Here is a 56,863-nt window from a genome sequence, read left to right on the forward strand (position 1 = left end):
ACGCGATGGTGACCACGGTCCGCGGCTCGTTCAAGGAGTTCGACGGCACCGCGACGATCGACGCCGCCGAGCCGACGAAGTCCAAGGTCTCTCTCACCATCAAGGCCGCCTCCGTCGACACCGGCAACGCCGACCGCGACGCCCACCTGCTCTCGGGCGACTTCTTCGAGAACGAGACCCACCCCGACATCACCTTCGAGTCGACCGCGGTCGAGTTCGACGGTGAGTCCTGGAACATCACCGGCGACCTGACCATCAAGGGCAACACCAAGTCGATCACCGTCCCGTTCGAGCAGACCGGCTCCGCCAAGGACCCGTTCGGCAACACCCGGGTCGGCTTCGAGGGCGCCGTCGCGATCAACCGCACCGACTGGGGCCTCTCCTTCAACGCTCCGCTCGAGACCGGCGGCGTGCTCGTCTCCGAGAAGATCAAGCTCGAGTTCGACATCTCGGCCATCAAGACCGAGGCCTGAGCCTGCAACCCTGCGAGCGAAGCGAGCAGGGTCGCAACGCGAAGGGATCGAGCGAGCGCAGCGGCTGAGCTTGCGAAGCCGCGAAGCGGGTCGAGATCCACGCTGGTCGCGCAGCGATCAGACCAGACGACGGGGCCACCGGGAATCTGCCGGTGGCCCCGTCGCGTGTCCGCAGGTCAGGGGCGCTCGGCCCGCGGCGCCTCCTGGACGAAGTAACGCCTCTCCGCACCCACACGAAGCGTGCCGACGGCGTCGAGCGAGGACGCGTCGCCGGTCACCCCACCGGCGAAGCCGAGCGGGCCCGTGCCGAGGTCGACACCACGCGGCGGGTCGCGGTGGACCACACCGTCCGCGGCCCCGCCGACCGGTGACTGGACATGGGCGCGACCGCTGATCACCAGCGCTGCCCCGTCGGTCGTGACCGTCAGCGCCGCGTCGCTGCCCGCCATCGCTCCCGAGAGCGTCACCGGGCCCACGGGCCCAGGCTCCTGCGGCTTGATCGGCCGAGACGAGTCGGCGCTGGCGACGCCGGCACCGGCGACCAGCAGGCCACCTGTCACGGCGGCGAGGACGATCGATCTGCGAAGTCCCCCGAGGACCTTCGAGCTCATTGCTTCTCCTGACGTGAGTTGCGCGGCCGTCGGCCGCATCGCCCCGAGCGGCGTTCGGCTCAGCGCCCCCGGAGATGACGGGATGCGGGGCCCCGCCCGTCTACGACCGAGCGCCCGAGCGCTCCTTGGCCGCGACCGTTGTGGACGGGACCCCGCAGGGTGGGACGAGCACTGATCACACTCGTTGCCCCACCCATCGGACCGGACGGAAAAGCAGCCGCAGCCGACTGCCGACATCACGTCCGGCGGGTGATCCAGCAGGCGACGGCCCCCCGGGCGTCGTGCAGCCTGGCTGGATCTGTTGCTTCACACCATCACGCTCCCGAGTCGATCCGGATCAGCCCCTTCACCACCTCTTACGTACCCAGGGGCGCTGGTGTTGCAGTTCTTCGAAAATAAAATAGGAAAACCCCGCGAACGCCTCGTCGAGACGCGTTCGCGGGGCTTTGCGGCCAGGTTCAGCGCACCTCGGTCGTCGAGCTCAGCTCCTCGACGATCCCTTCGTCCCCGGCGTCGACGGAGTAGTCCGAGGCGACGGTGGCGTCCTCGCCGTCCGCGACCTTGAGCGCCCGCAGGATCGGCGTGAGCACGACGACCACGAGCAGGTTCAGCAGGAACGCGGTGAGCGCGATGTAGATCGGCGTATCCGTCCCCGGGAACGGAGCCAGCGGTCCGCCGAAGTGCTCCTGCGTCGGCGAGGAGACGCCGTACGCCACGATCGTCCCGTACGCCATCCCGACCGCCCAGCCGGCCAGGACCGCCCAGCGGTGGAACCACCGGGTGTAGAGCCCGACGACGATGGCCGGCAGTGTCTGCAGGATCCAGACACCGCCGAGGAGCTGGAGGTTGATGGCGTACGACTTCGAGAGCGCCAGCACGAAGAGCAGCGCACCGAACTTCACGATCAGGGAGACGATCTTGGCCTGCTTCGCCTCGTCGGCCGGGGTCGCGTCGGGGCGCAGGTAGGCCTTGTAGATGTTGCGCGTCCACAGGTTGGCGGCCGCGATCGACATGATCGCCGCCGGCACCAGCGCACCGATGACCACCGCCGCGAAGGCGACGCCCGCGAACCACGCCGGGAACTGGTCCTCGAAGAGCTGTGGGATCGCCAGCTGCGGGTTGGGCGGGTCACCGACCATCACTCCCGCCGCCAGCGCGACGAACCCGAGCAGCGCCAGGAGGCCGAGCAGGAACGAGTAGGCCGGTAGCAGCGAGGCGTTGCGGCGGATCACGTTGCGGCTGCGCGTGGAGAGGACGCCGGTGATCGAGTGCGGATACATGAACAGCGCCAGCGCCGAGCCGAGCGCCAGGGAGGCGTAGGCCCACTGGCCCGCGGCCTCGGCGGGGAACAGCGCCTTCGGCGACGCCTCCCCGGCGGCGATGGCGTCGGCGTTCTCGGCGTTGAAGGAGTCGAAGCTGCCCTGCACCGTCTCGAAGATGTTGCCCCAGCCGCCGAGCTGCGAGGGGATGTAGATGATCGCCACGATGATCACGATGTAGATCAGCGAGTCCTTGACGAACGCGATCAGCGCGGGCGCTCGCAGCCCGGCGGAGTAGGTGTAGGCGGCCAGCACCGCGAACGCGACGAAGAGCGGCAGGTCCCGGATGAACCAGTTGGTCGAGTCGCTCTGCAGCCCCATCACCTCGAGCACGACCTCCATGCCGACCAGCTGCAGCGCGATGTAGGGCATCGTGGCCAGCAGCCCGGTCACCGCGACGGCCAGACCCAGGGAGCGCGACCCGTAGCGGCCGACGACGAAGTCGGCCGGCGTGACGTACCCGTGCTTGTGGGAGACCGACCACAGCTTCGGCAGGAACGCGAAGATGATCGGGTAGACGAGGATCGTGTAAGGCACCGCGAAGAAGCCGACCGCCGACCCGGCGAACAGCGTCGCGGGGACCGCGATGAAGGTGTACGCCGTGTAGAGGTCACCTCCGATGAGGAACCAGGCCACGAACGTACCGAACCCGCGGCCGCCCAGGCCCCACTCGTCGAGGTTGTCCATCGCCTTCGCCCGGCGCCAGCGCGCTGCGGAGAAGCCGAGGATCGTGACGAGCAGGAAGAGGAAGGCGAAGACGGCGACTGCGACGGCGCTCACTGGCCACCCTCCTTCCACGGACGCCCGGCGGCCGCGCGGTCACGCCGGAACGCGGCCTTCGCGACGAAGTAGGCGATCGATGTGAAGAGCACCGAGCAGGGGATGAGGAAGAGCTGGAACCAGAAGTAGAACGGGAATCCGGCGAGTGTCGGGTCCTCCTTCGCATACAGCGGCACCGCCAGGCACGGCGCCGCTGCGGCGAACAGGAGGATCCCGACAAGGATCCACGAGCCCTTGGACGAGGACGGCATGGGTCACCTCCGAGATCTGTCGATGTGGGTCCGAGTGTCCTGTGACCTTGGTCACAGTTGTGAGCCCTGTCCAGTCCAAATCGATCCACACGACGACGAACGGTCGATCCACCGGGACGAACGGTCGCGGATACCCCTGATTCGCCTCTCCCGCCCTTCGGGACGCTGCTAGTTTCCGGCCGTGACTTCCCCCCACTCGGGCGATGGCATGCCCGAATCACAGCCACAGATCACCATCGCGGACCTCGAGTCCGCCCGAGAGAAGTACGCCCGTGAACGCGCTCGCAGAGTGCGACCGGACGGGCTCGGTCAGTACCGGCGGCTCGCCTCTGCACCGACGATCGTCTCGCACGACCCGTTCACCGAGCGGGTCGAGCGACCACCCCTCACCGACCATGTCGACGCCCTCGTCGTCGGCGCCGGGCTCGGTGGGCTGCAGACGGCGATCCGGTTGCGCCAGGCCGGGCTCGACCGGGTCCGGCTGATCGACGACGGTGGCGACGTCGGCGGCACCTGGTACTGGAACCGCTATCCCGGTGTGCACTGCGACATCGAGTCCTATCTCTACATGCCGATGCTGGAGGAGGTCGGGTACGTCCCGAAGTGGCGCTACGCGCCCGGCGAGGAGATCCGCCGGCACATGGTCGCGCTCGCCGAGAAGTTCGACCTCTATCGCGACGCCGCCTTCCACACTTCCGCGACCGAGCTGCGCTGGGACGAGGACGGTGCGCGCTGGCAGGTCCGCACCGACCGCGACGACGACTTCACGGCGACCTACGTGGTGGTCTCCTCGGGCTCGCTGTCGCTGGCCAAGCTGCCGGGCGTCGAGGGGATCGAGAGCTTCCGCGGCAGGACGTTCCACACCAGCCGGTGGGACTACGACTACACCGGCGGCGACGCCTCAGGCGGGCTGGTCGGTCTCGCCGACAAGCGGGTCGCCGTGGTGGGGACCGGTGCGACCGGCATCCAGGTGGTGCCTGCGGTCGCGGAGCATGCTGCCAGGACGTACGTCTTCCAGCGGACGCCCGCGACCGTCGACGTCCGCGACAACCGGCCGACCGACCCGGAGTGGGCGGCGTCGCTGACGCCCGGGTGGCAACAGCGGCGGATGGACAACTTCTTGGCGATCATGGCGGGCGAGCCCTTCGAGGAGGATCTCGTGCAGGACTCGTGGACCGCCAACGCCGGGCTGCAGCGAAAGATGATCACCGGCCGGATCGACCCGGCGCTCGACCCGGCGGAGCGCGAGCTGGCCGAGGAGATGCTCGACCTCGCCACGATGAACCGCCTCCGCGACCGGGTGGCGACGACGGTGCGCGACCCCGCGACGGCGGAGGCGCTCAAGCCCTATTACCGCTACCAGTGCAAGCGGCCGGGCTTCAGCGACGAGTACCTGGAGGCCTTCAACCGGCCGAGCGTGACGCTCGTCGACACCGCCGACACCCATGGCATCACCCGGATGACCGAGACCGGCGTGGTGGTGGGTGAGAGCGAGTACGAGGTCGACTGCGTCATCTTCGCGACCGGCTTCGAGACCGGTGTCTCCGGTCTGCTGTCGGGCTCGCTGATGGTCTACGGCCGCGGTGGGACGAGCTACTTCGAGTCGCTGATGAGCGGGTTCCGCACGCTGCACGGCTTCTACAGCAACGGCTTCCCGAACCTGTTCCAGCTCTCGGTCTTCCAGAACGCCAACTCGGTCAACTACTCCCACATCCTCAGCGAGCAGGCCCGCCACATCGGGCTCGTCGTGGCGGAGGCGCGCTCACGCGGGGCGGCGTGGATCGAGCCGTCCGGCGAGGCCACCGAGGCCTGGGCGAAGGTCATCGAGGAGTCCGCCCACGACAACCTCGACTTCCTGCGCACCTGCACGCCCGGCTACTACAACAGCGAGGGCCAGCCGGCCGACATGAAGGTCTCCTACGGCCCGGGTCCGATCGCCTTCCACCGGCTGCTCGAGGAGTGGCGCCGCACGTCCATCGACGAGGTCCTCGTCACCGATCCCGAAGGGAACTGAGATGAACCGACGTACGTCTGTCTCTGCTGTCGCGCTCGCGGGCGCCCTGGTCGCCGGACTGGCCGGTCCGGCCCTGGCCGCCCCTCCGGGCCCGGAGGAGATCATCGCCTCGAAGGTGGTCAAGGCGACCAGCCCGCACGCGGAGCTGGGCATGACCCTGCTCGAGGGTCCGACGTTCGGCGCCGACGGCGACCTCTACTTCGTCGACGTCGTGGCGCCCTCGACCGCGCCGAAGGTGCTGCGGCTCGACCCGGCGTCGCGGGAGGTGTCCGGGTTCTACACCGACGAGTCGGGCGTCTACACCTCGGCGCAGTGGAGCCCGGTCGACGGCCGGCTCTACCTGACCGACTACCAGGGCACGATCCGCAGCGTCGCACCCGACGGCACCGATCCGCGCACGGTCTTCTCTGGTCCGGTCGAGGGGCAGACGATGAGTCCCGACGACCTGACCTTCGACCGTGAGGGCAACATGTACCTCACCGACCTGACCGGCTACCTCGACCCCGAGCAGGAGCCGGCCGGACGAGTCATCCGGGTCGAGGCCGACGGCTCGAGCGCGACCGTGCTGGCCGACGAGCTCGCCGCGCCGAACGGCATCTCCTTCGACCGCAGCTACAGCGGGCTCTACATCAGCACCCTGTGGGAGAACCGGATCAGCTACCTGACCCTCGACCACACGCGCACACTGGTCCGCTCGACCCGAGTCGTGGCCGACGTGGACGCCGCCGAAGGGGCGGAGACCGACTCCAACGCGGTCGACGCGGCCGGCAACATCTACCAGGCCATCCACGGCGAGCCGGTCATCCGTGTCTTCTCCCAGCAGGGCCGGCCGCTCGCCACCGTCCGCGTCCCGGAGGCCGACCGCGGCGGCCTCACCTCGGCGACCAACGTCGCCATCCGTCCGGGCACCAAGCAGGCGTACGTGACGGTCTCCGGCGACGCCGGCGGCTTCGTCTACACCTTCGACGCGCTCGCGCCCGGCACCCGGCAGTCCAACGGCGGCTGACCCCCATCCCGCCGACTCGGCGCATCTGCCCCGCTGTGGTGCGCCGAGTCGGCGCAACTGCCTCGCTGTGGTGCGCCGAGTCGGCGCATCTGCCCCGGGCGGGAACGCCGAGTCGGCGCATCTGCCCCACCCCAGATCGCCGAGTCGGCGCATCTGCCCCATGACGGACGACTTGGGGCTAGCCTGCGAGGTGATCCTCGACCCCCGCCACAGGAGCAACCATGAACGCTGAACTCCCCAGGTTCGACAGACGCCGCCTTCTCGGTGCGGCCGCGGCCGGCGCCGCGGCGGCTCCGCTGCTCGCCGGCTCGGCCGGTGCGGCGGGTCCGGCCGGCGTACCCGCTCCTGGCGCGCCCGGGAAGGGCCGCGCCGTCGTACCCGGCGCCGACCGCGCAGCGGCCGAGGGCTGGTCGGCGCTGTCGGGCGAGCGGGTCGGCGTGATCACCAACCCCACCGGCGTGCTCCGCAACCTGCGCAACATCGTCGACGAGATGCACGAGTCCGGCTCGGTGCAGATCGCCGGCGTCTTCGGGCCCGAGCACGGCTTCCGCGGCACGGCTCAGGCCGGCGGCTCCGAAGGTACGTTCGTCGACGAGCGCACCGGGCTGACCGTCTACGACGCCTACGGCGCCAACGTCGCGAAGATGACCGAGCTCTTCAACACCGCCGACGTGGAGACGGTCGTCTTCGACATCCAGGACGTCGGCTCGCGGTTCTACACCTACATCTGGACGATGTGGACGGCGATGCAGGCGGCCGTCGCGTCCGGCAAGCGCTTCGTCGTCCTCGACCGCCCCAACCCCGTGGGCGGGACCGCTCGCGGACCGATGATGACCGCTGCGTACACCTCGGGCGTCGGCGCCCGCGAGATCGTCCAGCAGCACGGGATGTCGGTCGGCGAGCTGGCTCGTTTCTTCGACGGCGAGTTCCTCGAGGAGCACGCCGGCGGGCGGCTGGAGCAGCTCGACATCGTCGAGGTGTCCGGCTGGAAGCGGAAGACGCTCTTCGCCGACACCGGCCTCGACTTCGTGCTGCCGAGCCCCAACATGCCGACCCCCGACACCGCGCTCGCCTACCCCGGCACCTGCATGTTCGAGGGCACCAACCTCTCCGAAGGCCGCGGCACGACCAAGCCGTTCGAGCTGATCGGCGCGCCGTTCGTCGACCACCGCTGGGCCGCGGCGCTGGAGGAGGCCGGCCTGCCGGGCGTGACGTTCCGCGAGGCGTACTTCAACCCGTCGGTCAACAAGTTCGCCGGCGAGGTCTGCGGTGGCGTGCAGGTCACCATCCAGGACCGCGACCGCTTCGACCCGGTCCGCACCGGCGTCGAGATGCTCGTCACCGCCAAGGCGCTCTATCCCGAGTTCGCCTGGCGCGAGGACTCCTGGGACACCGAGCGTCCGTTCTGGATCGACAAGCTCACCGGATCCACCCGGTTGCGTACGCAGATCGACGACGGCGCCTCCGGTGCCGAGGTCGAGGCCGCCTGGCGTGAGGAGCTCGCGGCCTTCGACAAGACCCGCCGCAAGTACCTCATCTACCGCTGACCAAAAGATCGCCGAGTCGGCGCAGCTGCCTCAGAAATTCACGCCGAGTCGGCGCGTTTGCCCCGCGATATGACGTCGAGTCGGCGCATCTGCCTCATGTTGGTGGGGCAGATGCGCCGACTCGGCGCTCCACAGCGGGGCAGATGCGCCGACTCGGCGTCCGTTTCTGGGGCAGATGCGCCGGGTCGGCGCAGCTGCCCACCCGTTGGTACAGCTGCGCCGACTCGACAGGTCAGCGGAGTGCGGCGGTGGCGGCGGCGAGGGCGGTGACGCGGTCCCAGTCGCCGGAGGCCAGGGCGTCGGCGGGGGTGAGCCAGGAGCCGCCTACGCAGCCGACGTTGCGGAGCTCGAGGTAGCTCGGGGCGGTGGCGAGGGAGATGCCGCCGGTCGGGCAGAAGCGTGCGTCGGGGAGGACCGAGGGCAGGGACCCGAGGTACTTCACGCCGCCGGAGGCCTCGGCCGGGAAGAACTTCATCGCGGTGTGGCCGGTCTCGAGCACGGCGATGGCCTCGGAGACGGTGGCGGTGCCGGGCAGGAACGGCAGCCCGGTGTCACGCATCGCACCGAGAAGCGTCGGGGTGGCGCCCGGCGAGACCAGGAACTTGGCGCCTGCCGTGGCGGCCTCCTTGGCGAGCACCGGCGTGGTGACGGTGCCGGCCCCGATGACGACCTCGGGCACCTCCTCGGCGATGGCGCGGATGGCGTCGAGCGCCACCGGCGTACGCAGCGTCAGCTCGACCACGGGCACCCCACCCTCGGCGAGGGCGCGGGCCACGGGCACCGCCTGGTCGACGGACTCGACGACGACAACCGGGATCACCGGCGAGAGGGCGAGCAGGTCGGTGGACTGGAGGTCAGACATGGACAGGGGTCTCCTGGGGTGCGGGGAACTGGAAGACGGAGGCGCCGGTGTCCGCAGAACCGACGGTGGCACGGAAGGCGCCGAAGAGCTCGCGGCCGGTGCCGCGCCACTCGGCGTCGAGCGGGGCGCGGCCGGTGGTCGGCCGGTGCTCGAACTCCGCAGCGTCGACGCCGATGCTCAGCGTGCCGGCGACGGCGTCGAGGGTGATCACGTCACCATCCTGCACGCGCGCGAGCGGCCCGCCGAGCGCGGCCTCGGGGGTGAGATGGATGGCGGCGGGCACCTTCCCGGAGGCGCCGGACATCCGGCCGTCGGTGACGATCGCGACGTGCTGACCGCGGTCCTGCATGACGCCGAGCGCCGGGGTGAGCTTGTGCAGCTCGGGCATGCCGTTGGCGGCTGGGCCCTGGTAGCGCAGCACGGCGACGAAGTCACGCCCGTCGAGTCGACCCTCGGAGAAGGCGGTGAGGAAGTCGGCCTGGTCGTCGAAGACGATCGCCGGGGCGGAGACGACCCGGTGCTTGGGCGCGACCGCCGAGGTCTTGATGACGGCCGTGCCGAGCTCGCCGGTCAGGACCCGCAGGCCGCCGTCGGGCGAGAAGGGGTCGTCGGCGGGGCGCAGCACGTCGAGGTCGCCGGATACCTGGGCACCCTCGACCAGCTCGATGTCACCGTCGCGGGTGAGGCGTGACTCCTGGGTGTAGGCGGACAGCCCCGGGCCGAGGATCGTGGTGACGTCCTCGTGGAGCAGGCCGGCCTCGAGCAGGGTGCGGACCAGGAAGCTCACGCCACCGGCGGCGTGGAAGTGGTTCACGTCGGCGGAGCCGTTGGGGTACATCCGGGTGAGCAGCGGCACCACCGGCGACAGGTCGGAGATGTCGGCCCAGGTGAGCTGGATCCCAGCGGCACGGGCGATGGCGACCAGGTGGAGCGTGTGGTTGGTCGAGCCGCCCGAGGCCAGCAGTGCGACGCAGGCGTTGATGATCGACTTCTCGTCGATCATCTCGCCGACGCCGGGCCCGCCGGTCAGGGCGAGCTCGGTGGCGCGGGCGGCGGCCTCGCGGGTGAGCGCTGCCCGCAGCAGGGTGTCCGGCGACGCGAAGGACGAGCCCGGCAGGTGCAGGCCGAGCACCTCCATCAGCAGCTGGTTGGAGTTGGCGGTGCCGTAGAAGGTGCAGGTGCCGCGCGAGTGGTAGCTGGCGGCCTCGGCCTCGAGCAGCTCCTCGCGAGTGGCCTCGCCCGCTGCGTACCGCTGCCGGACGCGAGCCTTCTCCTTGTTCGGGAGGCCGGAGGACATCGGGCCGGCCGGCACGAAGACGGTGGGCAGGTGGCCGAACGAGAGGGCGCCGATCAGCAGGCCGGGGACGATCTTGTCGCACACGCCGAGCATCAGCGCGGCGTCGAACATGTCGTGGGAGAGGGCGATCCCGGCCGACATCGCGATCACGTCGCGGGAGAAGAGCGAGACCTGCATGCCGTCGCGGCCCTGGGTGATGCCGTCGCACATCGCGGGTACGCCGCCGGCGACCTGCGCCAGCCCGCCGGCCCGCATCACCGCGGCCTTGAGGAGCGGCGGGTAGGTCTCGTAGGGCGCGTGCGCCGAGAGCATGTCGTTGTAGGAGGTCACGATCGCGACGTTGGGCTTCGCCGCGGGGCTGATCACCTTGAGCTCGGCCTTGGTCGGCGCGGTGGAGGCCGCGAAGCCGTGCGCCAGGTTGCTGCAGGCGAGCCGGCCGCGGGCCGGCCCCGTCTGGCGGGCGGCCGCGATGCGAGCCAGGTAGTCGGCCCGCGTGGCGGCGGAACGCTCGACGAGTCGAGCGGTGACGTCGGCGACGGTGGGCGAAATGGCGGTCACGGGTCCTCCAAAGGCTGTGTGCTTTGGCACACAATTGCATGATCTTTGGATCGATACAAGTAATTCTTTGGTACACGAAAGGCATAAGTGGCGTACGCTGCACCTCATGCCCGAGATGACAACCGCCGCCGACGTACTCGCCCTGGTGCGCTCCGGACGTGCTCTGACCCGCAGCGAGCTGCAGAAGACGACCGGTCTGTCGCGTACCGCTGTGGTCTCCCGCGTCTCGGCCCTCGTCGAGGCCGGCCTGATCCTCACGGGCGACGAGCTCGCCTCCACTGGTGGGCGCCCGCCGGGCTCGCTGACCTTCAACGCCGACGCCGGGGTCGTCCTGGCGGTTGCGATCGGCCGCTCCCGCAGCCAGCTCGCCGTCTTCGACCTCGACGGCCGTGAGCTCGCCGGTGACACCCGCGACCACGAGGTCGGCATCGCCGCCGACGACCTGATGCCCGATGTGGCCGACCGCCTCGAGCGGCTCCTCGACGGGATCGAGCCACCGGTGCTCGGTGTCGGGATGAGCCTGCCGGGCGTCGTCGACCCGATCCGGCTGGTCTCGGTCGACTCCCCGGTGATGCGGGGCTGGGACGGCGTCGCCCTCGCGCCGTACTTCGAGCGACTCACCGACGGCCCCCTGGTGCTCGTCAACGACACCGACGCGCTGGCCACGGCTGAGCTCTTCGGCAACGGGATCCACCCGCGCGACGCGCTCGTCGTGAAGGCCTCGACCGGGCTCGGACTCGCCGTCATCGCCGACGGCAAGGTGCTGCGCGGGCACGCCGGTGCGGTCGGCGAGATCGGCCACACCCGGGTCGAGTCCGCCGGGGAGCGTCCGTGCCGCTGCGGGGCGACCGGCTGTCTGGAGACGGTCGCCGCCGGGTGGGCGCTCACCCAGGGCCTGGTCGACTCCGGTGTCTCCGCCGGCCACATCCGCGACCTCGTCGCCGCCGCGCTCGCCGGTGACGCCATCGCGCGCGGCCTGCTGCGCGAGGCCGGCCGACAGCTCGGCGAGGTGCTGGCCATCGCGATCAACCTGCTCAACCCCGAGGTCGTCGTGATCGGCGGGGACATGGCCGCCGCCTTCGACCTCTTCACCGCCGGCGTACGCGAGACCGTCTACTCGCGCTCGACCGCTCTCGCGACCCGCGACCTCACCTTCGTACCCTCCACCCACGCCGACTCCACCGGCATGGTCGGCTGCGCCGCTGTCGTCATCAATCACCTGCTCTCCCCCGAGAGCCTCGACGCCCACCTCGCCGCGAAGTAGCTGCCAGCCCGGGGCAGATGCGCCGACTCGGCGCTCTCACGTGGGGCAGATGCGCCGACTCGGCGTGTTTTTCTGGGGCAGATGCGCCGGGTCAGCGCTTATCCTCACCAGAGTGACCGCAACCAGCCGCTTGCGACCGATGACCGGACGCGACCCGCACGAGGAGCACCGGGCCGCGACACCCCTCGAGCTGCTCTTCGACCTCACCTTCGTGGTGGCGTTCGGGGTCAGCGGTGACGAGCTCGCTCACCAGCTCGCCGAAGGACACGTCGCGGCGGGGATCGTCGCGTTCTGCTTCGCGTCGTTCGCGATCTGCTGGGCGTGGATCAACTACTCCTGGATGGCCTCGGCGTATGACACCGACGACTGGGCATTCCGCCTGCTCACGATGGTGCAGATGGTCGGCGTGATCATCCTGGCGCTCGGCCTTCCGGAGCTGTTCGAGAGCATCCACGAGGGCGAGCGGCTGCACAACGAGGTCGTGATCGCCGGGTACATGGTGATGCGGGTCGCGCTCTGCGGCCAGTGGCTGCGCGCCTGGCGTCAGGACCCGGGCCGCCGCCGTGCGCACCAGGCCTACCTGGTCGCCATCCTCACCGCACAGGTGCTGTGGTGCATCATCGCGATCCTGCCGCTCGACGTGCCGACGGCGTTCGTCGCGATGCTGGTTCCGATGGTCATCGAGCTGGCCGGGCCGTACCTCGCCGAGCGCCGCTTCGGAGGCACTCCCTGGCACGCCCACCACATCGCCGAGCGCTACGGGCTGCTGACGATCATCACGCTCGGCGAGGGCGTGATCGGCACCGTCGCGGTCGTCTCGGCGATCATCCACGACACCGAGGTCGGCTGGAGCCTCGACGCGATCCTCCTGCTCACCGCCGGCGTCGGCCTGACCTTCGGCCAGTGGTGGACCTACTTCACGATCCCCTGGGCCGAGGTGCTCCACCGGCGTCGCGACCGCTCGTTCCTGTGGGGGTACGGGCACATCCTGCTCTTCGCCGCCATCGCCGCCACCGGCTCCGGCCTCCACGTCGCCGCCTACTACCTGGAGCACCACTCCGAGCTCGGCGAGGTCGCCACGGTCGCTTCCGTGACCATCCCGGTCGCGGCGTACGCACTCCTCCTCTACGTCCTCTACAACTCGTTCATGCACGTGATCGACCCGTTCCACGTGCTCCTGGTCGGCCTCACCGCGGTCGTGCTCGTCGCGAGCGTCGTGATGGCCGTTGCGGGCGTACCGATGGCGTGGTGCCTCATCGTCGTCGCGCTGGCTCCGGTGGTCACGATCGTCGGCTACGAGGCCGTCGGGCACCGTCACCTGGTCAGTCACTTCGAGCGGCTCTGAGGTCGCCTCGCGGTCTACGGACCGACCGTGAACGCTGCTTCCACCTCGGCGAAGACCGTGATGTCGTCGGGGGTGAAGGCGAGCTCGGGAGCCGAGTAGGTCGCTGAGGCCATCTCCGGACCGGATGAGAATCCCGACTGGAGACGGATGTCCCGGCCGACCCCGACATCGTTGATGCAGCGCACCGACAGCGTGCCGAGATCGAGAGCGTCCGCATAGTCCTGCGCCCGCACCCTCGCGTCGCGAACGGCGTCTTGGCGCACCTCCCGTTCCACCGCGCGCCGAGACTCCGTGCGCAGCTGCCAAGACAGCCCGTTCACCAGGCATCCGTCCTCGGTCGCACTCCGTCCGACCCAGACGGCGAGCGCGTCGAAGTCGACGAACTCCGCACGCAACCAGACCGAGGCGCGGTGCACGATCGCCGGCGACTCCTCTTCCTCCCGCCACGGTCGATCATCGTCCACCTCGTGGTCGGGCCCCACCGACGTACGCACCTGCTGGACCACGAATCGGTCGACCACCCCGTCCTCCTGCAGACGTTCCAGCTTCTGCCGCATACGCGCCAGGTCACGTTGGACCCGGTCCATCGCGACCTCCGGGGAAGCCCCGGCAGACCAGATCTCGGCGTGCGCCACCCCGATCTCCGGCGGCAGCTCGACGCTGCTCGATCCGCGCACCTTGATCAGGATCTCCGTCATCTCAGGCACGGTACGCGCTCCGGGCGGCGACCGCGGCCGACTCCCGCGAATCACCCGGCCACCCGAGCCATCCCACGGATCCGGGCGACGAGACGGACGGGATCATCGAGGTCGTCCCAGGTCAGGCGGAGGAAGCGATAGCCGGTGAGCTCGCGGATCTCGTCCTCGCGTCGCTTCTCGGTGAACACGGCATCGGGGCCGGTCTGACCGAACCTCCCGGAGTACTTCACCTTGCCGTCGAACTCCACGATCAGCCGCCACTCGTGCCAGACCCAGTCGACGACGCCGACCAGGCTGCCGTCCGCGCGCAGCACCTCCCACTGCTGCTCCGGGGCAGGCAGACCGGCCTGATCGAAGATCCACGAGCCTCTCGACTCAGCCACCGATCCCGACCTCGAACCGGCCATCGCCACCAGCGGCTGCAGCCGACCCATCCGATGTCGGGAGTGCAGCGCGGCATAGGCCTCCTCCAACTCGGTCCGATCGAAACGTCGCGAGCGCAGGCCGGACTCCAGGAGGCAGAAGGCGGCCTCGCGGTCGAGATGAACCGCTGCCTCGAGCACGCACCGCTGCGGCTCGAGCACGCGGATGCCGGCGACGACACGCACGTCGGGGTCGGCCTTGCCGCACTCGTGCTGGACGACGTCGCCGACGATCCGCCCCGAGCGCCGGTCGAGGCGGGTGACATGGATCCGGCTCAGGTCGAGGCGCCAGTCGTCGATGCCGTGACCGATCACCCCGCTGGCATGGCTGACCGCCACGTCGTCACCGAGCGCCTGCACGGCCGCGCGCGTACGGAGCCAGTGTCGAGCGGGCGCGTCGAGCGACGCCCACTCGTCGGCGAACACATAGGCACCTTTGCGCAGGCGGCGCCATTCGCCGTGGCGTACGGCGGTGCGGATGTCGTTGATGGTGCAGCCCGCCTCGAGGGCCTCGGCCCGAGCGAATAAGCCAGCCCTCTTCGTGACCGCGCGGAGTGATCTCATGCCGCCAGCATCAGCTCACGACGTCACCGACGAAAGCCCGATCCCCCGGCCTGTGGACAACTCGATCCCGAGCAGCCCCTGTGGACAGCAACCGGCCCGTCGACTTCCCCACCGCCACGAAGAAACCCCACAAAACCGTAGGTTCCCCACGCTCCGGAGTGTGGGGAACCTACGTGAGAGTGGGGATCTCTCCCCACACGTGGGACATCAGGGCTTGGCGTCGGGGCCGGGTTCGCCCTCGTCGATCTCCTCGGTCTCGTCGACCTGCTCGGCGGTGACAGTGTGCTCGTCGTCGCCGGCGGCGAGGAGGCCGTAGAGCTTGCGGCGGGTGTCGGCGAGGATGTCGGCGGCGGCCTGACGCTGGGAGTCGGTGCCGGAGGTGGCGAGCTGCCACACGGCAGGGAGCACCTGGGCGAGCTCGCCGCCGAGGATGCCGAAGCCAGCGAGGTCGCCGACGCCCTGACCGCCACGGCCACCTTGTCCAGCGGCGCGAGCGTTGTCGACGGCCTTGTCGAACGGCTTCCACACAGCGGCCAGCTCATCGGCGTGCTCGGCTGCGTAGGTCTTGCCGGTCTCGCTCAGGCGGATCGCCCGGCGGCCGTGCTCGTCGTCGGACTCCACGAGGCCCTCGTCCTCGAGCTGCTGGATGGTCGGGTAGACCGAGCCGGGGCTCGGCCGCCACTCACCCGAGCTGCGCTCGGAGATCTGCTGGATCACCTGGTAGCCGTTGATCACCTGGCCCTGCTCGGCCGCTTCGGCGAGCACGTAGATGATCGCGGAGCGTACGTCACCACGACGGACCCGAGGACCGGGCCGCTGCGGGGGCTGGTTGTCGAAGCCGAGCAGCGCCGAGATCCACGGCGGCGGGCCAGCGGGTCCGCGACCGCGACCGTGGTGGCCGCCCTGCCATCCGGGCCCGCCCCAGCCGGGGCCACCCTGCCAACCGTGGGAGCGGCGCGGGCCGCCCTTGCCGAACTCACGACTCACCTGGTCGATCCACTCGCCCCAGGGGTTGTTTCCGTTGTTGTAGGTCATCAATATCTCTTTCAGTCAGAAGTCTGGATCGCGTGCCTTCGCGATATATCGTGATCTTACGCAGGTGATTCGGGCGATTCAAGGCAAATGCACGGGAGCCCCCGGATATCCGGGGGCTCCCTGAGTCGGACCCTGAGGTCCTCGCTGCGAATCAGCCGCTGCGCATCACACGCCGGGCGTCGGCGGCGGAGTCGTCGGCGGGGTGGGCGGGGTCGGCGGGGTCGAAGGCGTCGACGGAGCCGCAGTCGAAGCCGGCGAGGCAGGCGACGGCGAACCGACCCCCTCGGCCTGCATCCGCTCCAGCTGCCGGGCGGCAGCCTCACGACCGCCGAGACCGAAGGCGAGCGCCGCGGCAGCGGCACCACCGACGACCACGGCACCGAAGCCGAGGTTGATGATCGAGTCGGCCAGACCCATGAACTTCAGACCGATCGCGACGAAGAGCACGATCGTGGCGTACTTCAGGATCTGCGAGGCCGAGCCGGGCACGATCTTCGCGAGGACGCCGGCGATCACGACACCGGCCGCGATGATCGCGCCACCGAAGATGACCTTGCCACCGAGCTCGAGCACCTCGCTGATGAAGTTGGTGATCTGCGGGAACTCCAGCATCTGCGCGGCCATCACCGCGAAGAAGAGCACGATGCCGATCTGGACCACCTTGGTGACCACCGGGGTGGCGCTCTTGTCCGCCGGCAGGACGTCCATCGACCGCAGCGCGTTGTCGAAGCCGAGGCCGTCGACGAGCTGGCCGAGGATGTCCGAGGCGAAGCGAGCGATGACCACACCGATGCCGAGCAGGATCGCCGCGGCGATGATCTTCGGGATCGCTGCCAGGATCATGCCGAGCATGGCCTCGGCGGGCTCGGAGATCGACCTGATCCCGAGGATCTGCAGGGCGGCGATGGCCACCACGATCATGATGATCGAGTAGAGCACCAGGCCGATGACCTTGACGATCTGCGCGGCAGTGCCAGAAGTCGGGGTCGAGGCCGCATGGGTGGCGTCGGTCGACTCCACACCCACGGTCGAGTCGACCTGGCCGGAGAGCTTGTTGCCGCTGTCGAGCCACTTGTCGAACGGGACCGCTCCGAGCGCGGTCTCGACGAGCTGGCGGACGACCTTGGCGACGAGCGCACCGACGACGAAGACGAAGATCGCGCCGATGAGGTTGGGCAGGAAGCCCAGCACACCATCGAGCAGACCTTGGATCGGTGTCAGCACGGAGCTGAGCTGGAACAGGTCGAGCAGTGCAACCAGACCGAAGAGCCATACCAGAAGGGCGGCTACGGACCCCAGGCTCTTGCCGATGGTGTCGCCGTCGTTGCCGGCCTTCTGGAGAAACGAGATCTTCGAGGTCAGCTTCGCGAACGCCCAAGCGACGATCTTCGCGATGATCCACGTGACGACGAGGATGACGATCGCGGCGAGAACTTTGCCCCCGAGATTCACCCAGTCGATGTCCTTCACGGCATCCATGTGTCTCCCCCCTCAATAGGGTTTCTGTTCAGAGAGTGTCTGGGGTCGACGCGCAGCCCGAGTGATGCGCGCAACAGTCACCTCTGCTGCTTGAGACGTTCGTCCAGATGAGACCAAGACGCAAGTTTGGCGCTCCAGCAGACGCAAATCGGCAAATCATTTACAATGCCGCGAACTCTGACTCGAACGCTTCGAAACGAGTCCTAAGAGGCCAACCAGGCCGCGTACGCATCGAAAGAGTAGGGCCGCCCGAGAAAGTCCGCGACGAGGTCGGCGGCGTCCTTCTCGCCTCCGCGCGCGAGCACCAGGTCGCGGTAGCGCCCGGCGACCTCGGGGTCGAAGAGGTCGTCCTTGTCGAAGGCGCTGAACAGGTCCTTCGCGATGACCAGGGACCACATATAGGTGTAGTAGGCCGAGGAGTAGCCGCCGAGGTGGCCGAAGTTGGCGAAGAAGTGGGTGCCCTCGAGGTAGGGATAGGGCGAGTACGCCGCCTGCAGCTCCTCGAGCCGCTCGGTCAGGTCCTCGGGCCGCTCCTTGTGGAACCAGTAGGAGATCGCGGCGTAGAACATCTGCTGCCGCGCGTGGTAGCCCTTGCCGAAGTCCTCCGCTGCCCGCATCCGCGCGACCAGGTCGGCCGGGATCGGCTCGCCGGACTCGTCGGTCGCGAAGGTCCGCAGGACGTCCGCGTCCCACGCCCACTCCTCGAGCATCTGGCTGGGCGCCTCGACGAAGTCCCACTCGGTCGCGACCCCGGAGAACCGCGCCCACTCACCCTGTCCGCCGAGGACGTGGTGGACCAGGTGGCCGAACTCGTGGAAGAGCGTCACCACGTGGTCGTGCTCCATCAGGCCGCGGGAGAAGTTGCAGACCAGCACACCCTCGGGCAGCTGGCCACCGGTGGTCGAGCTCGTCGAGACCACGCCGGTCGCCAGGTCGAACTGCGCGGCGTGCTTGTACTTCCCCTCGCGTGGGTGGAGGTCGAGGAAGATACGTCCGAGCCGCTCGGCGGTCTCGACAGCGTCCGAGGCGCGATAGACGTCGAAGACGCTCACGTCCTCGTGCCAGGTCACGACGTCGGTCACCCGCTCGTAGCGCAGCCCGAAGATCCGTCCGGTGACGTCGAGGAGGCCCTGGTGCACCTTCGCGAAGTCGAAGTAGGTGCGCACCACCTGGCTGTCGACGTCGTACCGCTCCTGCCGCACCAGCTCCTCGTAGTAGAGGGCGTCGGCCGCGGAGACCGCGACGGCGTCGGGCACGTCCGTGCGGTAGCGCTCCAGGAGCACCTCGAGATCGCGTGTCATCCGCTCCTCGGCGGCGCCGGCGATCTTGTCGATGAACTCCGGGATCGCAGCCCCGTCGCCGATCATCTTCACCTCGGCGTCGAAGGTGGGCCAGTCGGGGTAGCCCAGCAGCCCCGCCAGCTCGTGCCGTAGCGCGAACATCTCCTCGAGGACCGCGTCGTTGTGGGGCCAGCCGCGCTCGAGCCCGGCGATCGTGACGGCGCGGCGGACCGCGGGGTCCTTCGCGAACATCCTGACCGGGAGCGCGTCGGGATAGTCGGTGGTGATCTCGACGAGCCCGTCGTCGCCGGCCGGGTGGGACTCCAGCCAGTCGGCCGGCATCCCGTCCAGCTGGTCGCGGGTGGCCGTGGTGATGCGTACGTCGTCGCGGGTCACCCGGGAGAACTCGAGGCCCAGCGCGGTGAGCCGTTCGTTGATCTCGGTGAGCCGGGCACGGGTGGCGTCGTCGCGGTCGACGCCAGCACGGGTGAAGTCCTGGAGCGTCTTCTCCAGGAGCCGCGCCGCCAGCGGGTCGAGCGCCTCCGTCTGCTCCGCCGGAAGGCTCGCGAAGACCTGGTAGAGCGCCTGGTCCTGGGTCAGCTCGGTGCGCAGCCGGTCGACCTCGACCTCGGTGTCCTCGCAGGCGGTGCGCACGGCCTCGAGCGGGTGCACGTTGGCGAGCAGACCGGCCAGCCCGCCCAGCGAGCCGAGCTCGAGGGTGAGCTGGTCCCAGGCCTTCAGCACGTCGAGCGCCTGGCTCGGCGGTGACGTACGCAGCTGGTCGGCCAGCTCGCGCACGTGGGTCAGCGTCGTCGCGGTGCGCTCCTTGACCCAGGCCTCCGCGATGTCGGCATCGGGCAGTGCGAGGGGCGCAGGCGTACTCATGCGGCAAGCCTGCCACGACCCTGAACGCTTCGCCGCCGAGATCCGGCGAAGCGTCCACCAGGTCTGCCGCTGCTCAGTCCTCGAGGCGCGGCGGTCCCGGGAAGCGGTGGATCTCCTGCGGCCAGTCGAGCGCCACCGCCATCCGGCCCGCCCAGTAGCGAGCGGTCTCGTCGTCGGGCACGTCGACGACGAAGAAGCCGCCGAGGTGCTCCTTGGTCTCGACATAGGGACCATCCGTGAACACGGGCTCGCCGTCGTCGCCGAGCTCGACGCTGCAGATGGCGGTGGAGGCATCGATCCCGCCGTTGCCGTAGACGAAGACCCCCGCGTCCTTCATCTCCTTGGTCACGGCCATCGAGGTGTCCCGCTTGTGGATCAGCTGCTCGGTGGTGTGCTCGTCGACCCACTCGTCGTTGAACGCGATGATGTACTCCGGCATTTCCCTCTTCTCTCCTGTGTCGTCGTCTGCGGCTGGGGCCGCCGTTCACCTCTTCTACGAACGCATCCGGGCCGATCCGACAGCCGCGGACGAAAAATGTTCAGATCCGCCCGAGCTGGTCCCTCCGTCTGGTCAGCAGCGCGACCTCGGCGGCGTTCTCGGCGAGCTCGATGGCCCGGTCGTACGCCGCTCGCGACTCACCGCTGCGGCCGAGCCGGCGCAGCAGGTCGGCGCGGGTGGCGTGGAAGGCGTGGTAGCCGTCGAGGTCGAGCCGGTCGATCTCGGCGAGTGCGACCTCCGGCCCGTCGAGCTCGGCGACGGCGATGGCCCGGTTGAGGCGGACGATCGGGGAGGCGTCGACCCGGAGCATCTGGTCGTAGAGCGCGACGATCTGGGACCAGTCGGTGTCGCGGGCGTCGCGCACGGAGGTGTGGACCGCGTTGATGGCTGCCAGGATCTGGTAGCGCCCGGGCCGCGATCCGCCGTTCGCGACGGCCGCGAGCCGCTCGCGCACCAGCGCGTGGCCCTCCGCGATCAGCGCCAGGTCCCAGGAGCCCCGGTCCTGCTCGTCGAGGCGGACCAGCTCACCGGTCGCCGAGACCCGAGCCGTACGCCGCGCCTCGATCAGCAGCATCAGGGCCAGCAGACCGGCGACCTCGCCGTCCTCGGGCAGCAGGACACGGACCAGGCGGGTCAGCCGGATGGCCTCGAGAGTCAGGTCGCTGCGTACGGAGTTCTCGTGGTCGCCGGAGGAGAGGTAGCCCTCGTTGAAGACCAGGAAGAGGACCGCCAGGACGCCCGAGACCCGCTCGGGGAGATCGGCCGCCTCCGGGACGCGGTAGGGGATGTGGGCGGCCTTGATCTTGTTCTTCGCCCGGGTGATCCGCTGGCCCATCGTGGTCTCCTGGACCAGGAACGCCTTCGCGATCTCGGGCACGGTCAGACCGCCGACCATACGTAGCGTCAGCGCGATCCGCGCCTCGGGCGCGAGCGCGGGGTGGCAGCAGGTGAACAGCAGCCGGAGCCGGTCGTCCTCGATCACGCTGCGCTCATCAAGCGAAGGCTCGTCGGGACCCTGGATCTGAGCCAAGGCAACCGCCTCCTTCTGCTTGTCGTCACGTTTGGACTCGCGGCGGATCCGGTCGATCGCGCGGCGGTTGGCGGTGGTGGTGAGCCACGCGCCCGGGTTGGGTGGTACGCCGTCGAGCGGCCAGCGCTCGACGGCGACCGTGAACGCCTCGGCCGCGGCGTCCTCGGCGATGTCGAGGTCGCCGAAGCGTTTGGTGAGGCTGGCGACCACCCGCGCCCACTCCTCCTGGTGGGCACGGGTGATGGCCTCGTCGACGTCAGTCACCGGTCGGTCGTCGATCCGTCACGCCTCGACACCCGTCTGCATCGGACGCACCTCGACCTTGCCGAGGCAGGCCGCGGACGCCTCCGCGGCGAGCTTGAGGGCGACGTCGAGGTCGGGGACGTCGATGATCCAGAAGCCGGCCATGTATTCCTTGGCCTCGGCGTAGGGGCCGTCGGTGATGACCGGCTTGTCTCCCATACCGTCGACCACGGTGGCGGTCTTTGCGGCATCGAGGCCGTCGGCGAAGACGAAGTAGCCCTCCTCCTGGAGCTTGTCGTTGAACTTCCCGGTGGCCTCGAACGAGGCCATCATCTCCTCCTGCGACGCGTAGCCGTAGTGCTCCTTCTCGTAGTCCGAGTCGGGGCCCCAGACGGACATCAGGTACTTGGCCATGGTGTTCACTCCTTTGTGCCGGACGGCCTCGGTGACCGCCTCTCACCCTTGCTACGAACGTCTACACCTCGATCCGACACCTCTCATCGGAATTTCTCCAGGTAAATTCATTCCTTTAGCATCGGTAACCATGTCGAAGACCACACAGCGATGAGCCTCACCGCCAAGCTCAGGGGCGCGGTCGCCGACACCCGCCCCCTGCAGGATCCGCACTTCCGGCGCCTGTGGATCGCCGGCATCATCACCATGATCGGTGCGCAGCTGACCGTCGTCGCGGTGCCGGCCCAGATCTACGCGGACACCGGCTCCTCGGCGTACGTCGGTCTGACGGGGGTCTTCGGACTGGTGCCGCTGATCGTCTTCGGCCTCTACGGCGGCGCGCTCGCGGACCACTTCGACCGGCGTACGATCCTGATGGTCTCGACCACCGGGCTGATCATCACCAGCAGCCTCTTCTGGCTCCAGTCCGCGCTCGGCAACTCCAACGTCTGGGTGCTGCTGTGCCTCTTCGCGGTGCAGCAGGCCTTCTTCGCGGTCAACCAGCCGACCCGGTCGGCGCTGCTGCCGAAGATCCTGCCGACCCACCTGCTCCCGGCCGCCAACTCGCTGCAGATGACGGTCTTCCAGGCCGGTGCGATCGCCGGACCGCTGATCGCCGGCGTGATGCTGCCGTTCACGGGCTTCACCTGGCTGTACGCGATCGACAGCGTCACCCTGTTCGCGACCCTCTACGCGGTGGTGCTGCTGCCGCGGATCCCCGTCGAAGGAGCCGGCGCCAAGGTGCCGGGGCTGCGCTCGGTGTGGGACGGCTTCGCCTATCTGCGTCACCAGCCGGTGCTGCTGATGAGCTTCGTGGTCGACCTGATCGCGATGGTCTTCGCGATGCCGCGCGCGCTCTTCCCGCAGATCGCCCACGAGTCCTTCGGCGGTCCCTCGGAGGGTGGCATCGCGTTCGCGCTCCTCTTCGCCGCCATCCCGGCCGGTGCGGTGGTCGGCGGGATCTTCTCCGGCTGGGTCTCGCGTATCGAGGCCCAGGGTCGCGTGGTCATCTGGTGCATCGCGGTCTGGGCGCTCGGGATCACCCTGTTCGGGCTCACCGTCACCTTCGCCGACCACTTCACCGCGCTGATGCTGGGTCTCGGCGTGCTCTTCATGATGGTCGCCGGCGCCGCCGACGTGGCCTCGGCCGCCATCCGGATGTCGATGCTGCAGTCGGCGGCCGACGACAACGTACGCGGCCGGCTGCAGGGCGTCTTCACCGTCGTCGTCGCGGGCGGCCCCCGGGTCGCCGACGTCCTGCACGGCGGTGCGGCAGCCGTGGTCGGCACCGCGATCGCGACCACCGGCGGTGGCCTGCTGAACCTGCTCGGGATCGCGGTCTGCGCGCTACTGGTCCCGAGCTTCCTCGCCTACCGGGTCAACCGAACCCCGGCCGCCGAGGGCGAACTCCCGAAGTAGACCGGCGAGCAGCTCGGGCTGGTCGATCGGCACCAGCGTCGAGGAGTCCTTGACGATCTCCAGCCGCGCGTCGGGGTAGTGCGCCGCCAGACGCGGACCGTGCTCGGCGGGCATCATCGTGTCCTGGTCCGCCCAGACCACCAGCACCGGCTTGGTGAACTTGCGCTGCCCCTCGGCGAGCTCGAGCAGCTCCTCGCGCCCGGGCGCGCTGCCGGCGAACTTCATGAAGTCCCGGCGGATCGCCTTGTCGGTCAGCGCCGGCGCGAACCAGCCGTGCACCAGGTCGTCGTAGAGGTGGTAGTCCTTGTCGACGGACATCCCGCCGTAGCCCGCGCCCATCTGCCGGAAGCTCTCCAGCCGGAACAGCTGGAGGGTCGCGGTGAAGAGCAGCGGCACCTTCGAGAGCACCGCCAGCGGCCGGGCCGCCTTGGGCGGGTAGTTGTCGAAGGCCTCGCAGGCCACCAGCGCCAACCGCGCGATGCGGTCGGTGCGGTCGTCGTTGATGAGGAACTGGCCACCGCCCCAGTCGTTGAGGACCAGAGTGACGTCGTGGAGGTCCAGCGCGTCGAGGAAGTCACCGAGGATCCTGGCCATCCCGCGCTGGCTGAGGTCGGCGTCGCGGTGCATCGGCCTGCGGTGGCCGCCGAGCGGCAGCGTCGGCCGGATCACCCGGAACCCGCCGAGGTGCGCCATCGCACGACGCCACAGACGGCCGTCCATCGGCACTCCGTGGAGGAGCACGAGGACAGGGCCGTCACCGCCGGTGTCCTCGAAATCGATCGGACCGGCCGACAGCTCGACGCTGGGCATTCAGGAGGCTCCTCGAAGCAATGACGTGGGGTGCAGACACCATGCCCCCCGGGCAACACCCGTGCAACGGGAATCGCCCAATTCGCCCTGTATCCGGGTACTACGGGGGTCTTAGGTCCCTACGGACCAGGGCCGAGAGATACGGCTCAGTGACACTCGCGCGACGAGAACGCCTCGATCGCCCGGGCCGGACCCCGCTCGTCGATCATCGTGACGAGGTCGGCCAGGTCGTCGCGGCGGTCCTCGGCGACCAGCCTGGCCATCAGCCGCTGGCCGCGCGGGACGGTGGTCTCCTCGAAGGGGACGCCGGCGTCGTACCAGAGCTCGAGGACGGCCTCGCGCAGCAGCGACCAGTAGCGGTCTGGGTCCTCGGTGGTGGGGTCGACCGCGGCCCGGAAGTGCTCCCACATGTCGATCGGCAGGATCTCGGTGCGCAGCGTACGCATCAGGTTCGGCGATCCCGCGGAGGCGACCAGCTCGACGGTCTGGCGCTTGGTGGTGATCCGCTCGACGAGGTTGGCGACCTGGGCACGCTTCTGGGTGGCGGAGGAGAAGTCGGAGCGTACGCGCCAGTCGTAGACGACGTCGGGGAGGACGTCGAAGGCCCGAGCGGCGAGGAAGGCCTGGGTCAGGGCCACCTGGTCCTGGTAGCGGGTGCGTTCGGGGAAGGTGATCGCGTTGTCGGTCCAGAAGGAGCGGCGGAAGATCTTGTTCCACACGAAGACGTCCGCGAGCATCAGCGGAGCGTCCTCGATCCGGCATCTCAGCCGGGTGCGGGTGTGGTTGCGGCGCATCAGCGGGGTGACGTACCTGCGCACCTCACCGTTCTCGATCGTGATCCGCTCGGCGGAGCCGACCGCGAAGTCGGAGCCCGTACGCCGCAGCGACCGCACCATCGAGCTCCAGGCGTCACGGGGCAGGATGTCGTCGGGGTCGACGAAGGTGAGCAGGTCACCGGTGGCGGCGTCGATCCCGGTCTGCCGGGCGATCGAGACACCGCAGTTGGGCTGGTTGATCAGCGTGACCCGCGGCTCGGTCGCGGCGATCTCCTTGACGATCTCGGCCGAGCCGTCGGTCGAACCGTCGTCGACGACGATCACCTCGATGCCGCAGACCTCGCGCAGGGGCTGGTGGAGGATGCTGTCGAGGCTGGCGGCGACGTAGTCGGCCACGTTGTAGACCGGAACCACGACGCTGAGCAGCCTCGGCTTCCTCCTTCTGAATCCCCCCACGCGCATAGACTCTAGAGTCGCGCGCATCAACGCAACCCGGCGTCGGCGAGCGTGTCGACCTTCGACACGTCGATTACGAGGGCTCCCGCGTCGATCCCCGCGCGTCCGTGGACATCGCGGGTCGGGCCGAGGGGGCTAGCGGTCACGACACCATCAACGCATGGTCGGGCGAGACGTTAGGCCGTCTCGGGCATCTCCAGGGTGAACGACGGGTGAGCATTCTCACCGTCCTGCCTCGGCCGAGGCCATCCGCGCCCCGAAGGCCGCGTTGTCGCGGACCAGCGCGATGTTGGTCTCCAACGAGTCGCCGCCGGTCAGCTCGACGATCCTGGCCAGCAGGAACGGCGTGATGTCCTTGCCGCGGACGTGGCGGGCCTCGGCGTCGGCCAGCGCCTGCTCGATGTGGGTGTCGATCACCTCGGCCGGGATCTCGTCGGCGGCCGGGACCGGGTTGGCGACGACCACGCCGCTGGGCAGCCCGAGGTCCCAGGCGGCCCGCACGACCGCGGCCGCCTCGTCGGGCCCCTCGACGCGCAGCGGCGCCGGGAAGCCGGAGCGGCGGGAGTAGAAGGCCGGGAACTCGTCGCTGCCGTTGACCAGGACGGGCACTCCGTAGGTCTCCAGCGTCTCGAGCGTCAGGCCGATGTCGAGGATCGACTTCACCCCGGCGCTGACCACCGCGACCTGGGTGCGGGCGAGCTCGGTCAGGTCGGCGGAGATGTCGAAGGAGGTCTCGGCACCACGGTGTACGCCACCGAGCCCACCGGTCACGAACGTCCTGATCCCGACCATGGCCGCCAGGCGCATGGTGGCCGCGACCGTGGTCGCGCCGTGGAGCCCGCGGGCGACGACGTAGGGGAGGTCGCGGACACTCACCTTGGTCACCTCCGGGTCGGAGGCGAGGAGCTCGAGGTCGTCCTGGGAGAGCCCGGCGCGAGGGACGCCGTCGAGCAGGGCGATGGTGGCCGGGACGGCGCCGTTGTCGCGGACGATCTGCTCGACCTCGGTCGCCATCTTCACGTTGTCGGGATAGGGCATCCCGTGGCTGATGATCGTCGACTCCAGCGCGACGACCGGGCGGCCCTCGGCGAGCGCGACCCCGACCTCCTCGGTGAGCCTGACCTTCACGCCAGCTCCCGCACGAGACTCTCGCTGAGGTCCATCCGGACCGTGTCGTGGGTGCCGCAGGTCAGCGCCGCCGCGGCGTGACCGAAGCGCGCGGCCTCGACCAGGTCGACACCGCGGAGCGCCTCGTGGGTGAACGCCGCGAGCATCGCGTCGCCCGCACCGGTCACGTCGAGGACGTCGGTGGGCACGGCCGGCAGCTCCTGGTAGACGTCGTGGTAGCTGATCACCGACCCACGGGCACCGAGGCGCACCCAGACGACCCCGACGCCGCGGTCGTGGAGCGAGCTGACCGCCTTCTCGATCTCCGCGTCGCTGTCGACGGGGAGATCGGTCAGCGCGGACAGCTCGGCCTGGTTGGGCGTGACCAGGTAGAGCTCGCGGTCGGCGCGGATCAGGTCGCGCGCCCGCCTCGCCTTCGAGACCGAGACCGGGTCGAAGCCGACGGGTAGGCCGGCGTCGTGGGCGAGCCCGATCGCCACCTCGGCGGTGCGCACCGGGATGTTGCCCTCGACGAGCACGCCCCGGGCGCTGACGATCAGGTCGCGAGCCGCCTCCACCACCAGCGGCGAGAACTCGTCGGTCGCCGCCATGTCGGCCACCGCGACCACCAGCTCACCGGAGGAGTCGAGGACGGCGTTGTAGGTGCCGGTGCGTACGTCTCCACGGCGGCGGACGTGGCTGCAGTCGACGCCGACGTCCTCGGTGTAGCTGATCACCTCTTCGCCGATCGGGTCGTCGCCGACGACCGAGACCAGCGCCACCGCGTCACCGAGCCGGGCGAGGTTCTCGGCGACGTTGCGACCCACCCCGCCGGGCGAGATCCCGGCCGACCCGGACATGCTCGACCCCATCACCACCTGCTCGTTCGCCCGAGCGTGGAGATCCATGTTGGAGCCGCCGATCACGACGATGTCTGGCGGTGGGTGCGGGTTCATCTCTTGCATCGTAGGTGTGCCCGCGCGGTCGCGCCCCCTCATAAAGTATGAACTTGGCCAAGGCGCTCTGGTCCGTTCAGCCGAGCAGCTCGCGTCCGGTCTCCCCGACGGAGCGGCAGCCGACCAGGCCGAGGGACAGGTCGAGCTCGGCGATCATGTGCTCGATGACCGCCTGCACTCCGGCCGCTCCGGCGAGCGCGAGGCCGTAGACGTACGGGCGCCCGAGGAGCACCGCGTCGGCGCCCAGGGCGAGCGCCTTGAGGATGTCGGCGCCGGAGCGGATGCCGGAGTCGAAGAGCACCGGGATACGGCCGTCGATCTCGTCGACGATGCTGGGCAGGGCGTCGATCGAGGCGATCGCGCCGTCGACCTGGCGGCCGCCGTGGTTGGAGACGATGATCCCGTCGACGCCGTGCTCGAGGGCCCGGCGGGCGTCCTCGGGTGCCTGGAGCCCCTTCAGCACGATCGGCAGGTCGGTCATCTCGCGCAGCCGGTCGAGGTCGTCCCAGATCAGGTCGGAGCGGGAGAAGACGTCGAGGAAGGTCTCGACCGCGGCCCGCGCGTGGCCCGAGCGGAGGTTGTCGACCGCCTTCCCCGGGTGGTGCCTGGCCATCGAGGCGACCGCGGCGAGGGCCGACGGGATCTCCCGCAGCCCCGGCCGCACGTCGGTGCCGCTGCCGGCGGTCAGACGCTGCGCGACGAGCTCACGGAAGGCGGGGTCGGAGGTGTACTGCGCGATCCCCAGCCCGCGCGCGAACGGCAGATAGCCCAGGTCGAGGTCACGCGTACGCCACCCGAGCATGTGCGTGTCGAGCGTGACGACCAGCGCGTCGGAGCCGATGGCTTCTGCGCGGCGTACGAAGGACTCGACGATCGACTCGTCCCGCGACCAGTAGAGCTGGTAGAGCCGCGGGGTATCGCCGAGGTCGCGGGCGACGTCCTCCATCGGGACGGACGCCTGGGTGGAGATCATCATCGGGATGCCGGTCGCCCGCGCCGCCGCGGCGACCTCGTGCTCGGCGCGAGGATGGGCGAGCTCGAGCACCCCGACCGGCGCGAGCATCAGCGGTGCCGGCATGTCCACCCCGAAGAGCGTCGTACGCAGGTCGCGGCTCTCCACGTTCGCGAGCATCCGTGGGACGAGCCGGTAGTGGTCGAAGGCCGAGGTGTTGGCCGCGACGGTGCGCTGCTGCCCCGCACCCCCGTCGACGTAGGCCCACGCCTCCTTGCTCATCGCCCGCTGCGCCGCCGAGGCGAGCTCGGACGGCTCGGTGGGCACCGGAGGCCGGTGCCCGAACAACCCCCGCCGAAAGATGGTCGACTGCAGATCCCTACCGATGCTCACGGGCGGCAGGCTACTCGGTCCCGGACGGGTACGACGGGGAGTTCGGCAGGGGTTACCGGGCCGTAGCCCCTGCGGATCTCCCCGTCGTACCTCTCAGCTCGGGAGGTCGGCGGGGACGGCCGCGCCGGACAGGGCTGTGATCAGGCGGTGGCAGCGGCCTGTCATCTCCGCCGGGGTCACCCCCGGGTGGTCGAGCCACCAGGCGATCAGGGCGTCCACGGCGCTCATCCAGACCGCGGTCAGGGCGGAGGCGTCGAGCGGGTCGTCGTCGCCCACCAGCTGCATCAGCTCGCCGACCCCCTCGATGGCGAGGCGGGTGATGCGGTCGGTGTAGACCGTGCGGGCCGTCGCGACCTCACCGTCGTCGGGGGCGGTCGGGTCGAAGAGCAGCCGCCACAGCCACGGCTGCGGCTCGAGCATCCGGAAGAGTCCGTCGAGGGTGCGCAGGCCGCGCTCGAGGCCGACGGAGTCGTCGGCGGCCACCCGCTCCATCTCGGCCGCGAGCGTCTCGGCGCCGTAGTTGAAGCTGGCCAGGAAGAGGCCTTCCTTGGAGCCGAAGTACTGGTAGACGAGCGGCTTGGAGATGCCGGCATCGGCCGCGATCGCGGCTACGGAGGCCCGGCCGAAACCCACCGTGCCGAAGACCTCGCACGCGGCTCGCACGATCTGCAGCTCCCGATCGGCGCGCGGTACGCCCTTGGTCCCTGCGTTCGCACGTGTCATGCACGAGAGTCTAGCGAGGGCATATGACCTTGCGGTAACTTACTCGAAGGTCATATCCCCCTGGAGGTCACCGTGCACGACATGCTCGACCCGATGAAGAACCCGCTGACGTATGCGATCCCGTTCTTCCTGATCTCGATCGCCGTCGAGCTGGCGGCGCTGAAGTGGCTCGACCACGACGACAACCTGACCGGCTATGTCTTCAAGGACGCGCGCACCTCGATCCTGATGGGCCTCGGCTCGATCGTGTCGATGACGGTCTTCAAGATCGTGACCTTCGCGGTCTACGCGGCGATCTTCGCCTACGTCTCGCTGTGGCAGATCCCGACGACCTGGTGGGGCCTGACCCTCTCGGTCGTCCTGGTCGACCTCGCCTACTACTGGAACCATCGCTTCGTGCACCGCACGCGGGTCGGCTGGGCCGCCCACCAGGCCCACCACTCGAGCGAGTACATGAACCTGGCGACCGCGCTGCGGCAGAAGTGGAACCCGTGGTTCGAGTTCTTCTTCTTCCTGCCGCTGCCGTTCCTCGGGATCTCCCCCGCGGCGATCTACCTGGCCTTCTCGATCAACCTGATCTACCAGTTCTTCGTGCACACCGAGACGATCGGCCGGCTGTGGGCGCCGATCGAGGCCGTCTTCAACACCCCGTCCCACCACCGGGTCCACCACGGCTCCGACCCGGAATACCTGGACAAGAACTACGCCGGCATCCTGATCGTCTGGGACCGCCTCTTCGGCACGTTCCAGCAGGAGCGCCAGCGCCCGACGTACGGCCTGACCTACAAGGTCGACACCTACAACCTGCTGCGGCTGGAGTACGGCGCGTTCCGCGAGCTCTGGAACGACGTACGCAGCGCCGACGGCTGGCGCCTCAAGCTGAGCTACGTCTTCCGTCCGCCGGGGTGGGCCCCGGAGGAGCCTACGCAGGCCTCCGTCGTCCGAGAATCATCACGATGACCAGGCCGAGCAGGCCGACGACCACCAGCACGACGCCGGGGGCGGCGATCTTGGCGAGCTTCTGACCCTCGGGGGACTGCGGCTCGCTGAAGCTGACCTGCTGAGGCTCCGGCGCGATCACCTCCGGGAACTCCTTGGCGATCTGCGCCTGGAGCTTGTCGGTGTATTCCGCCACGCGCGGCGCGCTGCCGGCGGCGAGGATGGTGGAGCCCTTCTTCTGCGCGAAGAAGTAGTAGTCCTCGTCCTCGGTCAGCGACTTCTTCTGGCAGGGCCCGGGGTTGAGCGTGACCCGGAGGCTGCTGCCGCCGGTGACTCCCCGGAGCGCCTTGACCACGGTCACCGGGTAGACCACCTGGCCACCCTTCTTGGCGGCCTTGCCGGGGCCCGCCACCCGCGCGTGGAAGACCAGGGGCTCCTTGACGGCATCGCCGAGCTTGAACGCAGGGCACTTCTCGGGAGCCGTGACCGGCGACGCGGCGGGGCTCGCCGAGACGGGTGCGGGGCTCGTCGTGACCAACGCCGTCGCGGCCAGGGCGACAACGGCGAGAAGCTGGGGGACGCGGCGCATGGCGAAGATCAAACCAGTCACAGGCCGAAGACTCCAGCCAAGACCCGCGCGACACCGTCATCGTCATGGCCCGGAGCGAGGTCGGAGGCGCATGCGACGACGCTCGGGTGGGCGTCGGCCATCGCGTAGGACGTGCCGGCCCAGGTGAGCATCGGCAGGTCGTTGGGCATGTCTCCGAAGGCGATCACATCGGTCGCGGAGATGCCGAGCTCGGTGCAGACCAGCTCCAGCGTGGAGGCCTTGGTGACGCCGGGCGCGCTGATCTCGAGCAGCGGGAAGGAGGAGTGGGTGACGTTGACCCGGTCACCGACGGCCTCCACCGCGGCGGCGAGCAGCTCGTCGGCGTCGTCGGTCGCGTGACGGCGGGCGAGCAGCTTGATCAGCGGCTCGTCGGAGAGCTCCTCGATCGGCGCGATGCGCCGGGCGGGACGCAGGGCGTCGGAGACGTGGGAGGCGAACTCCGGCTCGCAGGACCAGCCCTCCAGCGACTCCGTCGCGAAGACCAGACCGGGCACGTGAGCCTTCAGCGCGGCCGCCACCTCGGCGGTCAGCGACGGCTCGATCAGCCGGGTGAGCCGCGGCTTGTCGGCGGCGACGTCCCAGACGAGGGCACCGTTGGAGACGATCGCCAGCCCGACGCTGCCGATGTGCTCGAAGAGCTCCCGGGTCCAGCGCAGCGGACGTCCGGTCACGAAGATGACCGGCACCCCGATCTCCTCGAGCTGCACCAGCACCCGGCGGGTGAAGTCCGAGACCGAGCCGTCGAGGCCGACCAGAGTGCCGTCGAGGTCGGTGGCGACGAGCTTCGGCGTACTCATTCTTCCATTCTGCCACCGGGGACCGGCCTGGCCATCACCAGATGCCCGTCCTCGTCGGCGCCCCGCAGGTCGGTGAACCCGCACTTGGCGAGGACCCGGAGGCTGGCTGCGTTGGTGGGCTCGACGGAGGCCCGGATGCGTACGCCCTCCTGGTCCGTGCACGCCAGCACACCCTTGAGCGCCTCGGTCGCGAAGCCCCAGCCGCGGGCCTCCTCGACCAGGCCGTAGCCGACCTCGGCCTCGGGGGTGCCGTCAGGAGCGGCCTCGGGCGGCCCGAAGAAGCCGATCGAGCCGAGGACGGTGCCGTTGCGCATGATGTAGCGCGAGCTCCACGGGTCGCCCTCAACCCACATGGTCGCAGCGTCGCGGTCGTCCTCACGCGGGAACTGCGGGTGCCAGCCCTGCGGCCGTGGACCGCGCGGATCGCGGATCGCGTCGGCGTCGGCGAGGGTCCACAACGGCAGCGTCAGCCGCTCGGTGGTGACGGTGGTGGGAAGAGTCACGAGCGCAGAGAATCTCAGAACCAGCGGGAGAGTTCCAGCGCCGCGCCGTCGTCGGCGACATCGGCCGTGACCGCGTCGGCGATCTCCTGGACGACGTCGGGCGCGTTGCCCATGGCGACCCCACGGCCGGCCCACTCGAGCATCTCCACGTCGTTGCGGCCGTCACCGATCGCCAGCACGTCGGCGGGCTCGAGACCGAGCTGGTCACAGACGTAGGAGAGCCCGGACGCCTTGGAGACACCGACCGGGGTGAGGTCGAGCCAGGCGGTGTAGCCGACCACGTAGTCGATGCCGTGCAGGCCGAGCTCACGACCCAGCTCGAGGAAGTCCTCGGGGGTCGCGTCGGGGTCGCGGATGATCACTCGGGAGACCGGCTCGGCGACCATCTCCTCGATCGGCGCGATCAGGTGGTCACCGTCGAGCTCGCCCTCGGGGAAGGGCCGGTTGAAGCGGTAGCCCAGGCCGCGGTTCTCGACCGCGACCAGCACGTTCGGACGCCGCTCCAGGATCTTCTCGACCGCCTCACGGGCGTCGAAGGTCTCCTCGTGGACCACGTCCACCGGCGGGTAGCGCAGCACCACCGCGCCGTTCGAGGCGACGATCCACAGCCGGTCCGCACCCTCGGCCGGGAGGCCGAGCAGCTCGGCGATCCCGGTCATCGAGTGGGGCGAGCGACCGGAGGAGAGCACGACGTGCGCCCCGGCGTCGTACGCCCGGCGTACCGCCTCCCGGACCTTGTCCGAGAGCGCCTCGGAGGTGGTGCCCGTGCCGTCGATCCAGCGCAGCAGGGTGCCGTCGATGTCCAGGGCTACGAGCTTGGGCTGCCAGGCGGCCTCGCCGGGGCGCGCGGTCGTGCTCTCGGTGGTGCTCACTTCTGGACCGGCTCCAGGACCTCACGCCCGAGCCACTTCTGCAGCGCCTTCGGCACCCGCACCGACCCGTCGGCCTGCTGGTGGGTCTCCAGCACGGCGACGATGGCGCGGGTGATCGCGGTCAGGGTGCCGTTGAGGGTGGCGACCGGGGTGGTGCCGTTCTCCGTCCGAGCGCGGATGTCGAGACGGCGCGCCTGGAAGGTGGTGCAGTTGGAGGCCGAAGTGAGCTCGCGGTACTTCCCCTGGGTCGGGATCCACGCCTCGCAGTCGAACTTCCGCAGCGCGCTCGGGCCGAGGTCGCCGGCGGCGACGTCGATGACCTGGTAGGCCAGCTCGAGCTTGTCGAGGAACGACTTCTCCCACTCGAGGAGACGCTGGTGCTCGGCGTAGGACTCCTCGACGGTGGTGTAGACGAACATCTCCACCTTCTCGAACTGGTGGACCCGGATGATGCCCTTGGTGTCCTTGCCCGCCGAGCCGGCCTCCTTGCGGAAGCACGAGGAGTAGGCCGCGTAGCGCCGCGGCAGCGTCTCCGGGTCGAGGATCTCGTCGGAGTGGTAGGCCGCCATCGGCACCTCCGAGGTGCCGACGAGATAGAGGTCGTCGTCCTCGATCTTGTAGACGCCGTCGTCGACCTGGTCGAGGAAGCCGGTGCCGGCCATCGCCTCGGGACGCACCAGCGCGGGCGCGATGACCTGGGTGAACCCGGCCTCACGGGCCTGGTCCATCGCCAGGTTGATCAGCGCGAACTCCAGCTCCGCGCCGACACCGGTGAGGAAGTAGAAGCGGCTGCCCGAGACCTTGGCGCCACGCTCGAGGTCGATCGCGCCGAGCATCCGGCCGAGCTCGACGTGGTCACGCGGCTCGAATCCTTCGGCCGCGAAGTCGCGCGGCTCGCCGACCTTCTCGATCAGGACGAAGTCGTCCTCACCGCCGGCCGGGGCGTCGTCGGCGAGGTTGGGGATGGCCTTGAGGGCCTTCTTCCACTCGTCCTCTGCGGCGACCTGCGCGGCCTCGGCCTCCTTGACGGCCTTCGCGAGATCCTTGACCTCGGCGAGGAGCTGCTGTTTCTCCTCGCCCTTGGCCTGGGCGACCTTCTTGCCCATCTGCTTCTGCTCGGCCCGCTTGGCCTCGAAGTCGGCGATCGCCGCGCGGCGCGTGCTGTCCGCGGACAACGCCCGGTCCACCACGTCGGAGGACGCGCCACGGCGCTCCTGCGAGGCACGTACGCGGTCGGGGTCTTCGCGGAGGATGCGCGGGTCGATCATGCGGCAAGGCTAGTCGACCCAGGCACGAGAACTCACTTCAGTAAAGGTCCGCATCACCATGGTCGGGTGACTACGGGATGCACTGAGACGAGGACACATCACGCATACTGACTGATCGTGCTCGACCTTTCCCGCCGTGCCCTGCTGGTCTGGGCGGCCTCGCTGTTCGCTGTGTGCGCCCTGATCGGCGTCGCAGCCTCCTACGCGTGGGCGCCGGTCGCGACGGTCGACGACCTCGGCCGCGACGCGGTGAGGGTGACGGTGGCGAGCGGCTGGATGCTCGGCTTCTGGCGCGTCGTCGAGGTGGTGACCGAGTGGTACCTGCCGATCGGGGTCGCCCTCGTCGTGGCCGCGGCGCTGGCCCGCACCTACCTGCGGGCCGCGCTCTACGTGCTCGGCGTCGTGGTGGCGACAATCGTCGTACGCCGCCTGGTCGTGCTGCTCGTCGACCGGGACCGGCCCGAGTGGCAGTCGACGTCGTGGCTGCACGACTCGCCCTCGTACCCGTCCGGCCATGCGGCCGGGATCGCGGTGCTGGCCGGGGTGATCGCGGTCGTCGTGACGATGTTCGTACGCCGCCGCAACATCCGCCGGCTCGCCTACACGGGCCTCGTCCTGCTGGTCCTGCTCGTCGCGGCCGACCGGATCTTCCTCGGCCGCCACTACCCCTCCGACGTGCTCGGCGGGATCGTCTTCGCCGCCGGCGCCGTCTTCCTCGGCATGGCGATCTACACGCCGCTGCCCACCTCCCACGCGCTCGGGCGTCGACCGCTGGTCGACTCGGTGCGGGGCGACCGGAGGATCGCGGTCGTGCTCAACCCGATCAAGGTCGAGTCGGTCGAGCAGTTCAAGACCATGGTCGACGCGATGGCGCGGGAGTCCGGTTGGAAGACCCCGACGTGGCACCTGACCACGGTCGACGACCCCGGCCGCGGGATGGCCCGGGCCGCACAGGAGGAGGGCGCCGACCTGGTGCTCGTCTGCGGCGGCGACGGCACCGTACGCGAGGTCTGCTCGGCGCTCGCCGGCACCGGCATCGCTGTCGGGATCGTCCCTGGCGGCACCGGCAACCTGCTCGCCCGCAACCTGTCGATCCCGCTCTACATCCGCGCCGCGATCGACGTCGCGCTCACCGGGCAGGACCAGGCGATCGACCTGGTCGAGGTCTCCGGCGACAACATCGAGGACACCAACTTCCTGGTCATGGCCGGGATGGGCTTCGACGCCGCGATCATGGGCGGCGTCAACGAGGACATCAAGAAGCGGATCGGCTGGATGGCGTACGTCCTCTCCGCTTTCAAGAGCCTGATGTTCCCGGCCATGCGGCTGGAGATCTCGATCGACGGTGGGGAGTTCACGCGGCACCGCGCGCGCACCGTCGTGGTCGGCAACGTCGGCTACCTCCAGGCGAACATGCCGCTGCTGCCGGCGGCCGCGCTCGACGACGGGCTGGTGGACGTCGTCCTCCTCTATCCGCAGCGGTTCTGGTCGTGGCTGCCGCTCGCCGTGCGGGTGCTGAGCAAGCGGCCGCGCACCGACAGCCTGGTCAACCGGATGACCGGCGCGAGCGTCGTGATCCGCACCAACCACGACCAGCCGCGCCAGCTCGACGGCGACACCATCTCCGAGGGTCGTGAGCTGCGGATGAAGTGCCTTCCGGGGAGGCTGCTCGTGCGCGTGCCACGCTGAACCACGGGTCCCGATTCGGTCCTGATTTGGGCGACACGCGGAGGAGGACAAAGTCCCTGGAATCAGGGCCCAAAGTCCCAGATACCGCATGATTCCAGCGTATTTGGCATTGATTTTCGTCCCGATCCGTGTCATTCGACGGACAGGGGTGTCTTGTTGATCAGTAAATGTTCATAAGGTGTCTGACGCGACTCGGCGCGAGCCGAGTCGTGCGTCATCGACCGGGCTCAAACCAGACTTCGGCCGGTGGCGTGGCAAGACCCACCTACTGGTCGGAATCCCCCGCGACCAGTGGTCGACTCCCGGGCCGTCCCACCCGCAGCCCGGGTTGTAAACCGGCACGCTCGGAACGGTTCCCCCGCCACGCCCGAGCGTGCCGGTGTCGTTTTCGTGCCTCTCAGCGGCGCGGCTTCGCCTGCTGGACCGCCTCGGCCTCCTCGGGCGACATCAGCTGGGACGACTCCCAGCGGCTGATGCTCTTGGCGTACGTCCTGGCCTCGGTGCGTCCGTGGATCGAGGTGAGCACGACCCCGTCGCCGTTGTCGTCGAGCAGCGCCAGGCACCAGCTCAGGTGGCCGCCGGCGTCCCCGAACGCGTCGAAGCGCACCACCGCGAGGTGGCGCAGGTCGCTCGCCGCCTCGGCCCGCAGGGCCGCGACCTCGGCCCGCAGACCGGCGACGTCGGTGGGCAGCGACTCGACGGCGGCGGGGTCGGGGCGGCGTACGTCCCTCGTCTTCTGCCAGGCCGCTCCGGCGAGCACCAGAGCGACGATTGCTGTCAGCAGACTGAGAATGGCAAGAGCAAGCACAGCGGGCGAATCTAGACTGTCGATGTGTCTGAGCCACATCGCATCGCCTATCAGGGCGAACCAGGGTCCAACTCTCACATGGTGTGCCAGCGGCACTACCCCGAGCTGGAGTCGGTGCCGTGCGCCTCGTTCGAGGACGTCTTTGCAACCGTCGAGGCAGGTGAGGCGTCGCTCGCGATGATCCCGATCGACAACTCCCTGGCCGGCCGGGTGGCGGACATCCACCACTTCCTCCCCGAGTCCAACCTGCACATCATCGCCGAGCACTACCTGCGGATCAGGTTCCATCTGCTCGGCCTCCCGGGCACCCACATCGACGAGGTCCGTACGGTCCACTCCCACGTGCACGCGCTCGGTCAGTGCCGCAACATCATCCGGGAGCACGGCTTCACGCCGATCGTCTCCGGTGACACCGCCGGCGCCGCGCGCGAGGTGATCGAGGCCGGTGACCCGACGATGGCGGCGATCTCCCCGCCGCTGGCCGCATCGATCTACGGGCTCGACGTGCTCGCCACCGACATCGAGGACGCCGACCACAACACCACCCGCTTCGTGGTGCTCTCGCCCGACTTCATCCAGGCGCCAGCCGACCAGGGTCCGGTGGTCACCTCGTTCATCTTCAACGTACGCAACCTTCCGGCCGCCCTCTACAAGGCGCTCGGCGGCTTCGCGACCAACGGCGTGAACATGACGAAGCTGGAGTCCTACATGGTCGACGGCAAGTTCATCGCCACCCAGTTCCTCGCCGAGGTCGACGGTCACCCCGACCAGCCCGGGCTCAAGCGGGCCCTGGAGGAGCTGGCCTTCTTCACGACCGACGTGAAGCTGCTCGGGGTCTACCCCGCCGACCCCGCCCGGTTCTGAACGATGGCGGACGACGAGCCGACCGCCGACCTCGGCTTCGCCCGCGTCGATCTCGACCGGGAGCGCCGCACCGGTGACCCCGAGGTCGTGTACGCCGCGGGCAAGACGCCCGAGCAGGTCGTCGCGATCCTCCGCCGGCTGCACGAGGCTCATCCCTCTCGCGCCGTCCTGGCCACCCGGGTCTCGCCCGCCGCAGCTGCTCTGGTCGCGGTCGAGCTGCCGACGGCGGTGCACGATGCCGAGGCCTCCGCGGTGACCCTGGGACCGTTGCCGGAGCCGCAGGGGCGGGTGTGCGTCGTCGCAGCCGGCACCTCCGACGGCCCGGTCGCGGCCGAGGCCTCTTTGGCGGCCCGGGTCCACGGAGCCGGCGCCGAACGGATCACCGACGTCGGCGTGGCCGGTCTCCACCGGCTGATGGCCGTCCGCGACCAGCTCGAGGAGGCCGACTGCCTGATCGTCGTCGCCGGGATGGAGGGCGCGCTGCCGTCGGTCGTCGGCGGGCTGGTCGGAGTGCCGATGATCGCGGTGCCGACATCGGTCGGCTACGGCGCCTCCTTCGGCGGTCTCGCGGCGCTGCTGGCGATGCTCAACTCGTGCGCGCCCGGGGTCACGGTGGTCAACATCGACAACGGCTACGGCGCCGGGGTCGCCGCCGCCCGGATCGCACGGCGGGCTCGATGAGCCTGGTCTGGGTCGATGCGTCGTCAGGGGCGTCGGGCGACATGCTGCTGGGCGCGCTGGTCGGCGCCGGGGTGCCGGTGTCCCTGATCGCCTCCGCGATCGATGCGGTCGCGCCCGAACCGGTCGTTCTCGTGCCGGAGCAGGTCCGGCGTGGTGCTCTGGCGGCGACGCGGGTGCGGGTGCAGGTCGCCGACTCGGTCCAGCACCGCACCTGGACGGACGTGCGTTCGCTGCTCACCGGGGCGTCCTTGGACGAGCCGGTGCGCGAGCTGGCGCTGAGGGTCTTCGAGCGGCTGGCGGTCGCCGAAGGGGAGGTCCACGGGATCCCGCCCGAGGACGTCCACTTCCACGAGGTCGGCGCCCTGGACGCGATCGCCGACGTGGTCGGGGTGTGTGCCGGCTTCGTCTCGCTCGATGCCTCGCAGGTGGTCGTCTCGCCCGTGGCCGTCGGCTCGGGCACGGTGCGGGCCGCGCACGGCACCCTCCCGGTGCCACCGCCGGCCGTGGCGCGGCTGCTCACCGGCGTACCGTCCTACGCGGGAGCGCCCGGCCACCCGGCGATGGAGCTGTGCACGCCCACCGGAGCCGCGCTGCTCACCACCCTCGCCACCTCCTGGGGCGCGCAGCCGCTGATGACGACTCGCGCGGTCGGTGTGGGCGCGGGCGGTCGGGATCCGCAGGGCTGGTCGAACGCGGTTCGGGTGCTGGTCGGGGAGGAGGCGGGGGCAAATTCCCGCCATGGCGGGAATTTCGGGGCGGATCCGGCGGCAGAGGGGCGTAATTTCCCGCCATGGCGGGAAAATGCCCCCACCAGCGAGACCGAGCTCGTCCTCGAGGCCAACATCGACGACCTCGACCCGCGGCTGATCCCCGGAGCCATCGACGCGCTGCTCGCCGCCGGGGCCGCTGACGCCTGGGCCACCCCGATCCTGATGAAGAAGGGCCGCCCGGCCCACACGATCCACGCCCTCGTCCCGGCCTCGGCCGCCGCCGCGGTCCGGCGGGTGTTCTTCGAGGAGACCTCGACGATCGGCGTACGCGAGCACGAGGTCGTCAAGCACGCCCTGCCCCGCCGGATGCTGACGGTGAGCGTCGGCGGGCAGCAGATCGCGGTCAAGGCCGCTCTCCTCGACGACGCGGTCGTCAACCTCCAGCCCGAGTGGGACGACGTCGCCCGGGCTGCAGCCGCCCTCGGGCGTCCGGCGATCGACGTCCTCGCCGAGGCGAAGGCCGCCGCCCTCGATCTCTGACCCCGGCACAGTCCCCTCTCCGCTCGGCACGACTGTGTTGGTCTCGACACGGTCCCTTCCTGGCACGACGAGGGCAGGCAGGCGGCTCGAGCAGGGGGGACGGATGCGAGGATGAGGGTCGGCAACACAGAACTGGAACGGAACCCTGATGGACCTCACCGTCATCGCGCTCACCTTCGCGGCGATCTTCGTCGTCGAGCTCCCCGACAAGACGTTCCTGGCGACGCTGGTGCTCTCGACGAAGTACCGCCCGCTGTTCGTCTGGCTCGGCGTGGGCGCCGCGTTCGCGATCCAGACGCTGATCGCGGTGGCCGTCGGCGGGGTGGCGACGCTGCTGCCGACCAGCCTGATCCAGGTCATCGCGGCGCTGCTCTTCCTGGGCGGTGCGGTGCTCCTCTTCATCGAGGGCCGGCGCCACCACGGCACCGCCAGCGAGGAGGACGGCAGCGAGTTCGCCGAGAAGGCCAAGGATGTACGCGGCTTCCGCCAAGTCCTGGCCAGCTTCATGGTCCTCTTCGCGGCCGAGTGGGGCGACCTCTCCCAGCTGCTGAGCGTCTCGCTGGTGGCCCGCTACCACGAGCCGGTCGCGGTCTTCATCGGCGCCTGGGCGGCGCTGCTCACCGTCTCCGGGCTCGCGGTGCTGCTGGGACGTACGCTGCTGAAGTTCATCAAGCTGCACGTCCTGCACTACGTCGGAGCCCTGGTCTGCCTCGCCCTGGGGATCCTGACGTTGGTCGAGGTGTTCGCCTGAGGCTGGGTCGCTTAGGCTGCCCGGCATGGTAGAACTTGGCGCCGACAGCGAGGTCGGACGACTGCGTACGGTAATGCTCCACCGACCCGGCCGGGAGCTCACCCGGCTGACGCCGCGCAACAACGACAAGCTGCTCTTCGACGGCATCCCGTGGGTCCGGCGAGCGCAGGACGAGCACGACGCGTTCGCGGCCGCGCTGCGCGATCGCGACGTCGAGGTGCTCTACCTGACCGACCTGCTGACCGAGACCCTCGAGGTGCCCGAGGCGCGCGAGCTGGCGCTCGAGAACGTGCTGGGCTCGCTCACCCTCGGCGACACGCTGCGCGCCTACCTGAGCAGCGCGCTGGCCGACGCCGGCCCCGCCGAGCTGACCGACCACCTGACCGCCGGCGTCCGCAACGACGAGGTACGCGGCGGCCACGGTCTGGTCACCAGCCTGCTCACCCACGACGACTTCCTGATCGACCCGCTCCCCAACCTGCTCTTCACGCGCGACTCGTCCGTGTGGATCCGCGACCGCGCGACCGTCACGAGCCTGGCGATGCCCGCGCGCAAGCGTGAGACCGCGCTGACCGAGCTGATCTACCAGTTCCACCCGCGCTTCCGGGAGAGCCCGCGGCTGCACGGCGCCCACCTCGAGCACGTCGAGGGTGGCGACGTGCTGCTCCTCGCGCCCGGTGTCGTCGCGGTCGGCGTCGGCGAGCGGACGACCCCGGCCGGCGCCGAGCGGCTCGCCCGCCAGGTCTTCGCCGAGGGGCTCGCCCACACCGTGCTCGCGGTGCCGATCGCGCAGGAGCGCGCGACGATGCACCTCGACACCATCGCCACGCTGGTGAACACCGACAAGATGGTGATCTACCCGAACGCGGTCGACTCGCTGGTGGCGTACGCCGTGACCCCGGCGGACGAGGACCAGCTCGACATCGCCGCGCCGCGTCCGTTCCTGGAGGTCGCGGCCGAGGCGATGGGCATCGACAAGCTCCACCACGTCGACACCGGTCTCGACCCGGTGGCCGCCGAGCGCGAGCAGTGGGACGACGGCAACAACACCCTGGCCCTGGCGCCGGGCGTGGTGGTCGGCTACGAGCGCAACACCCAGACCAACTCGGCCCTCGAGGCCGCCGGGATCGAGGTCATCGCGATCGCCGGCACCGAGCTGGGCTCCGGGCGCGGCGGACCGCGCTGCATGAGCTGTCCCATCGCGCGCGACCCGCTGACCTGATTGACTGAGGTGACCGGCGGGTAACCCATGCCCGCCAACATCGTTGTTCCGTGCAACCGCCGCGTCCCAGCGGCAGCCCCCACCGCAGCCGACCGAAGGAAAACCTCGTGACCGAGTCGTTCTTCTCCATGTTCACGCCGAAGGAGATCGCGCACATCAGCGCCACCGGCACCCGTGTGCACCTGCCGGAGGGCTGGTCGCCGATCTGGGAGGACACCCCTCCCGACAAGGCCTACATCATCCTCGACGGCACCGTCTCGGTCCGCCGGGACAAGGAAGAGATCGCCCAGTGCGGTCCCGGCGACATCATCGGGGAGGCGGCGATCCTGCGAGGGTCGCTGCGTACGGCCTCCATCGTGGCCCTCACCCCGCTCGACCTGATCCACCTCAGCGCCGACATGCTGCAGCAGCTGTCGGTCGAGATGCCGACGTTCGCGAAGGCGCTGGAGAAGGTCGCCCAGGACAGGTTCGGCTCCTGACCCACGAAGACCCGACCCACGAAGACCAGGCCTCCCACGAGGCCGAGGAGCACGCCGGCCGGGGCCGCAGCCTGGAGGCGGACGTCGAGCTGGCCGAGGCGCTCGCCCTGGTCGAGGCGTTCGTGCTCGGCCGCGAGCCCACGCTCACCCGCGCCGATGTCGCGGGTGCGGCCGGCGTGCCCCTCGAGGTCGCCGAGGACCTCTGGCACCACCTCGGCTTCCCGCATGCCGACGACACCGAGCTCGCCTTCACCGAGGCCGACGTCGAGGCGCTGAAGAAGACCCAGGAGCTCATCCGCCTCGGCGTGCTCAGCGAGGACCGGCAGGCCGCGCTCGTACGCACCTGGGGACGGTCCTACGCCCGGCTGGCCGAGTGGCAGACCTCCCTGCTGGCCGAGGTCGCCCGGGAGCGCGGCGGCGACGAGGTCGAGGACCTGGTCGCGCTGACGGCGCAGGTGCTTCCCCTGGTCGAGTCGCTGCAGGACTACGTCTGGCGCCGCCACCTGGTCAGCGCCGCCCGTCGGATGCTCACCGTCGCCGACTCGACCGCGGTGCCGCTGGCGGTCGGCTTCCTCGACATCGTCGGCTACACCGCCCGTTCCAAGCGGCTCAGCGACAAGGAGCTCGTCGACTGGGTGGAGGAGTTCGAGGACACCTGCTCCGACGTCGTCGTCGAGCACGGCGGCCGGGTCATCAAATACCTCGGCGACGGGGTCTTCTTCACCTTCGAGGACGTCGAGGCGGCCGCCCGCACCGCGCTCGAGCTGGTCATCCTCGGCGAGGACAAGGAGAACCCGTTCCCCCACGTCAGAGCCGGGATCTCCTACGGCGACGTGGTGCTCCGCCTGGGTGACGTCTTCGGTCCCACGGTCAACATCGCCGCCCGGCTCACCACGGTCGCCCGGCCCTCCTCGGTCATCGTCGACGAGAACGCGGCGGCCGCGCTCGAGGACGTCGACGACCTCCGGGTCGAGAAGATGCGGCGTACGAGCGTGAAGGGCTACTCCCGCCTGCAGGCCTTCCGCCTGCGCCCCGGCAAAGCCGACTGAAGGGCCGACTGACGGGCCGACCGAGGAGCCGACCGAACCGGGCCAGGAAAGTCGGGCGCGAGCAGGTCCTCCCCAGCGAGGCTTGTGTGCGAAAGGAGGACCACATGATCGGCACACTCAACACCCTGGTCGAGCTCGTCGAGGCGGAGCTCACGAACGGCCTCCCCGGCGATCTGGACATCGCCCGGTTCGCCCGCGAGCACGGCACCACGGAGTACCACCTGCGCCGGATGTTCTCGGCGCTGGCCGGGATGCCGCTGTCCGACTACGTACGCCGTCGTCGGATGACGATGGCCGCCGCCGACCTGGTGGCCGGTGCCCCCGACCTCCTGACGGTCGCGGTGCGCTACGGCTACGGCTCGACCGAGGCGTTCGGGCGCGCGTTCCGTGCTGTGCACGGCTCGGCACCCGCCGACGTACGTCGATCCGGTGGTCCGCTACGCACACAACCCACGCTCAGGTTCCGCCTGAGCGTCGAAGGGAGCACCCCGATGGACGTCACCATCAAGGACATGCCCGAGCTGCGGCTCGTCGGTCACGCGGCCGAGGTGCCGCTGATCTACGAAGGCGTGAACCCGCACATCCAGGAGCACATCGCCTCGATCGCACCCGAGGAGCACGTCCGGCTCAAATCGCTCAACGACACCGACCCGGCCGGCATCCTGGCCGTCACCGAGTCACCCTCACCCGATGCGCCCGAGGGATCGATGATCACCTACCTGCACGGCGTCGCCGTCTCGGCATCAGCCGAGGTGCCCGACGGGCTCGACGTGATCACCGTGCCGGCCGGCTCGTGGGCGGTCTTCGCCTCCAGCGGCCCGCACCCGGACGCGCTCCAGCAGCTCTGGGCCGCGACGGCCACCGACTGGTTCCCCTCGAACCCCTGGCGGCTCCGCCCCGGCCCGTCCGTCCTGCGCTACCTCGAGCTCACCGAGACGTACGCCTCGTGCGAGCTGTGGATGCCGGTCGAGCAGGCGTAGCGGGGTGGATGTTCACCGAGGTAACTCGGTGAACTGTCGCTCCCCTCGCGGAACTCCGCGAAGTAAGTGAATGCTGACCGAGGTACCTCGGTCAGCATCCAGGCCGTCAGCGGATGGTGACCTGACGGTTGGCGAGCCCGGCGCGAGCCGAGCGCACCTCGGGAGTGATCTCGGAGTCGTCGCCGAGGGCCTCGTCGAGCAGCTTCTTGAACGCCACCGCGGGCTCCTCGAGCGCCTCGGCGCCGGTGCCGACCGGGAGGTCCCAGACCGGAGCGAGCAGCCCGTGGGCGCGGAACATGCCGACGAAGCGGGCGTCGGGGACGATCACGTCGTCACCGGCCACGTGCAGCCGCGCGAGCGCGGTCAGCAGCGCGTCCTCGGGCTCCGGCATGACCCAGCGCAGGTGCTCCTTGGAGCCGACCGAGGTCCAGTAGGCAGCCTCGACCGAGGTCAGCCGCAGGGTCGGCAGCACCGACTCGTTGGCGTGCTCGAGGGCGTGCTCGAAGTCGCCCTTGTCCTCGACGTCGGCGAGCCACCAGTCGAAGCCCTCGTGGACGGTGACGTCCAGCGAGGAGTCGGTCACCAGGTCCTGCAGCCGTGGGCCGGGCCCCGGCGCGGTGGTCAGCCCGAACACCCCCGACTCACCGGCCGCACGCGCCTCGAGCGCCTGCACCAGCGCCGCCGCGATGTCGCGGGAGACGTCGCCGTAGTTGTGCTGCACCTGCAGCCCCGCCCAGACCTCACCGGAGTCGCGCGACATCGCCGGCGCGGCGCCGGGCAGCAGGGTGCCGAGCGTGACCGGCGTCGACTCGTAGCCCTTGACCGACAGCGACACCGTCGCCGAGGGCACCAGCTCGCGCAGCGCGACCAGGTCGCACTCCCCGGGCAGCCCCTCGAACGGGCGCCCCACGAAGGCACCACCGGCAGCACCGTGGCACGCCTTGTAGCGCTTGCCGGACCCGCACGGGCAGGCCGCACGGGGGTTGGGACCGTCCGCCGGGGCCGCAGCCGCCTGACGGTTCTTGACTCGGGACTTCTTGGCCACGGCCAAACCCTAACCTGCCGCGCCCCGCTCCCTGTAACACGTCGTTCGTAGGACTGTTCGCCCTATCAGAACGACCGGATAGTCGGTGTAACAGCGTGTTACAGCTGGATCAGCCGCCCAGCAGCTCCAACATGAACCCCGGCCGGTCGGTGATGACCGCCTTGACGCCGAGGTCGAGACAGAGCTTGAGCTGCTCCTCGGTGTTGACCGTGTAGACGTGCAGGTTGCGACCCTTCGAGGCCAGCCGGCGAGCGAGACGCGGGTGGGCGGCGAGCATGTCGATGCCGGCGCCGAGCCACCACTCCGGACCGATGGTGTGGCGCAGCAGCGACCAGTTGGCGGCGCGGTCGATGAGCTGCACGAGAGGTACGCCGGGGGCCAGCCGCTCCACCCGCTGCAGCGCGGTGAACGAGAAGCTCATCACTCGCACCGGGCTCCCCGGCCCCGCCCAGCCGAAGTCGTTCAGCACGTCGACCAGCCGGCCCTCGGTGAGCCCGCCGTAGCGGGTCGGGTGCTTGGTCTCGATCGCCATCTCGATGTGCCGGTCGTAGTCGCGCACGGCGCGCAGCAGCCGATGGAGCGTGAGCACGCCGCGCATGTCCCGGTCCGGCTGCTCGTCCTCACCGTCCCAGAACCCGTTCTTCCAGGCGGCGAAGTCGATCGCCTGCAGCTCGCCGAGCGTCATCTCCGAGACCAGCCCGCGCGCGCCGATGCGGCGCAGGTGCCGGTCGTGGACGCAGACGAGGTGTCCGTCCATGGTCAGCCGCACGTCGCACTCCAGGGCGTCCGCCCCGGCGTCCAGGGCCGCGACGTACGCAGCCAGGGTGTGCTCGGCGATCTCGTGACTGGCGCCGCGGTGTGCGACGACCTGGGGCCTCATGAGGGAATTGTCTGTCATCCGGCGGAGCCACGTCGCGCGACACGAGCGACAACTCCATGACGGGTGCTCAACGCCCGCCGGCCACCCGGAGCGTCGTCGCGGTGACGTACGAGGCCTGGTCGCTCATCAGCCAGGCGACCGCCTCGGCGACCTCCTCGGGCGTGGAGGCGCGGCCCAGCGGGATCTGCGGCGCCATCCGCTCGATGCGGCCCGGGTCGCCGGTGGCGGCGTGCAGGTCGGTCTCGGTGAGCCCGGGCGCGACCGCGACGACCCGGATGCCACGCGAGGCGACCTCGAGCCCCAGACCTTTGGTGAGCGCGTCGATGCCAGCCTTGGCGGCGGCGTAGTGGACGTACTCTCCCGGCGATCCCAGCGTCGCCGCACCCGAGGAAATGTTGACGATCACCCCGCCGTCCTCGTTCTCGGCGAGCGCGGAGACCGCCGCGCGGGCGACCAGCGTGGGACCGACCAGGTTGACGTCGTACGTCCTGCGGATCTCGTCCGTCGGAGTCTCGACGAGCGGGGCGTAGCGGTAGGTGACGCCGGCGTTGTTGACCACGCCGGTGACCCGGCCGGCCGCTTCGAAGAGAGCGGCGATCCCGGCGTCGGTGGTGATGTCGGCGCCGACGATCTCGCACGAGACCCCCAGCGCCCGGATCTCGTCGCGCGTCGCGGCGGCGGACTCCGCGTCGGACAGATAGCCGAGCACGAGCTCGTGCCCGTCGGCCGCCAGCCGATGCGCGATGGCGGCGCCGATGCCGCGGGTCCCTCCGGTGATCAGAGTTCGTCTCACACCCGAAGAGTGCCATTAGGTCATCGATCGTGGGGAATCGGATTTCTCAAACCTGTCGCCAGACCGGAATACCCGGGTAGGCTCGTGAGCCAGACACGTCCCCCACGCGTGGATGAGGTGAGACCGGCATGACCAAAGCACCCCGCAGACGTTGGGCCAGAAGCATCAGCACAGCGGCGCTGGCAAGCATCGGTCCTCGGGCCGTTGCCGCCGTCGCGCTGACCGCTGCCTTCGCCTTGCTCGCGCCCAACGAGGGCAGTCTCGACACCGGTCACCGGCAGCCCGACCTGCCCGACCCGGGTGCGCTCCAGGACCCGCTCGGCATCTCCGGTGGCCTCGGCGGGGTGAAGAACCTGACCCCGAGCGACGCGGTGAAGCTCGCCTCCAACGCCGAGGAGATGGCGATCCCGCCGGTCGCCCTGGCCGCCTACCAGCGCTCGGCCACCGTGCTCACCGCCGCCGACGGCGCCTGCCGTCTCGACTGGGCCCTGGTCGCCGCGATCGGCATGGTCGAGAGCAACCACGGTCGCTTCCGCGGCAGCGAGCTCAACTCCAACGGTCTCGCGCTCCCTGCGATCATCGGCCCGCAGCTCAACGGCGCCGGCGGCTACGCGGTCATCCGCGACACCGACAGCGGCCTCTACGACCATGACACGGTCTACGACCACGCGGTCGGACCGATGCAGTTCATCCCCTCCACCTGGACCTTCGCCGGAGCCGACGGCGACGGCGACAACCGCCGTGACCCCCAGGACATCGATGATGCCGCCGTCGCCACGGCGGCATTCCTCTGTGCCGGCAGCGAAGACGTCAGCACCGACTCCGGCGCCCGTTCCGCGGTCTACCGCTACAACCAGAGCGACACGTACGTCACCGCCGTGCTGAAGATCGCCGCGCAGTACCGCAACGGGGAGTTCCCGGGCTCGCCGGACGTCGACCGCGAGGTGCCCTCCACCGTACGGCCGCGCGTCTCCGCGCTCCCGGCGACGTCGAACACCCCGACGCCCAAGCCGACGACGAAGTCCGAGACCAATCCGGAGGCGACGACCGAGACGAAGACCGACACCGCCGCCGACGATGCGCCTGCACCGGAGCCCAGCAAGTCGTCTGAACCCGACAACACGGGTAGCAACGAGAACGAGAGCGGATCCGGTGACAACACGTCGGGCGGGGAGTCGACGACTAAACCAACCCCGACCCCGACCCCGACACCCACTGATCCTCCGACCGAGAAGCCGGACGCCACGACAGAAGAGACTCTCACCGATCCATGTGCCGCCGGCGCGGTCGCGGTCTACGGCGAGCCAACCGAGGAAACCCAGTCGACGCATGACGAACTGGTGACCAGTTGCATCGTGAGGTTCGAGAACGACGAAGTCATGCCGACGGACCTCGCGATCAGAGAGCATCTCCGCACGCTTTATGATCCGGTGAAGTACCCCTCGCTCAAGGAGCCCGCCCCCGAGCCCACCGCCGATGGAGCGCCACCCGAGGGGGACCCGGAGAGCACCTCATCGGCGGGACCCCAGGTCAGCTGACCTTGATCACCGTCTTACCGAAGTTCTGACCGCGCAGCATCCGGTTGAACGCCTCAGGTGCGTTCTCGAGCCCCTCGGTGATGTCCTCGCGGTAGCGGAGCTTGCCCTCGGCGAGCCAGCCGGCAGCCTCGGTGAGAAAGGTGCCCTGATGCGCCCGGGCGAACTCGTCCTGGATGAAACCCCTGATCAGCAGCGACTTGTTGAGCACGTGGCGCATCAGCCCCGGAGCCCGGTCGGGCCCCTCGGGGGCGGCGGTGTCGTTGTAGTGGGCGACGATCCCGCAGACCGGCACCCGGGCGAACTTGTTGAGCCGCGGCAGCACCGCGTTCCAGACATGGCCGCCGACGTTCTCGAAGTAGACGTCGATGCCGTCGGGGACCGCCGCCTTGAGCTGGTCCTTGAAATCGGGCGCGCGGTGGTCGAGCGCGGCGTCGAAGCCGAGCTCCTTCAGGTGCTCGACCTTCTCCGGGCCACCGGCGATGCCGACCGCGCGGCAGCCGAGGATCTTCGCGATCTGTCCGACCGTGGCGCCCACCGGCCCGGTCGCCGCGGCCACCACGACGGTCTCGCCCGGCTGGGGCTTCCCGATCTGGGTCAGCCCTGCGTACGCCGTGAACCCCGGCATCCCCAGCACGCCGAGCGCGGTGGAGACCGGCGCGGCCTCGGGGTCGAGACGGCGGGTGTGCTTGGCGGGCGCGACCGAGTAGGCCTGCCAGCCGCCGTACGCCAGGACCACGTCTCCGACCGACCGTGACGGGTCCCGCGACTCCACGACCTCGGCGACCGTGGCGCCGGGCATGACGTCGCCCAGGGCGGTCGGCTCGGCGTAGGACGGCGCGTCGCTCATCCGGCCGCGCATGTAGGGGTCGAGGGAGAGGAACTTGGTACGCAGCAGCACCTCGCCCTCACCGGGCGTCGGCACCTCGGTCGTGACGATCGAGTAGTCGTCGGCGGTCGGCTCACCGACGGGGCGGGCGCGGAGCAGGATCTGGGTGTTCGTGTCGGTCATCCCGCCATGGTGCCTCACCGGCGGGCACATCCGGCGCGGACCACCACCGCCGCGGCCTCGAGCTCGGGTCCCAGGACGTGGTCGGGCGCGACGTGCTCCCAGTCGCAGCGCTCGAGCAGCCCCGCCGCGGCCGCCCCCAGCGCTCGGTCGGGCGCGATCCGCAGCGCGCGCACCGCGGTCACCAGCTCGCAGGCCAGCAGCGACGGCACCAGGTCGGCGAGGTCGGCGCAGAGCCTGGCCGACCAGGTCGAGTGGCTGGCGTGCTCCTCGAGCCCCAGCGAGAGGACGGTACGTCCCGCCGTCACGGGCGCGCTCAGCGTGCTCGCTCGGGCGTACAGGTCGGCGGCGACGTACTCGGCGATCATCAGCCCCGACGACCCGGACGGGCCGTCGGCGAGGAAGGCCGGCAACCCGGTCAGGCGGGCGTCGAGCAGCGCCGAGAGGCGGGCGTGCGAGAGCGCGAGCACCGGCGGCAGGGCGGCGCGGAGGGCGTCGAGCACCGAGGCCAGCCGCTGGGTCATGAACTGGCCGTGGTGCAGGACGTGGTCGTCGTCGGCAGGCACCAGCGGGTTCTCCGCGCTCGCCCCGATCTCACCGGCCAGCACCTGCTCGGCGGCGGCCACCGCCGCCTCCGCCGCACCGTGCACCTGGGGCAGCGCCCGCAGCCCGAACGGGTCCTGCAGCCGTGCCGGCTCGCGCTGCTGCCCATCCGGGCCGTCGAGCAGCGACCGCATCCGCGCCGCCACCGCCGCAGCGAACGGGTCATCCTTCGCCGCCAGCACCCGGGCGTCGTACGCCGCCACCGACCCGCGCAGCGCCAGGTGGGAGAGCGCCGCGACCTGCTCGGCGGCGCGCAACAGGTCCGCCAGACGCACCACGGCCAGGGACGCGACCGCGATGGTGGCCGCGCTGCTGCTCAGGAACCCCAGCCCGTCGGTGTCGGCGGGCTCGACCACCGGAGCGCCGCCCGAGCGCCACGGCAGCTCGCCGGCGAGGGTGAGCCCGAGCTGCGCCAGGACGGTGAGGTCGCCGGTGCCGAGACCGCCGTGGTCGCGCAGCGTCGGCACCGCCCCAGCCTCGACGGCCCGGGCGAGCCCGGCGGTCAGGTCGGGCGTCACGCCCGCCCCTCCGCGGAGCAGCTGGTGGAGGCGTACGAGCATCGTCGCCCTGGCCTCCGCGTCACCGAGCGCGGCGCCGGTCCCGCCGGCGTGGCTGCGCCAGAGGCGGAGGGTCGGGGTGCCGCGGGTGTCGAGGTCGACGGTGCGCAGCGCGCCGACCCCGGTGGTCAGGCCGTAGACCTCGCCCTGGTCGACCGCCACCTTCAGTCGTTCATGTGCGGCACCCAGCCGGGCGAGGTCGTCCGCGGTGAGGCGTACGTCCAGATCGAGCGCTCCGAGGGCGAAGGCGGCGACATCGCGGGCAATCAGACCCGGTTCGCCGACAGAGCGGGGCAGATGTGGCACATTTCAAGCATCGGGGAGCGCGGCCGGGACGGCAAACCCCACCTTGACGATCCGTTTAATATCTTCTGATCCTTCACCGGATCTGGCAGGCTGGGGATCTTGTGCAGCAGCGTCCGCAGATGAACGACAGACAGGAGCGGTGGCTGTGATCGAGTTCGAAGGCGTCACCAAGCGCTATCCGGACGGCACAGTGGCCGTGGAAGATCTCTCACTGAAGGTCGAGACCGGCCGGATCACCGTCTTCGTCGGGCCCTCCGGGTGCGGCAAGACGACCGCGCTGCGGATGATCAACCGGATGATCCAGCCGACCTCGGGACGGATCCTGATCGACGGCGACGACGTCACCAGCCGGCCAGACGCCGACCTGCGCCGCGGTATCGGCTACGTCATCCAGGGCGCCGGGCTCTTCCCGCACCGCACCGTCCTCGACAACGTCGCCACCGTGCCGGTCCTGCAGGGCGTCTCCCGGCGCGAGGCGCGCGCGAGCGCGCGTGAGCTGCTCGAACGGGTCGGGCTCTCGGCCAACCTCGGCGACCGCTACCCGTCCCAGCTCTCCGGCGGACAGCAGCAGCGCGTCGGCGTCGCCCGGGCGCTCGCGGCCGACCCGCCGGTGCTGCTCATGGACGAGCCGTTCTCGGCCGTCGACCCGGTCGTCCGCGACGACCTGCAGCAGGAGCTGCTCCGGCTGCAGGGAGATCTCGGCAAGACGATCGTGCTGGTCACCCACGACATCGACGAGGCGATCCGGCTCGGCGACAAGGTCGCCGTCTTCGCGCAGGGTGCCCGGCTGGCCCAGTACGCCGCACCGGCCGACCTCCTCGCCGTCCCGGCCGACGACTTCGTCTCCTCGCTTGTCGGCCGCGACCGCGGCTTCCGCGGCCTCGGGTTCGCCGACGGTGCCGAGATCGCGCTCAAGCCGGTCGGCCACACCGTCGACGGGCTCACCCTCGAGCTCGACGCCGACGGCCGGCCCGTCGGCTGGCGCGGTCCGGACGGTCTCCTGCCGACCGAGGGCACCTTCAGCGACGGCGCCAACCTCCGCACGATCACCGACCTGGTCATCCTCTCGCCCGCGGGCGCCGCGGTGCGGGTCGACGAGCACGGTCGTGCCGACGGGCTCGTCCTCGTCGAGGACCTGGCCGGCCGCGTACGCACCCAGCAGCGGGAGCGGCTGGCGGCGCTGACCCAGGACCAGGTCGAGGAGGCGGAGGCCGGGTGAGCGAGATCTGGAACTATCTCGAGACCAACGGCAGCAGCGTCCTCACCGCACTCGTCCAACACATCTGGCTCGCGCTGCTGCCGGTCGCGATCGCGTTCGTCCTCGCGCTGCCGCTGGGCGCGCTGGTCCACCGCTACCTCCCGGTGCGCCACGTCGCGCTCACCACCGGCAGCGTCGTTTACACGGTCCCGTCGCTCGCGCTGCTCCTGCTCCTCCCGGGCGTCCTCGGCACCAGCGTGCTCGACCCGACCAACGTGGTCATCGCCCTCACTCTCTACTCGCTCGCCCTGCTCGTACGCACCACCGCCGACGGGCTCGACGCCGTCGACACCACGGTCCTGCAGGCGGCCACGGCGATGGGCTACCGGCCGCTGCGCCGCTGGTTCACCGTCCAGCTGCCGCTGGCGATGCCGGTCGTCCTGACCGGCCTGCGAGTCGCGACGGTCGCCAACGTGAGCATGGTCAGCGTCGCCGCGCTGATCGGCATCGGCGGGCTCGGGCAGCTCTTCACCCGCGGCTTCCAGCTCGGCTTCTACCTGCCGCCGATCGTGATCGGGCTGGTCCTCTCGGTCGCCCTGGCGGTCGTCGCCGACGTGCTCATCGTCGCCGTCCAGCGCGGGATCACCCCGTGGGCGAGAGCGGGTGGACGATGAGTCTCGACTACCTCCTCGATGCCGCCAACTGGTCCCTGACCAGCCCCGACGGCTTCCCGCAGCGCATCCTCGAGCACCTCGGCTACACCGCGCTCGCCCTGGCCATCGCCGCGCTGGTCGCGTTCCCGATCGGTCTGCTGATCGGCCACACCGGCCGCGGCGCGCTGATCGCGATCAACCTCGGCAACGCCGGCCGCGCACTGCCCACTCTCGGCGTGCTCATGCTGATGCTCGCCCTGGTCGGGATCGGCCTGGTCCCGGTGACCATCGCCCTGGTCGTGCTCGCCATCCCGCCGATCCTCGCGACCACGTACGCAGGGATCCGCTCGGTCCCCGACGAGACCGTCGACGCGGCCCGAGGGGTGGGCATGACGGAGTCCCAGATCGCCTGGCGCGTCGAGGTCCCGATCGCGCTGCCGATCATCATCGGCGGCCTCCGCAACGCCTCCCTCCAGGTAGTCTCGACCGCCACCATCGCCGCGTACGCAGGTTTGGGCGGCCTCGGCCGCTACCTCTTCGACGGCCTGGCGACGCTCCAGTACGACCAGGTGGTCGCCGGCGCGGTGGTGCTCGCCGTGCTCGCCGTGGTGATCGACCTGGTGCTCGCTGGGGCACAGCGCCTGCTCGTGTCTCCCGGGGTCGACGGCCGCGGCGCCGACAACAGCCCGACCACGAACCGGCCTGCCGAACCGATCAGCAGCACCGCCTGACCAATCCAGAGCTCGAGCCACAACGAACCCGACTCAGCATCACGCCACTCGAGAGGTATCTCAATGTCCCGCAGAACCCGCACCACCGCGTACCTGCTCGCGACGATCGCCGTGGCGGGCTCACTGACCGCCTGCGGCGGCGGTGACCCGCTCGACTCCGGCTCCGAGGCCGGCGGCGACACGATCGTCGTCGGCTCGGCGAACTTCCCGGAGAGCGAGCTGCTGATGCAGATGTACGCCCAGGCCCTCGAGGGCGAGGGCGTCGAGGTGAAGACCAAGCCCAACATCGGCTCCCGCGAGGTCTACATGGAGGCCTTCAAGAGCGGTGACATCGATCTGCTGCCCGAATACAACGGAGCGTTGCTGGCCTACCTCAAGCCGGACGGCGTGCCCGAGAGCGTCTCCGCGCCCGAGGACGTCTACGAGGCGCTCCAGGAGGTCCTCCCCGACGGCACCGAGACGCTGCCGCAGTCGGAGGCCGAGGACAAGGACACCCTCACCGTCTCCAAGGAGACCGCGACGAAGCACTCCCTGAAGAGCATCGAGGACCTCGCTCCGGTCGCCGAGGAGCTCACCCTCGGCGCCGGCCCGGAGTTCAAGGAGCGCTACCAGGGCATGGTCGGGCTCGAGAAGGTCTACGGGGTGACCTTCAAGGAGTTCAAGCCGCTCGACTCCGGCGGCCCGCTGACGACCGCCGCGCTGAAGAAGGGCGACGTCGACGTCGCCAACGTCTTCTCCACCGACTCGGCGATCCCGACCAACGGCTGGGTCGTCCTGGAGGACCCGAAGAACGTCTTCCTCTCCCAGAACGTCGTCCCGCTGATCCGTTCCGAGGCGCTCACCGACGACGCCGAGAACGCGCTCAACGCGGTCTCCGAGGCGCTCACCACCGAGAACCTCGCCGAGGCGCTGGCGAAGGTCCAGGTGGACAAGGCCGACCCCGCCACCGTCGCCAAGGAGTTCCTCACCGACAACGGCGTGAGCTGACTCCTGCGTCCCCGACACGGTCTCGACAGGCTCGACCACCGCGCCCCGATGGTCGAGCCTGTCGAGACCCAGCCGGGCTAGACCTCGGCCTCGAGGCCGCTCCGGAACGTGAGCAGCCCCTCGAGCCCCCGCAGGAAGGTCTCGCACACCGGAGCCGGGTCCGTCAGGCAGCCGGCCGCCATGGCACCGTCGCGCATCATCACGAAGTGGCGCCCGGCGTAGTCCGGGTCCGGCTTCCCGGTCTCGGCGAAGAGCTCGGTCATCGTGGTCTGGAACCAGTCGCGGTGCTCGAGCACCGCCCGGTGGACGATGTGCTCCGGATCGGGGTACTCGGCCGCAGCATTGAGGAACGCGCAGCCACGGAAACCATCGCTCCGGATGTCGCCCGCGATCGACCGGCCAACGGTCCGGATGAGCTCGTCGGGATCGTCCACCTCCGCCCGTGAGGCGTCGAAACGCGCGCGAAGGGCCTCGTCGGCCTGCGTCAGGTACGCCACGACGAGCTCGTCCTTGCTGCGGAAGTGTCGATAGAGGGTCGCCCGCGTGACCTGCGCCTCCGCGATCACACGGTCCACCCCCACCGCATGCAGTCCCTCGGTGTAGAAGAGCCTGCTCGCCGTCGCCAGCAGCCTGTCTCGGGCCTCAGACATGCACCCTCCCTCTCGTTCTCGTGTCTCCACGCTAGCAGATAGAACGATCGGTATTGCATTTCTCCGGGCCCTGGTGCACACTCGGAGACACAGGTAGAACGATCGTTCTGTCTCCCGCGTTGATCCGAGAAAGGGATCTGATGTCCACCTCCGTAGAGACCGGTCACGCCGGCACACTGTCCACTCCCTCCGGCGGCCTGCCGAAGCTGTACTTCGTCCGCTTCGGCTTCGCGATCGTCTGGGCCGTCCTGGTGGCGCTCACCGCCTCGACCCTGAACCCCGCGAGCGTCGTGCTGCTGGTGATCTACCCGCTCTTCGACGTCGCCGCCGCCGTGGTCGACTTCCGCACCTCGGGCGCCAACGGCCCCCGCGTACTCCTCTACATCAACATGGCGCTGAGCCTGCTCACCGCCATCGGCGTCGCCGTGGCCGCGACCTCCGGCATCCCCGGCATCCTGCGGGTGTGGGGCGCCTGGGCGATCACCGCCGGCCTGGTCCAGCTCATCGTCGCGATCCGGCGCTACCGGCTCGGTGGTCAGTGGGCGATGATCCTCAGCGGCGGCATCTCCGTCTTCGCCGGCATCGGCTTCATCCTGATGGCCGCCGGCCCGAACGCCTCGGTCACCGGCGTCGCCGGTTACGCCACCCTCGGCGGCATCTTCTTCCTGGTTTCCGCCATCCGCCTGCGCCAGCGCGCGAGTAAGGTCGACTGACATGACGAGCACGAGCAACGAACTCACCGTCGACGTCATCATCATCGGCGGCGGACCGACCGGTGAGAACGTCGCCGACCGGGCCGTCCAGGGCGGTCTCACCGCGGCGATCGTCGAGCGCGAGCTCGTCGGCGGCGAGTGCTCCTACTGGGCCTGCATGCCGACCAAGGCGCTCCTCCGCGACGCCGCCGTGTTGCGTGCAGCGCGCGCTCTCCCGGCCGCAGGCAAGGCGATCACCGGCACCCTCGACCCCTCGGCGGTCTTCACCCGACGCGACCAGTTCGCCTCGAGCTGGGACGACTCCGGCCAGGTCGAGTGGCTCGACAGCGCCGGGATCACGCTGGTCCGCGGCCACGGCCGGATCACCGGCACCCGCACCGTCACGGCCACCACCGACGACGGCGCCACGACGACCCTGAAGGCGCGTCACGCGGTGGTCGTCGCCACCGGAAGCGCCGCCCTCATCCCGCCGGTCTCCGGCCTGGCCGACGCCAACCCGTGGACCAACCGCGAGGCCGCCGGGGCCACGTCCGTCCCCGACCGGCTCGCGATCATCGGCGGCGGCGTCGTCGGCGCCGAGATGGCCAGCGCCTTCACCGCGCTCGGCTCCCTCGTCACCCTCGTCTCCCGCACCCGGCTCCTGCCGAGCGTCGAGGAGTTCGCGGGTGAGCAGGTCGCCGACACGCTCCGCGAGAACGGCGCCACGCTCCACGTCGACGTGGACGCTGTCGACGTACGCCGCGACGACTCCGGCGAGGTCCACCTGACCCTCTCCGACGACACCGAGGTGACCGCCGACGAGGTTCTCGTCGCGACCGGCCGGGTGCCGAACACGAAGGACCTCGGCCTCGAGCACGTCGGCCTCGAGCCCGGCAGCTGGCTGGAGGTCGACGACGCGCTGGCCGTGGTCGGTGGCGACGGCCAGCTCGAGAGC

Annotated in this window: 54 protein-coding genes and 1 pseudogene (2 of these 55 running past the window's edge); 24 read left to right on the forward strand and 31 right to left on the reverse strand. The window is 70.0% G+C overall.

Annotation, left to right across the window (positions count from 1 at the left end; genetic code table 11):
- On the forward strand, positions 1-473 hold the 3' portion of the coding sequence (locus tag IEY81_RS02985) for a YceI family protein (RefSeq protein WP_189116970.1). The gene continues 133 nt to the left of window position 1, outside the view; 473 of the gene's 606 nt are visible here — the last part of the coding sequence; the start codon falls outside the window, past its left edge; the stop codon is at positions 471-473.
- A 176-nt stretch (positions 474-649) separates the two neighbouring features.
- Here the strand turns inward: IEY81_RS02985 and IEY81_RS02990 are convergent, their stop codons facing one another.
- From IEY81_RS02990 to IEY81_RS03000, 3 genes are all read right to left on the reverse strand, one after another.
- Positions 650-1,084: a hypothetical protein gene (locus tag IEY81_RS02990; protein WP_189116971.1), complete on the reverse strand. Its 435-nt coding sequence runs from the start codon at positions 1,082-1,084 to the stop codon at positions 650-652.
- Positions 1,085-1,542: 458 nt separating this feature from the next.
- Positions 1,543-3,183 carry a monocarboxylate uptake permease MctP gene (gene mctP, locus IEY81_RS02995; RefSeq protein WP_229787270.1) on the reverse strand — a complete coding sequence of 547 codons (1,641 nt, stop codon included), beginning with the start codon at positions 3,181-3,183 and terminating at the stop codon, positions 1,543-1,545.
- Complete coding sequence (locus tag IEY81_RS03000; protein WP_189116973.1) at positions 3,180-3,434, reverse strand: DUF3311 domain-containing protein; 255 nt, start codon at positions 3,432-3,434, stop codon at positions 3,180-3,182. Before IEY81_RS03000 ends, mctP begins: the two co-directional genes overlap by 4 nt.
- Before the next feature lie 208 nt (positions 3,435-3,642).
- Here IEY81_RS03000 and IEY81_RS03005 point away from each other — a divergent pair, with 208 nt between their 5' ends.
- The 3 genes from IEY81_RS03005 (at position 3,643) to IEY81_RS03015 (ending at position 8,001) form a co-directional block, all read left to right on the forward strand.
- Complete coding sequence (locus IEY81_RS03005; RefSeq protein ID WP_189116974.1) at positions 3,643-5,448, forward strand: flavin-containing monooxygenase; 1,806 nt, start codon at positions 3,643-3,645, stop codon at positions 5,446-5,448.
- 1 nt (position 5,449) lies between these two features.
- The gene (locus IEY81_RS03010) at positions 5,450-6,454 is read left to right on the forward strand and encodes an SMP-30/gluconolactonase/LRE family protein (protein WP_189116975.1); all 1,005 of its coding nucleotides are present in this window, start codon (positions 5,450-5,452) and stop codon (positions 6,452-6,454) included.
- Between the two features lie 221 nt (positions 6,455-6,675).
- Entirely contained in the window at positions 6,676-8,001 is a 1,326-nt protein-coding gene (locus IEY81_RS03015; RefSeq protein ID WP_189116976.1) for an exo-beta-N-acetylmuramidase NamZ family protein, read from the forward strand.
- 232 nt (positions 8,002-8,233) lie between these two features.
- On the opposite strand, the gene eda is transcribed toward IEY81_RS03015, so the two are convergent.
- Positions 8,234-8,863 (reverse strand): bifunctional 4-hydroxy-2-oxoglutarate aldolase/2-dehydro-3-deoxy-phosphogluconate aldolase, encoded by a 630-nt coding sequence (gene eda / locus IEY81_RS03020; protein WP_189116977.1) that lies wholly within the window; start codon positions 8,861-8,863, stop codon positions 8,234-8,236.
- Positions 8,856-10,718, reverse strand: a complete 1,863-nt coding sequence (edd, locus tag IEY81_RS03025; protein ID WP_189116978.1) for a phosphogluconate dehydratase — start codon at positions 10,716-10,718, stop codon at positions 8,856-8,858. The genes eda and edd overlap by 8 nt, the downstream gene beginning before the upstream one ends.
- Positions 10,719-10,824: 106 nt before the next feature.
- Between edd and IEY81_RS03030 the strand changes: the two genes are divergently transcribed.
- Entirely contained in the window at positions 10,825-11,982 is a 1,158-nt protein-coding gene (locus IEY81_RS03030; RefSeq protein ID WP_189116979.1) for an ROK family transcriptional regulator, read from the forward strand.
- 112 nt (positions 11,983-12,094) lie between these two features.
- Complete coding sequence (locus tag IEY81_RS03035) at positions 12,095-13,327, forward strand: low temperature requirement protein A (protein ID WP_229787272.1); 1,233 nt, start codon at positions 12,095-12,097, stop codon at positions 13,325-13,327.
- A 14-nt stretch (positions 13,328-13,341) separates the two neighbouring features.
- Here the strand turns inward: IEY81_RS03035 and IEY81_RS03040 are convergent, their stop codons facing one another.
- The 8 genes from IEY81_RS03040 to IEY81_RS03075 all read right to left on the reverse strand — a co-directional run bounded on the left by IEY81_RS03040 (position 13,342) and on the right by IEY81_RS03075 (position 21,876).
- On the reverse strand, positions 13,342-14,025 hold the full coding sequence (locus IEY81_RS03040) for an SIMPL domain-containing protein (RefSeq protein WP_189116980.1): 684 nt from the start codon (positions 14,023-14,025) through the stop codon (positions 13,342-13,344).
- 50 nt (positions 14,026-14,075) lie between these two features.
- Complete coding sequence (locus tag IEY81_RS03045) at positions 14,076-15,011, reverse strand: type IV toxin-antitoxin system AbiEi family antitoxin domain-containing protein (RefSeq protein WP_189116981.1); 936 nt, start codon at positions 15,009-15,011, stop codon at positions 14,076-14,078.
- A 207-nt stretch (positions 15,012-15,218) separates the two neighbouring features.
- Positions 15,219-16,046 (reverse strand): PadR family transcriptional regulator, encoded by an 828-nt coding sequence (locus tag IEY81_RS03050; protein WP_189116982.1) that lies wholly within the window; start codon positions 16,044-16,046, stop codon positions 15,219-15,221.
- A 165-nt stretch (positions 16,047-16,211) separates the two neighbouring features.
- Complete coding sequence (locus IEY81_RS03055) at positions 16,212-17,525, reverse strand: mechanosensitive ion channel (protein WP_189116983.1); 1,314 nt, start codon at positions 17,523-17,525, stop codon at positions 16,212-16,214.
- Between the two features lie 203 nt (positions 17,526-17,728).
- On the reverse strand, positions 17,729-19,690 hold the full coding sequence (locus IEY81_RS03060; protein ID WP_189116984.1) for a M3 family metallopeptidase: 1,962 nt from the start codon (positions 19,688-19,690) through the stop codon (positions 17,729-17,731).
- Positions 19,691-19,763: 73 nt separating this feature from the next.
- Positions 19,764-20,129: a YciI family protein gene (locus IEY81_RS03065; protein ID WP_189116985.1), complete on the reverse strand. Its 366-nt coding sequence runs from the start codon at positions 20,127-20,129 to the stop codon at positions 19,764-19,766.
- A 100-nt stretch (positions 20,130-20,229) separates the two neighbouring features.
- Positions 20,230-21,483, reverse strand: coding sequence for an RNA polymerase sigma factor (locus IEY81_RS03070; protein WP_189116986.1), 1,254 nt, complete (start codon positions 21,481-21,483; stop codon positions 20,230-20,232).
- An 18-nt stretch (positions 21,484-21,501) separates the two neighbouring features.
- Positions 21,502-21,876: a YciI family protein gene (locus IEY81_RS03075; protein WP_189116987.1), complete on the reverse strand. Its 375-nt coding sequence runs from the start codon at positions 21,874-21,876 to the stop codon at positions 21,502-21,504.
- Between the two features lie 150 nt (positions 21,877-22,026).
- On the opposite strand from IEY81_RS03075, the gene IEY81_RS03080 reads away from it, so the two are divergent.
- Positions 22,027-23,334, forward strand: coding sequence for an MFS transporter (locus tag IEY81_RS03080; RefSeq protein ID WP_189116988.1), 1,308 nt, complete (start codon positions 22,027-22,029; stop codon positions 23,332-23,334).
- Here IEY81_RS03080 and IEY81_RS03085 read toward each other — a convergent pair.
- The 6 genes from IEY81_RS03085 to IEY81_RS03110 form a co-directional block, all read right to left on the reverse strand.
- Complete coding sequence (locus tag IEY81_RS03085) at positions 23,263-24,144, reverse strand: alpha/beta fold hydrolase (protein WP_189116989.1); 882 nt, start codon at positions 24,142-24,144, stop codon at positions 23,263-23,265. The genes IEY81_RS03080 and IEY81_RS03085 overlap by 72 nt on opposite strands.
- A gap of 146 nt (positions 24,145-24,290) precedes the next feature.
- Positions 24,291-25,382: a glycosyltransferase family 2 protein gene (locus IEY81_RS03090; protein WP_229787274.1), complete on the reverse strand. Its 1,092-nt coding sequence runs from the start codon at positions 25,380-25,382 to the stop codon at positions 24,291-24,293.
- Positions 25,383-25,598: 216 nt separating this feature from the next.
- Positions 25,599-26,504, reverse strand: coding sequence for a pseudouridine-5'-phosphate glycosidase (locus IEY81_RS03095; RefSeq protein ID WP_189116991.1), 906 nt, complete (start codon positions 26,502-26,504; stop codon positions 25,599-25,601).
- Positions 26,501-27,439, reverse strand: coding sequence for a carbohydrate kinase family protein (locus IEY81_RS03100; protein ID WP_229787276.1), 939 nt, complete (start codon positions 27,437-27,439; stop codon positions 26,501-26,503). The genes IEY81_RS03095 and IEY81_RS03100 overlap by 4 nt, the downstream gene beginning before the upstream one ends.
- A 76-nt stretch (positions 27,440-27,515) precedes the next feature.
- Complete coding sequence (locus IEY81_RS03105) at positions 27,516-28,718, reverse strand: alpha-hydroxy-acid oxidizing protein (RefSeq protein WP_229787277.1); 1,203 nt, start codon at positions 28,716-28,718, stop codon at positions 27,516-27,518.
- Positions 28,719-28,877: 159 nt separating this feature from the next.
- A complete protein-coding gene (locus IEY81_RS03110; RefSeq protein ID WP_189116994.1) occupies positions 28,878-29,507 on the reverse strand; it encodes a TetR/AcrR family transcriptional regulator in 630 nt (209 codons plus the stop codon).
- 81 nt (positions 29,508-29,588) lie between these two features.
- On the opposite strand from IEY81_RS03110, the gene IEY81_RS03115 reads away from it, so the two are divergent.
- On the forward strand, positions 29,589-30,467 hold the full coding sequence (locus IEY81_RS03115; RefSeq protein WP_229787332.1) for a sterol desaturase family protein: 879 nt from the start codon (positions 29,589-29,591) through the stop codon (positions 30,465-30,467).
- Here IEY81_RS03115 and IEY81_RS03120 read toward each other — a convergent pair.
- From IEY81_RS03120 to serS, 5 genes are read right to left on the reverse strand one after another with little or no spacing between them, the layout of a single operon-like run.
- Complete coding sequence (locus IEY81_RS03120) at positions 30,430-31,056, reverse strand: hypothetical protein (RefSeq protein WP_189116996.1); 627 nt, start codon at positions 31,054-31,056, stop codon at positions 30,430-30,432. The genes IEY81_RS03115 and IEY81_RS03120 overlap by 38 nt on opposite strands.
- Positions 31,053-31,853, reverse strand: a complete 801-nt coding sequence (locus tag IEY81_RS03125) for an HAD family hydrolase (RefSeq protein ID WP_189116997.1) — start codon at positions 31,851-31,853, stop codon at positions 31,053-31,055. The genes IEY81_RS03120 and IEY81_RS03125 overlap by 4 nt, the downstream gene beginning before the upstream one ends.
- Positions 31,850-32,356, reverse strand: coding sequence for a GNAT family N-acetyltransferase (locus IEY81_RS03130; protein WP_189116998.1), 507 nt, complete (start codon positions 32,354-32,356; stop codon positions 31,850-31,852). Before IEY81_RS03130 ends, IEY81_RS03125 begins: the two co-directional genes overlap by 4 nt.
- Positions 32,357-32,370: 14 nt before the next feature.
- Entirely contained in the window at positions 32,371-33,228 is an 858-nt protein-coding gene (locus tag IEY81_RS03135) for an HAD family hydrolase (protein ID WP_189116999.1), read from the reverse strand.
- Positions 33,225-34,496 (reverse strand): serine--tRNA ligase, encoded by a 1,272-nt coding sequence (gene serS / locus IEY81_RS03140; protein ID WP_189117000.1) that lies wholly within the window; start codon positions 34,494-34,496, stop codon positions 33,225-33,227. The genes IEY81_RS03135 and serS overlap by 4 nt, the downstream gene beginning before the upstream one ends.
- A gap of 117 nt (positions 34,497-34,613) precedes the next feature.
- Here serS and IEY81_RS03145 point away from each other — a divergent pair, with 117 nt between their 5' ends.
- Positions 34,614-36,185, forward strand: a complete 1,572-nt coding sequence (locus IEY81_RS03145) for a YegS/Rv2252/BmrU family lipid kinase (protein ID WP_189117001.1) — start codon at positions 34,614-34,616, stop codon at positions 36,183-36,185.
- Positions 36,186-36,582: 397 nt separating this feature from the next.
- On the opposite strand, the gene IEY81_RS03150 is transcribed toward IEY81_RS03145, so the two are convergent.
- Complete coding sequence (locus IEY81_RS03150; protein WP_229787279.1) at positions 36,583-36,993, reverse strand: DUF4446 family protein; 411 nt, start codon at positions 36,991-36,993, stop codon at positions 36,583-36,585.
- 24 nt (positions 36,994-37,017) lie between these two features.
- Here IEY81_RS03150 and IEY81_RS03155 point away from each other — a divergent pair, with 24 nt between their 5' ends.
- The 8 genes from IEY81_RS03155 to IEY81_RS03190 all read left to right on the forward strand — a co-directional run bounded on the left by IEY81_RS03155 (position 37,018) and on the right by IEY81_RS03190 (position 44,269).
- On the forward strand, positions 37,018-37,857 hold the full coding sequence (locus tag IEY81_RS03155) for a prephenate dehydratase (RefSeq protein ID WP_189117003.1): 840 nt from the start codon (positions 37,018-37,020) through the stop codon (positions 37,855-37,857).
- Positions 37,858-37,860: 3 nt separating this feature from the next.
- Entirely contained in the window at positions 37,861-38,538 is a 678-nt protein-coding gene (larB, locus tag IEY81_RS03160) for a nickel pincer cofactor biosynthesis protein LarB (RefSeq protein ID WP_189117004.1), read from the forward strand.
- On the forward strand, positions 38,535-39,788 hold the full coding sequence (larC, locus tag IEY81_RS03165; RefSeq protein WP_189117005.1) for a nickel pincer cofactor biosynthesis protein LarC: 1,254 nt from the start codon (positions 38,535-38,537) through the stop codon (positions 39,786-39,788). The genes larB and larC overlap by 4 nt, the downstream gene beginning before the upstream one ends.
- Before the next feature lie 148 nt (positions 39,789-39,936).
- Positions 39,937-40,539, forward strand: coding sequence for a TMEM165/GDT1 family protein (locus tag IEY81_RS03170; RefSeq protein ID WP_189117006.1), 603 nt, complete (start codon positions 39,937-39,939; stop codon positions 40,537-40,539).
- 25 nt (positions 40,540-40,564) lie between these two features.
- Complete coding sequence (locus IEY81_RS03175) at positions 40,565-41,761, forward strand: arginine deiminase (protein ID WP_189117007.1); 1,197 nt, start codon at positions 40,565-40,567, stop codon at positions 41,759-41,761.
- 107 nt (positions 41,762-41,868) lie between these two features.
- Positions 41,869-42,240: a Crp/Fnr family transcriptional regulator gene (locus IEY81_RS03180; RefSeq protein ID WP_189117008.1), complete on the forward strand. Its 372-nt coding sequence runs from the start codon at positions 41,869-41,871 to the stop codon at positions 42,238-42,240.
- A gap of 122 nt (positions 42,241-42,362) precedes the next feature.
- Positions 42,363-43,289 carry an adenylate/guanylate cyclase domain-containing protein gene (locus tag IEY81_RS03185; protein WP_229787281.1) on the forward strand — a complete coding sequence of 309 codons (927 nt, stop codon included), beginning with the start codon at positions 42,363-42,365 and terminating at the stop codon, positions 43,287-43,289.
- A gap of 104 nt (positions 43,290-43,393) precedes the next feature.
- Positions 43,394-44,269 (forward strand): AraC family transcriptional regulator, encoded by an 876-nt coding sequence (locus IEY81_RS03190; RefSeq protein ID WP_189117009.1) that lies wholly within the window; start codon positions 43,394-43,396, stop codon positions 44,267-44,269.
- 106 nt (positions 44,270-44,375) lie between these two features.
- Here the strand turns inward: IEY81_RS03190 and IEY81_RS03195 are convergent, their stop codons facing one another.
- The 3 genes from IEY81_RS03195 to IEY81_RS03205 form a co-directional block, all read right to left on the reverse strand.
- The gene (locus tag IEY81_RS03195) at positions 44,376-45,314 is read right to left on the reverse strand and encodes a DUF5926 family protein (protein WP_189117010.1); all 939 of its coding nucleotides are present in this window, start codon (positions 45,312-45,314) and stop codon (positions 44,376-44,378) included.
- A 109-nt stretch (positions 45,315-45,423) separates the two neighbouring features.
- The gene (locus IEY81_RS03200; RefSeq protein ID WP_229787283.1) at positions 45,424-46,194 is read right to left on the reverse strand and encodes a glycerophosphodiester phosphodiesterase family protein; all 771 of its coding nucleotides are present in this window, start codon (positions 46,192-46,194) and stop codon (positions 45,424-45,426) included.
- Positions 46,195-46,261: 67 nt separating this feature from the next.
- Positions 46,262-46,987, reverse strand: coding sequence for an SDR family NAD(P)-dependent oxidoreductase (locus IEY81_RS03205; protein ID WP_189117012.1), 726 nt, complete (start codon positions 46,985-46,987; stop codon positions 46,262-46,264).
- A gap of 128 nt (positions 46,988-47,115) precedes the next feature.
- On the opposite strand from IEY81_RS03205, the gene IEY81_RS03210 reads away from it, so the two are divergent.
- Positions 47,116-48,525, forward strand: a complete 1,410-nt coding sequence (locus IEY81_RS03210; protein WP_189117013.1) for a lytic transglycosylase domain-containing protein — start codon at positions 47,116-47,118, stop codon at positions 48,523-48,525.
- Here the strand turns inward: IEY81_RS03210 and curA are convergent.
- Positions 48,518-49,534: an NADPH-dependent curcumin/dihydrocurcumin reductase gene (gene curA, locus IEY81_RS03215; protein WP_189117014.1), complete on the reverse strand. Its 1,017-nt coding sequence runs from the start codon at positions 49,532-49,534 to the stop codon at positions 48,518-48,520. The two genes, IEY81_RS03210 and curA, sit on opposite strands and share 8 nt — an antisense overlap.
- Before the next feature lie 14 nt (positions 49,535-49,548).
- A complete protein-coding gene (locus tag IEY81_RS03220) occupies positions 49,549-50,997 on the reverse strand; it encodes an aromatic amino acid lyase (RefSeq protein WP_189117015.1) in 1,449 nt (482 codons plus the stop codon).
- Positions 50,998-51,142: 145 nt separating this feature from the next.
- On the opposite strand from IEY81_RS03220, the pseudogene IEY81_RS03225 reads away from it, so the two are divergent.
- The 4 genes and pseudogenes from IEY81_RS03225 to IEY81_RS03240 all read left to right on the forward strand — a co-directional run.
- Positions 51,143-51,865: pseudogene (locus tag IEY81_RS03225) on the forward strand (ABC transporter ATP-binding protein); the annotation flags it as partial.
- Positions 51,866-52,212: 347 nt separating this feature from the next.
- A complete protein-coding gene (locus IEY81_RS03230; protein ID WP_189117017.1) occupies positions 52,213-52,869 on the forward strand; it encodes an ABC transporter permease in 657 nt (218 codons plus the stop codon).
- Positions 52,866-53,579, forward strand: a complete 714-nt coding sequence (locus IEY81_RS03235; protein WP_189117018.1) for an ABC transporter permease — start codon at positions 52,866-52,868, stop codon at positions 53,577-53,579. Before IEY81_RS03230 ends, IEY81_RS03235 begins: the two co-directional genes overlap by 4 nt.
- A 63-nt stretch (positions 53,580-53,642) precedes the next feature.
- The gene (locus tag IEY81_RS03240) at positions 53,643-54,566 is read left to right on the forward strand and encodes an ABC transporter substrate-binding protein (RefSeq protein WP_189117019.1); all 924 of its coding nucleotides are present in this window, start codon (positions 53,643-53,645) and stop codon (positions 54,564-54,566) included.
- Positions 54,567-54,643: 77 nt separating this feature from the next.
- On the opposite strand, the gene IEY81_RS03245 is transcribed toward IEY81_RS03240, so the two are convergent.
- Positions 54,644-55,216, reverse strand: coding sequence for a TetR/AcrR family transcriptional regulator (locus IEY81_RS03245; RefSeq protein ID WP_189117020.1), 573 nt, complete (start codon positions 55,214-55,216; stop codon positions 54,644-54,646).
- A 140-nt stretch (positions 55,217-55,356) separates the two neighbouring features.
- Here IEY81_RS03245 and IEY81_RS03250 point away from each other — a divergent pair, with 140 nt between their 5' ends.
- Entirely contained in the window at positions 55,357-55,929 is a 573-nt protein-coding gene (locus IEY81_RS03250; protein WP_189117021.1) for a hypothetical protein, read from the forward strand.
- Position 55,930: 1 nt separating this feature from the next.
- Positions 55,931-56,863 carry the 5' portion of a dihydrolipoyl dehydrogenase family protein gene (locus IEY81_RS03255; RefSeq protein WP_189117022.1) on the forward strand. The gene runs 522 nt beyond the window's last position, so 933 of the gene's 1,455 nt are visible here — the first part of the coding sequence; it begins with the start codon at positions 55,931-55,933; the stop codon falls past the right edge of the window.

The organism is Nocardioides luteus, assembly GCF_014648595.1.
GTDB classification, from domain to species: domain Bacteria; phylum Actinomycetota; class Actinomycetes; order Propionibacteriales; family Nocardioidaceae; genus Nocardioides; species Nocardioides luteus.

What these genes read in the sequence shown, in the direction of transcription:
- IEY81_RS03045 (WP_189116981.1), bottom strand. Translation starts at nt 15,011, where the DNA reads ATGAGATCACTCCGCGCGGTCACGAAGAGGGCTGGCTTATTCGCTCGG.
- IEY81_RS03250 (WP_189117021.1), top strand. Translation starts at nt 55,357, where the DNA reads ATGTCCACCTCCGTAGAGACCGGTCACGCCGGCACACTGTCCACTCCC.
- IEY81_RS03115 (WP_229787332.1), top strand. Translation starts at nt 29,589, where the DNA reads ATGCTCGACCCGATGAAGAACCCGCTGACGTATGCGATCCCGTTCTTC.
- IEY81_RS03080 (WP_189116988.1), top strand. Translation starts at nt 22,027, where the DNA reads ATGAGCCTCACCGCCAAGCTCAGGGGCGCGGTCGCCGACACCCGCCCC.
- IEY81_RS03240 (WP_189117019.1), top strand. Translation starts at nt 53,643, where the DNA reads ATGTCCCGCAGAACCCGCACCACCGCGTACCTGCTCGCGACGATCGCC.
- IEY81_RS03005 (WP_189116974.1), top strand. Translation starts at nt 3,643, where the DNA reads ATGCCCGAATCACAGCCACAGATCACCATCGCGGACCTCGAGTCCGCC.
- IEY81_RS03235 (WP_189117018.1), top strand. Translation starts at nt 52,866, where the DNA reads ATGAGTCTCGACTACCTCCTCGATGCCGCCAACTGGTCCCTGACCAGC.
- IEY81_RS03170 (WP_189117006.1), top strand. Translation starts at nt 39,937, where the DNA reads ATGGACCTCACCGTCATCGCGCTCACCTTCGCGGCGATCTTCGTCGTC.
- IEY81_RS03125 (WP_189116997.1), bottom strand. Translation starts at nt 31,853, where the DNA reads ATGAGTACGCCGAAGCTCGTCGCCACCGACCTCGACGGCACTCTGGTC.
- IEY81_RS03060 (WP_189116984.1), bottom strand. Translation starts at nt 19,690, where the DNA reads ATGAGTACGCCTGCGCCCCTCGCACTGCCCGATGCCGACATCGCGGAG.
- IEY81_RS03245 (WP_189117020.1), bottom strand. Translation starts at nt 55,216, where the DNA reads ATGTCTGAGGCCCGAGACAGGCTGCTGGCGACGGCGAGCAGGCTCTTC.
- IEY81_RS03075 (WP_189116987.1), bottom strand. Translation starts at nt 21,876, where the DNA reads ATGGCCAAGTACCTGATGTCCGTCTGGGGCCCCGACTCGGACTACGAG.
- IEY81_RS03000 (WP_189116973.1), bottom strand. Translation starts at nt 3,434, where the DNA reads ATGCCGTCCTCGTCCAAGGGCTCGTGGATCCTTGTCGGGATCCTCCTG.
- IEY81_RS03200 (WP_229787283.1), bottom strand. Translation starts at nt 46,194, where the DNA reads ATGAGGCCCCAGGTCGTCGCACACCGCGGCGCCAGTCACGAGATCGCC.
- IEY81_RS02990 (WP_189116971.1), bottom strand. Translation starts at nt 1,084, where the DNA reads ATGAGCTCGAAGGTCCTCGGGGGACTTCGCAGATCGATCGTCCTCGCC.
- IEY81_RS03100 (WP_229787276.1), bottom strand. Translation starts at nt 27,439, where the DNA reads ATGAACCCGCACCCACCGCCAGACATCGTCGTGATCGGCGGCTCCAAC.
- IEY81_RS03015 (WP_189116976.1), top strand. Translation starts at nt 6,676, where the DNA reads ATGAACGCTGAACTCCCCAGGTTCGACAGACGCCGCCTTCTCGGTGCG.
- IEY81_RS03050 (WP_189116982.1), bottom strand. Translation starts at nt 16,046, where the DNA reads ATGACCTACAACAACGGAAACAACCCCTGGGGCGAGTGGATCGACCAG.
- serS (WP_189117000.1), bottom strand. Translation starts at nt 34,496, where the DNA reads ATGATCGACCCGCGCATCCTCCGCGAAGACCCCGACCGCGTACGTGCC.
- IEY81_RS03055 (WP_189116983.1), bottom strand. Translation starts at nt 17,525, where the DNA reads ATGGATGCCGTGAAGGACATCGACTGGGTGAATCTCGGGGGCAAAGTT.
- IEY81_RS03040 (WP_189116980.1), bottom strand. Translation starts at nt 14,025, where the DNA reads ATGACGGAGATCCTGATCAAGGTGCGCGGATCGAGCAGCGTCGAGCTG.
- IEY81_RS03190 (WP_189117009.1), top strand. Translation starts at nt 43,394, where the DNA reads ATGATCGGCACACTCAACACCCTGGTCGAGCTCGTCGAGGCGGAGCTC.
- IEY81_RS03065 (WP_189116985.1), bottom strand. Translation starts at nt 20,129, where the DNA reads ATGCCGGAGTACATCATCGCGTTCAACGACGAGTGGGTCGACGAGCAC.
- IEY81_RS03175 (WP_189117007.1), top strand. Translation starts at nt 40,565, where the DNA reads ATGGTAGAACTTGGCGCCGACAGCGAGGTCGGACGACTGCGTACGGTA.
- IEY81_RS03010 (WP_189116975.1), top strand. Translation starts at nt 5,450, where the DNA reads ATGAACCGACGTACGTCTGTCTCTGCTGTCGCGCTCGCGGGCGCCCTG.
- larC (WP_189117005.1), top strand. Translation starts at nt 38,535, where the DNA reads ATGAGCCTGGTCTGGGTCGATGCGTCGTCAGGGGCGTCGGGCGACATG.
- larB (WP_189117004.1), top strand. Translation starts at nt 37,861, where the DNA reads ATGGCGGACGACGAGCCGACCGCCGACCTCGGCTTCGCCCGCGTCGAT.
- IEY81_RS03110 (WP_189116994.1), bottom strand. Translation starts at nt 29,507, where the DNA reads ATGACACGTGCGAACGCAGGGACCAAGGGCGTACCGCGCGCCGATCGG.
- IEY81_RS03030 (WP_189116979.1), top strand. Translation starts at nt 10,825, where the DNA reads ATGCCCGAGATGACAACCGCCGCCGACGTACTCGCCCTGGTGCGCTCC.
- IEY81_RS03090 (WP_229787274.1), bottom strand. Translation starts at nt 25,382, where the DNA reads ATGCGCGTGGGGGGATTCAGAAGGAGGAAGCCGAGGCTGCTCAGCGTC.
- eda (WP_189116977.1), bottom strand. Translation starts at nt 8,863, where the DNA reads ATGTCTGACCTCCAGTCCACCGACCTGCTCGCCCTCTCGCCGGTGATC.
- curA (WP_189117014.1), bottom strand. Translation starts at nt 49,534, where the DNA reads ATGACCGACACGAACACCCAGATCCTGCTCCGCGCCCGCCCCGTCGGT.
- IEY81_RS03210 (WP_189117013.1), top strand. Translation starts at nt 47,116, where the DNA reads ATGACCAAAGCACCCCGCAGACGTTGGGCCAGAAGCATCAGCACAGCG.
- IEY81_RS03085 (WP_189116989.1), bottom strand. Translation starts at nt 24,144, where the DNA reads ATGCCCAGCGTCGAGCTGTCGGCCGGTCCGATCGATTTCGAGGACACC.